The 57,671-nt window shown below is 70.5% G+C and carries 39 protein-coding genes and 6 pseudogenes (2 of these 45 cut by a window edge); 20 read left to right on the top strand and 25 right to left on the bottom strand.

All coding sequences use genetic code 11. The features are described 5' to 3' along the window. Positions 1-724: the 3' portion of a PASTA domain-containing protein gene (locus ABTY59_RS31555; RefSeq protein WP_352022497.1), read on the top strand. 656 nt of this gene lie to the left of the window's left edge; the window shows 724 of its 1,380 coding nt (coding positions 657-1,380); the start codon falls outside the window, past its left edge; the stop codon is at positions 722-724. Positions 725-804: 80 nt separating this feature from the next. On the opposite strand, the gene arr is transcribed toward ABTY59_RS31555, so the two are convergent. Continuing rightward, complete coding sequence (arr, locus tag ABTY59_RS31550; RefSeq protein WP_352022496.1) at positions 805-1,233, bottom strand: NAD(+)--rifampin ADP-ribosyltransferase; 429 nt, start codon at positions 1,231-1,233, stop codon at positions 805-807. A 258-nt stretch (positions 1,234-1,491) separates the two neighbouring features. Here arr and ABTY59_RS31545 point away from each other — a divergent pair, with 258 nt between their 5' ends. Beyond that, entirely contained in the window at positions 1,492-2,823 is a 1,332-nt protein-coding gene (locus tag ABTY59_RS31545; protein WP_352022495.1) for a DUF1254 domain-containing protein, read from the top strand. A 139-nt stretch (positions 2,824-2,962) separates the two neighbouring features. Here the strand turns inward: ABTY59_RS31545 and ABTY59_RS31540 are convergent, their stop codons facing one another. Continuing rightward, entirely contained in the window at positions 2,963-3,376 is a 414-nt protein-coding gene (locus ABTY59_RS31540; protein ID WP_502995449.1) for an SgcJ/EcaC family oxidoreductase, read from the bottom strand. Between the two features lie 124 nt (positions 3,377-3,500). Between ABTY59_RS31540 and ABTY59_RS31535 the strand changes: the two genes are divergently transcribed. Then, positions 3,501-4,031 (top strand): GNAT family N-acetyltransferase, encoded by a 531-nt coding sequence (locus tag ABTY59_RS31535; RefSeq protein ID WP_352022493.1) that lies wholly within the window; start codon positions 3,501-3,503, stop codon positions 4,029-4,031. Between the two features lie 107 nt (positions 4,032-4,138). On the opposite strand, the gene ABTY59_RS31530 is transcribed toward ABTY59_RS31535, so the two are convergent. Next, a complete protein-coding gene (locus ABTY59_RS31530; RefSeq protein WP_352022492.1) occupies positions 4,139-5,608 on the bottom strand; it encodes an MFS transporter in 1,470 nt (489 codons plus the stop codon). Positions 5,609-5,764: 156 nt separating this feature from the next. Here ABTY59_RS31530 and ABTY59_RS31525 point away from each other — a divergent pair, with 156 nt between their 5' ends. Together ABTY59_RS31525 and ABTY59_RS31520 are read left to right on the top strand one after the other, a co-directional pair. Then, the gene (locus tag ABTY59_RS31525; protein ID WP_352022512.1) at positions 5,765-6,412 is read left to right on the top strand and encodes a TetR/AcrR family transcriptional regulator; all 648 of its coding nucleotides are present in this window, start codon (positions 5,765-5,767) and stop codon (positions 6,410-6,412) included. Positions 6,413-6,640: 228 nt separating this feature from the next. Continuing rightward, positions 6,641-7,042 (top strand): DUF6479 family protein, encoded by a 402-nt coding sequence (locus ABTY59_RS31520; RefSeq protein WP_352022491.1) that lies wholly within the window; start codon positions 6,641-6,643, stop codon positions 7,040-7,042. 136 nt (positions 7,043-7,178) lie between these two features. On the opposite strand, the gene ABTY59_RS31515 is transcribed toward ABTY59_RS31520, so the two are convergent. Together ABTY59_RS31515 and ABTY59_RS31510 are read right to left on the bottom strand one after the other, a co-directional pair. Next, positions 7,179-8,147, bottom strand: coding sequence for a hypothetical protein (locus ABTY59_RS31515; protein ID WP_352022490.1), 969 nt, complete (start codon positions 8,145-8,147; stop codon positions 7,179-7,181). Positions 8,148-8,266: 119 nt separating this feature from the next. Continuing rightward, complete coding sequence (locus tag ABTY59_RS31510) at positions 8,267-15,910, bottom strand: golvesin C-terminal-like domain-containing protein (protein ID WP_502995448.1); 7,644 nt, start codon at positions 15,908-15,910, stop codon at positions 8,267-8,269. A gap of 1,466 nt (positions 15,911-17,376) precedes the next feature. On the opposite strand from ABTY59_RS31510, the pseudogene ABTY59_RS31505 reads away from it, so the two are divergent. Beyond that, positions 17,377-17,981: pseudogene (locus ABTY59_RS31505) on the top strand (dihydrofolate reductase family protein). 48 nt (positions 17,982-18,029) lie between these two features. On the opposite strand, the gene ABTY59_RS31500 reads toward ABTY59_RS31505, so the two are convergent. Further along, positions 18,030-18,710 (bottom strand): hypothetical protein, encoded by a 681-nt coding sequence (locus tag ABTY59_RS31500; protein WP_352022488.1) that lies wholly within the window; start codon positions 18,708-18,710, stop codon positions 18,030-18,032. 282 nt (positions 18,711-18,992) lie between these two features. Here ABTY59_RS31500 and ABTY59_RS31495 point away from each other — a divergent pair, with 282 nt between their 5' ends. Then, positions 18,993-19,217 carry a hypothetical protein gene (locus ABTY59_RS31495; protein ID WP_352022487.1) on the top strand — a complete coding sequence of 75 codons (225 nt, stop codon included), beginning with the start codon at positions 18,993-18,995 and terminating at the stop codon, positions 19,215-19,217. A gap of 98 nt (positions 19,218-19,315) precedes the next feature. On the opposite strand, the gene ABTY59_RS31490 is transcribed toward ABTY59_RS31495, so the two are convergent. Continuing rightward, the gene (locus ABTY59_RS31490) at positions 19,316-19,639 is read right to left on the bottom strand and encodes a plasmid stabilization protein (protein ID WP_352022486.1); all 324 of its coding nucleotides are present in this window, start codon (positions 19,637-19,639) and stop codon (positions 19,316-19,318) included. Between the two features lie 376 nt (positions 19,640-20,015). Here ABTY59_RS31490 and ABTY59_RS31485 point away from each other — a divergent pair, with 376 nt between their 5' ends. The 3 genes from ABTY59_RS31485 (at position 20,016) to ABTY59_RS31475 (ending at position 24,721) form a co-directional block, all read left to right on the top strand. Next, positions 20,016-22,499 (top strand): molybdopterin oxidoreductase family protein, encoded by a 2,484-nt coding sequence (locus ABTY59_RS31485; protein WP_352022485.1) that lies wholly within the window; start codon positions 20,016-20,018, stop codon positions 22,497-22,499. Continuing rightward, positions 22,496-22,975, top strand: a complete 480-nt coding sequence (locus tag ABTY59_RS31480) for a hypothetical protein (RefSeq protein WP_352022484.1) — start codon at positions 22,496-22,498, stop codon at positions 22,973-22,975. The genes ABTY59_RS31485 and ABTY59_RS31480 overlap by 4 nt, the downstream gene beginning before the upstream one ends. A 492-nt stretch (positions 22,976-23,467) precedes the next feature. Beyond that, entirely contained in the window at positions 23,468-24,721 is a 1,254-nt protein-coding gene (locus ABTY59_RS31475) for a cytochrome P450 (protein ID WP_502995446.1), read from the top strand. A 58-nt stretch (positions 24,722-24,779) separates the two neighbouring features. Here the strand turns inward: ABTY59_RS31475 and ABTY59_RS31470 are convergent, their stop codons facing one another. From ABTY59_RS31470 to ABTY59_RS31455, 4 genes are all read right to left on the bottom strand, one after another. Further along, positions 24,780-25,712 (bottom strand): helix-turn-helix transcriptional regulator, encoded by a 933-nt coding sequence (locus tag ABTY59_RS31470; protein ID WP_352022483.1) that lies wholly within the window; start codon positions 25,710-25,712, stop codon positions 24,780-24,782. 120 nt (positions 25,713-25,832) lie between these two features. Beyond that, complete coding sequence (locus ABTY59_RS31465) at positions 25,833-27,416, bottom strand: phytoene desaturase family protein (RefSeq protein ID WP_352022482.1); 1,584 nt, start codon at positions 27,414-27,416, stop codon at positions 25,833-25,835. Continuing rightward, entirely contained in the window at positions 27,403-27,855 is a 453-nt protein-coding gene (locus ABTY59_RS31460; protein WP_352022481.1) for an SRPBCC family protein, read from the bottom strand. Before ABTY59_RS31460 ends, ABTY59_RS31465 begins: the two co-directional genes overlap by 14 nt. A 14-nt stretch (positions 27,856-27,869) precedes the next feature. After that, on the bottom strand, positions 27,870-28,877 hold the full coding sequence (locus ABTY59_RS31455; protein WP_352022480.1) for an SDR family NAD(P)-dependent oxidoreductase: 1,008 nt from the start codon (positions 28,875-28,877) through the stop codon (positions 27,870-27,872). Between the two features lie 726 nt (positions 28,878-29,603). Here ABTY59_RS31455 and ABTY59_RS31450 point away from each other — a divergent pair. Then, positions 29,604-29,939 (top strand): annotated as a pseudogene (locus ABTY59_RS31450) (SDR family oxidoreductase); the annotation flags it as partial. A gap of 113 nt (positions 29,940-30,052) precedes the next feature. Here ABTY59_RS31450 and ABTY59_RS31445 read toward each other — a convergent pair. Beyond that, positions 30,053-30,562 carry a GNAT family N-acetyltransferase gene (locus ABTY59_RS31445; RefSeq protein WP_352022479.1) on the bottom strand — a complete coding sequence of 170 codons (510 nt, stop codon included), beginning with the start codon at positions 30,560-30,562 and terminating at the stop codon, positions 30,053-30,055. 132 nt (positions 30,563-30,694) lie between these two features. Here ABTY59_RS31445 and ABTY59_RS31440 point away from each other — a divergent pair, with 132 nt between their 5' ends. After that, positions 30,695-30,910, top strand: a complete 216-nt coding sequence (locus ABTY59_RS31440) for a hypothetical protein (protein WP_352022478.1) — start codon at positions 30,695-30,697, stop codon at positions 30,908-30,910. On the opposite strand, the gene ABTY59_RS31435 is transcribed toward ABTY59_RS31440, so the two are convergent. Together ABTY59_RS31435 and ABTY59_RS31430 are read right to left on the bottom strand one after the other, a co-directional pair. After that, positions 30,905-31,612 (bottom strand): response regulator transcription factor, encoded by a 708-nt coding sequence (locus ABTY59_RS31435; RefSeq protein ID WP_352022477.1) that lies wholly within the window; start codon positions 31,610-31,612, stop codon positions 30,905-30,907. The genes ABTY59_RS31440 and ABTY59_RS31435 overlap by 6 nt on opposite strands. A 297-nt stretch (positions 31,613-31,909) precedes the next feature. Further along, positions 31,910-32,371 (bottom strand): BlaI/MecI/CopY family transcriptional regulator, encoded by a 462-nt coding sequence (locus tag ABTY59_RS31430; RefSeq protein ID WP_352022476.1) that lies wholly within the window; start codon positions 32,369-32,371, stop codon positions 31,910-31,912. 648 nt (positions 32,372-33,019) lie between these two features. Here ABTY59_RS31430 and ABTY59_RS31425 point away from each other — a divergent pair. Continuing rightward, positions 33,020-34,591, top strand: a complete 1,572-nt coding sequence (locus tag ABTY59_RS31425; protein WP_352022475.1) for a PAS domain-containing protein — start codon at positions 33,020-33,022, stop codon at positions 34,589-34,591. A 575-nt stretch (positions 34,592-35,166) separates the two neighbouring features. Beyond that, positions 35,167-36,063 (top strand): annotated as a pseudogene (locus tag ABTY59_RS37705) (PAS domain-containing protein); the annotation flags it as partial. 843 nt (positions 36,064-36,906) lie between these two features. Here the strand turns inward: ABTY59_RS37705 and ABTY59_RS31415 are convergent. Beyond that, positions 36,907-38,706, bottom strand: coding sequence for a serine/threonine-protein kinase (locus ABTY59_RS31415; RefSeq protein ID WP_352022473.1), 1,800 nt, complete (start codon positions 38,704-38,706; stop codon positions 36,907-36,909). A gap of 257 nt (positions 38,707-38,963) precedes the next feature. Here ABTY59_RS31415 and ABTY59_RS31410 point away from each other — a divergent pair, with 257 nt between their 5' ends. Continuing rightward, positions 38,964-40,751 carry a thiamine pyrophosphate-requiring protein gene (locus ABTY59_RS31410; RefSeq protein WP_352022472.1) on the top strand — a complete coding sequence of 596 codons (1,788 nt, stop codon included), beginning with the start codon at positions 38,964-38,966 and terminating at the stop codon, positions 40,749-40,751. A 355-nt stretch (positions 40,752-41,106) separates the two neighbouring features. Then, the gene (locus ABTY59_RS31405; RefSeq protein ID WP_352022471.1) at positions 41,107-42,159 is read left to right on the top strand and encodes an SDR family oxidoreductase; all 1,053 of its coding nucleotides are present in this window, start codon (positions 41,107-41,109) and stop codon (positions 42,157-42,159) included. 1,544 nt (positions 42,160-43,703) lie between these two features. Here the strand turns inward: ABTY59_RS31405 and ABTY59_RS31400 are convergent. The 10 genes and pseudogenes from ABTY59_RS31400 to ABTY59_RS31360 form a co-directional block, all read right to left on the bottom strand. Then, positions 43,704-44,435: a GAF and ANTAR domain-containing protein gene (locus ABTY59_RS31400; protein WP_352022470.1), complete on the bottom strand. Its 732-nt coding sequence runs from the start codon at positions 44,433-44,435 to the stop codon at positions 43,704-43,706. A 49-nt stretch (positions 44,436-44,484) separates the two neighbouring features. Then, on the bottom strand, positions 44,485-45,240 hold the full coding sequence (locus tag ABTY59_RS31395; RefSeq protein ID WP_352022469.1) for a GAF and ANTAR domain-containing protein: 756 nt from the start codon (positions 45,238-45,240) through the stop codon (positions 44,485-44,487). Between the two features lie 92 nt (positions 45,241-45,332). Further along, on the bottom strand, positions 45,333-45,788 hold the full coding sequence (locus ABTY59_RS31390; RefSeq protein ID WP_352022468.1) for a hypothetical protein: 456 nt from the start codon (positions 45,786-45,788) through the stop codon (positions 45,333-45,335). Positions 45,789-46,255: 467 nt separating this feature from the next. After that, positions 46,256-47,260 carry a PHP domain-containing protein gene (locus ABTY59_RS31385; protein ID WP_352022467.1) on the bottom strand — a complete coding sequence of 335 codons (1,005 nt, stop codon included), beginning with the start codon at positions 47,258-47,260 and terminating at the stop codon, positions 46,256-46,258. Continuing rightward, positions 47,257-47,604, bottom strand: a pseudogene (locus ABTY59_RS31380) (SDR family oxidoreductase); the annotation flags it as partial. The pseudogene ABTY59_RS31380 and the gene ABTY59_RS31385, both read right to left, overlap by 4 nt. 353 nt (positions 47,605-47,957) lie before the next feature. Next, positions 47,958-48,272 carry an STAS domain-containing protein gene (locus ABTY59_RS31375; protein WP_352022465.1) on the bottom strand — a complete coding sequence of 105 codons (315 nt, stop codon included), beginning with the start codon at positions 48,270-48,272 and terminating at the stop codon, positions 47,958-47,960. Between the two features lie 1,243 nt (positions 48,273-49,515). Further along, positions 49,516-49,839, bottom strand: a complete 324-nt coding sequence (locus ABTY59_RS31370) for a hypothetical protein (protein ID WP_352022464.1) — start codon at positions 49,837-49,839, stop codon at positions 49,516-49,518. 8 nt (positions 49,840-49,847) lie between these two features. Continuing rightward, positions 49,848-50,683 (bottom strand): annotated as a pseudogene (locus tag ABTY59_RS31365) (IS5 family transposase). 338 nt (positions 50,684-51,021) lie between these two features. Then, positions 51,022-51,204 (bottom strand): annotated as a pseudogene (locus tag ABTY59_RS37700) (hypothetical protein); the annotation flags it as partial. Between the two features lie 111 nt (positions 51,205-51,315). Next, a complete protein-coding gene (locus tag ABTY59_RS31360; protein WP_352022463.1) occupies positions 51,316-51,804 on the bottom strand; it encodes a GNAT family N-acetyltransferase in 489 nt (162 codons plus the stop codon). Between the two features lie 630 nt (positions 51,805-52,434). Between ABTY59_RS31360 and ABTY59_RS31355 the strand changes: the two genes are divergently transcribed. The 4 genes in view from ABTY59_RS31355 to ABTY59_RS31340 are tightly spaced (at most 4 nt apart) and all read left to right on the top strand, a layout consistent with a single transcriptional unit that may run on beyond the window. Continuing rightward, positions 52,435-53,454, top strand: coding sequence for an RBBP9/YdeN family alpha/beta hydrolase (locus ABTY59_RS31355; protein ID WP_352022462.1), 1,020 nt, complete (start codon positions 52,435-52,437; stop codon positions 53,452-53,454). Continuing rightward, positions 53,451-55,445, top strand: coding sequence for a VMAP-C domain-containing protein (locus tag ABTY59_RS31350; protein ID WP_352022461.1), 1,995 nt, complete (start codon positions 53,451-53,453; stop codon positions 55,443-55,445). The genes ABTY59_RS31355 and ABTY59_RS31350 overlap by 4 nt, the downstream gene beginning before the upstream one ends. Then, entirely contained in the window at positions 55,442-56,515 is a 1,074-nt protein-coding gene (locus ABTY59_RS31345; RefSeq protein WP_352022460.1) for an AAA family ATPase, read from the top strand. Before ABTY59_RS31350 ends, ABTY59_RS31345 begins: the two co-directional genes overlap by 4 nt. A 4-nt stretch (positions 56,516-56,519) precedes the next feature. Next, positions 56,520-57,671, top strand: partial view of a caspase, EACC1-associated type gene (locus ABTY59_RS31340; RefSeq protein WP_352022459.1) — the start only. 2,484 nt of this gene lie beyond the right edge of the window; only the first 1,152 of its 3,636 coding nucleotides appear in the window; the start codon lies at positions 56,520-56,522; its stop codon lies beyond the right edge, outside the window.

The raw sequence follows: 57,671 nt of genomic DNA, 5'->3' as shown, positions 1-57,671 counted from the left end.
CTGCTTCCAGAACCCTTCCCCCGGCGAGCGAACCCTCCCGCACGGCGGGACGCTGACGCTCTATGCGGTTCCGGAGGCGGAACCGTGCCCCTCGCAACTGGACGGGACCCGGCGCGTGGTGATGCCGAACCTCGTCGGCGAGCGGTACGACGCGGCGTCGCGGACGCTCCCCGCGCTCGGCCTCGGCCTCGACCGCGTCACGCCGTTCCACGCGCACACCGGGCAGCGCCTTGACGACCGGCGCCAGAGCCTGGCGGACTGGCAGGTCTGCCGTCAGCAGCCGGAGGCGGACATCGAGGTGCCGGTCACCACGCAGGTGGACCTGTGGCTCATCGGCCCGGACACCTCGTGCACCGCCCCCAGCCCGTCCCCGAAGCCCGCCCCCAAGCCCAAGCCGAAGCCCAAGGTCATGCCCGAGCCCGAGTACGGGTCGGGTTCGACGGCCACGTCGAAGCCCAGGCCCCGTGCGCAGCCGCCTCACGACTCCGCATCGGGCGACGGGACCTCGGGGGGAAGCGGCGACAGCTCGTGGGACGACGGCTCCTCCGGGTCCTCGGACGGCACGAGCGGTGGCTCCGGTTCCGGCTCCGGTTCCGTCTCCGGGGTTGGCTTCGGCCAGTTCTGCTCCCCGGTAGGTGCCGTTGCCACGACATCCGACGGACGCCCGGCGAAGTGCTTCATGGGTAAGGACGGCGCGGCTCGCTGGGGGTACCGCTCCGGCTGAGTGGGGCCGCCCGGGCACCTCTAGTGAGATGCGAGATGTGAGCCGTGAGCCGTCGGCAGATCCCGTAGCGCCGCTCGTCGTCAGTCCAGGATGGTGGCGATGCCGCGGCGTCGCAGATCGTCCAGCCCGTCCAGCATGGCCTTGATCTGCTCGGGGGAGTGCCCGACCCAGCCCTTCAGCTCCGACACGACGCGCACGGGATCGCTCGTGCGGTAGGAGCGGGTCGGGTTGCCGGGGAACTTCTTGTCGGTGACGTTGGGATCGTCTTCCACGACGCCGGTCGGCTCCACCACGTAGATCCGCCCCGCGCCGTCGCCGGCCGCGAGCTCGGCGCCCCAGACGGCGGCATCCAGGGTCTCGGAGAAGTAGACGTTCCGGGACACGCGCCCGTCCTCGAAGTTGGATGCGAAGCCGGGCACCAGGAGATCCCCCGCAGCGAGGTCCGCCTTCGTCCCGTGCAGGTACGTTCCTGCCTCGTACACCTGGAAGGGCACGGGGGTGCTGCTCATGGGGCTACTCCTTCGGCCTGGTCCGGGTCCACGGACAACCACACCACGGCTCGGTCGTCGGCCGCAGCCCTTCCGGTACGAGGCAGCCACCGGATCTGTGCGGAAGCCGGCCGCTCGTCCGTCCGCGTCATCCGGCGGAAGCCGGCCGCTCGTCCGTCCGCGTCACCCGTTCGGCGGGCTCGCCGCGCGGTGGGCAGGTGCCGCTCATAGCGTCGGGCCCGGACCTGATCGCCGTAGCACCGCACCCGGGAGAAGCCGATGACGGATGAGTCGAGGGAGAAACTGGCCACGGAGGCGTGGCTGTATGGCTATCCGCTGGTGACGGCGGCCATGACGAAGTCCGTCATGACGGCGGTCGCGGCCAGGGACGACGACCGCCGGAAAGCCCCGGTCAACCAGTTCTGCTACATGCGCGGCACTCCGGACGCCTCCTTCACCGAGGTCGTGTCACCGAACGCCGACACCCTGTACTCCAGTGCCTGGCTCGACCTGTCCGAACAGCCGCTGGTGCTGACCCTGCCCGACTTCGGTGACCGCTTCTGGATGGTTCCGATCCTGGACGCGTGGTCCAACGTCTGCGCCGTCGTCGGCCGGCGCAAGAACGGCTCGTCCGCCGGCCCCTTCCTGATCGCCGGGCCGTCGTGGTCGGGGCCCGCCCCGGCCGGGCTGACCCTGCTGAAGTCGCCCACCGCGGTGAACTGGACCATCCCGCGGTACGCGACCAGCGGGCCGTCGGACTGGTCGGCCGTCAACCGGCTCCAGGACGGCACGCGCCTGATCCCGCTGTCCGAATGGACGGGCGACCCCGACGACTACACCCCGCCCGTCGACGTCCCCGTTCCGGACGGCGCCGACGCCGTCACACCGCCCGTCGACAGGGTGCACGCGCTCAGCGGCCGCGAGTACTTCACCCTCCTGAACCGGATGATGGTGGACAACCCTCCCGCCCCCGCCGATGCGCCGTACCTCGGCAAGTTCGCCAAGCTCGGCATCGCCCCCGGAGCGAGCCTGGAGGATCTGTCCCCCGAGGAGCTCGCCACGCTCGACGAGGGGGCGCGGAAGGGCCCGGAAACCCTGCGCGCTCTGCTCGCCGAAGCGGAGTCCGCGAAGGACAGGGGATGGGCCGTGCACCGAGGACTGGGTGACTACGGGACGGACTTCGCCAAGCGCGCCGTGATCACTCGGTTCGGCTACGGAGCCAACCTCGATGCCGACGCCCTGTACCCGCACGCCACCACCGACGCCGAGGGCAGGCCGCTCGACGGCGCCCACACCTACGTGCTGCACTTCGACGCCGGAGACACCCCGCCGGTGGACGGCTTCTGGTCCCTCACGATGATGAACGAGCGCCAGTTCTTCGTCGACAACCCGCTGAACCGCTACGCGATCGGCGACCGCAGCGACCTGCGCACCAATCCGGACGGCTCACTGGACATCTACGTCCAGCACGCCTCTCCCGGACCCGACCGGGAGAGCAACTGGCTCCCCGCTCCCGAGGGCAGCTTCAACGTCTTCCTGCGTCTCTACTGGCCCCACCAGCCGGCCCTCACCGGCGACTGGACCCCGCCGGCACTGCAGCGCACCAGCTGATCCCCACCCGGACGGCTGCGGCCGCGCGCGGGTGTCAGGTCCGTGACGTGCGCCGAGGGCCCCGGCCGAACTTCGGCCGGGGCCGCTCACTGATCCGCACCCACCACCGCCGCGGGCCGCGTGATCGGCCGAACACGTTCTAGTCTGCGACGACCCCCGTGTTCTGGCAGGCGATCAGCAGCCAGCGGCCATCGGCTTGCTTCGAGATCACGTACAGCGGGGCGCCCTCGCTCTCCTCGCCCGGGGCCAGGTATCGCTGACGGACCTTGACCGCCGCGACGTCGGGGCGGATGAAGAGCACATGGACCACCTCGTAGGTGACCTTGCCGTCCCAACTCGCCGCGGGGAGAACCTCGCGGGTGAACTCCGAGATCGCGTCGAGGCCTATGAGGACCTTGCCGTGGCCTGTCGTCCATAGGGCGTCAGGGTGGAAGAGCCCGAGGAACTCCTCGGGGTCCTTGTTCTGCTGGGAGTGTTCGACGGTGGCGACGAGCTGGTTGATCGCTTCGATGTCTGCCGCGTGGGATGTGGATTCCGTGGTCATGTGGATCATCCTCATACCTCAAGCGTGATTGAGGTCAAGCGTGTGATCGCATGGTGATGTCGAGGGAGGTCCGGCATGCGGCGCAGCCCCGGTGACCTTGCCCTTCGCGCGACGCCCCGTTCATGATCGCTGCATGCGTACGCACTCCGTCACCCTGGACAAGATCGTTTTCGAGGACTGGCCGGCCGTTCACGCGTGGGCGCGCCTGCCGGAGGTGTGCCGCTTCCAGTCCTGGGGGCCGAACACGGAAGCCCGGACACGAGACTTCGTCGACTTGGCGGTCGCTGCCTGGTCGGACACCCCTCAGAGCCGGTTCCCCTATGTCGCCCGCCTCGGGCGCGATGTGGTCGGCATGGGCGAGCTGCACGTCCGCAGCCGCAGACAGCGCCAGGGCGAGATCTCCTACATCGTGCATCCCCGCGTGTGGGGGCAGGGCATCGGTACCGAAATCGGCCGGCACCTGCTCGCGCACGGCTTCGAGGAGCTGGGGCTCCACCGGATCCATGCCACCTGCGACCCGAGGAATCTCGGCTCGTCCCGCGTACTGACCAAGATCGGGATGACTCAAGAGGGACACCTGCGCCACACGGCGTTGCTCCACGACGGCTGGCGGGACTCGTTGGTCTTCAGCGCCCTGGACGAAGAATGGCGTTCCCCTGCCTGAGCCCGCAGGAAGTGTGCCGTGGCTTCTCGGACCAGGCGCGAACTCCTGTGGACCCACGGCGGCGGTCTCCGGATCGTACGGCCCGCCGGTGGTCGTGGCCGCGGTGTTCAGGCGGCCTCCTCGCTCGTGTGCTCCTCCACGGAGCGGGAGTCGGTGAGGCTCAGCGCGCCACCGGCGGCGATCAGGCCGACGACGACGGCGAGCAGGGCGTAGGTGATGCGCTCGCCGTGGTAGAAGGACGCGATGAGGTCGCTGCTCCAGGTACCTGCGGGGAGCTGTGTGGTGACCAGGACGGCGATGAGCGTGCCGACGACGGCGGTGCCGACGCTGGAGCCGACCTCCTGGGCGGTGTCGTTGAGGGCGGTGCCGATGGAGGTGCGGTTGCTCGGCATGGCGTCGACGAGGGCCACCGCGCAGATCGTCATGACGGTACGCAGGCCGATGGTCATCAGGACCATGCAGACCGCGATGGCGGCGTAGCCGTGCTCGACGCCCCAGGCGAGCCCGGCCAGCGAGCCCGCGAGGAACCCGGCGCCCACCAGGCACGCGACGCGATGCCCGAAGCGCCGCGCGAGCCACTCGGACAGCGGGGTCGCCAGGAGCATCGTCGCGATGATCGGCAGGTTGGCGAGGCCGGCCCGGACGGGGCTCCACCCGTACGCGTACTGGAAGTGCAGGATCAGGCCGAACATCACGCTCGCCATGGCGATGGACGTGCCGATCTGCGCGACGGCGGCGCCCCGGACGGTGCCGCGTGAGAAGAGGCGCAGGTCGAGCATGGGCGCGGACGTGCGGCGCTCGTGGCGGACGAACCAGACCGCCGCGGCGAGGGCACCGACGACCGATGCGAGGGTGATCGTCGAGAGCCAGCCGTGCTCGACGCCGCTGGTCAGGGCGTAGCAGGCGAGGCCGATGGCGGCGACGCTCAGGACGGCGCCCGGTACGTCGAGGGAGTCCTTGGTCAGGTCCTCCGGACGGTCGGCCGGGACGCCGAGCCGCACGCCGAGGCAGGCGATCACCGCGATGGGGGCGTTGACGAGGAGCAGCCACTCCCAGGACACGTGCGCCAGCGCCGTACCGCCGAGCAGCGGGCCGAGCACGAAGCCGGACATGCCGACGACGATCATCACGGTCATGGCACGCATGCGCAGCGCCTTGTCGTCGAAGAGCCGGAACACGAGGGAGTTCGTGATCGGCGCCATCGCGGCGGCGGCTATGCCGAGTCCCGCGCGGAGGGCGATGAGCCCGCCCGCCGAATGGACGAGGAGCACACCGAGGCTGAGCGTGCCGAAGACCGAGAGTCCGATCAGGAGCACGCGGCGGCGCCCGAACCGGTCCGCGATGGACCCGGCGGTCAGCAGCAGCCCGCCGAAGGTGAGCGAGTAGGCACCCGTCACCCACTGGAGCGCGGTCGTGCCCGCGCCCAGGTCGCGGCCGATGGTGGGCAGCGCGATCGACAGCAGGGTGTTGTCGACCATCTCGACGAAGAAGGCCAGGCAGAGCGCGGCCAGGGGGATCCACGCCGCGCGCAGCGACGGGTAGGTGCGGGGTGGTGTGGTGAGCGTGGCGGTGGCCATGGCGCACTCCTCTCGATCGAACGCGGTTCGGTTATCGAACGATGTTCCATCCGGTACGATAGAACAACGTTCGGTCCGATGCAAAGTGATGAGGTGCACGCCATGGCACGCCAGCAGACCCGCTCCGGCGGGGGGCGCCGACGCGCTTCGCACTCGATGGAGTCCGTCCTCGGCGAGGCGGTCGCCCTGCTCGACGAGGCGGGAGCCCCGGCGCTGACCTTCCGGGCCCTGGCCCAGCGCCTGGGCGGAGGCGTCGCCAGCATCTACTGGTACGTCGCGAACAAGGACGAGCTGCTGGACCTCGCCACGGACCACGTCATGGCCGGCGTGCTCGCCGACATCGAGAAGCTGCCGACCGGCGAGGACGCGATCGACGACCTGCGGGCGATGGCCGTCACGCTCTTCGACGCGGTCGTCCGTCGCCCGTGGCTCGGCGCGTACTTCATGCGCAACACCGACGTGCAGAGCAATTCCCTGCGCATCTACGAGATGCTCGGCCGACAGACCCTGCGCCTGGACCTCAGCGCCCGCCAGCGCTTCCACGCCGTCTCCGCGGTGATCGGCGTCGTCGTCGGCTCGGCCGTCGACATGGGACAGGAACCGCCCGAGGAGGTCCTCGACGGCGCGGTGGACCGCGACGCGTTCCTCGGCCGCTTCGCCCAGGCCTGGCGAGAGCTCGCCCCGGAGGAGTTCCCCTTCGTCCACGAGATCGTCGACGAGTTCGACGGCCACGACGACGTCGACCAGTTCCGCTCCGCCCTGGACCTCACCCTGGCGGGCCTCCGCCTCCAGGCCGGCCTCTGACCGTCCTCGCCCCGCGCACCCCGGCCTTCCGCACCTCGAACCGGCGGGACGGGTACTCAAGGGCAGGTGAAGCCGGGACTTCGCGCGGTTGCCCGGACCAGAAGGGGGCACAAGACCCCCCTGTCCCGCTCGCTCCCGGGAGAAAGGGTGCATCCCACCCGGGTCCGCTGGGGGAATGACTGGGTGACACTGCGGTTCCTCGAATCGAGGTTCGAGGATCCCCGAGACATGAGTGAGGTACGCCCGATGCGCATCCATCTCTTGGCGGGGCCCGTGCTCGCGGCCGGTGTCTGGCAGTCCGGACTGGCCCAGGTTCTGGGAGGTCTGGTGGTCGTCGCGGTCTTGATCGGCGCCTTCGTGTTCGGGATCCGGGTCAAGAACAAGGAGCTCCCGCCGCCCGACCCGGAAACGCAGCCCCACCGGCCCGAGTCGGATCAGCCGCCCGGTGAGGCCTCCGAGTACCGCAAGCCCTCCGAGATGCCGCTGACCGACGGCGAGCATCGACTCATGCCGTACAACCTCAAGAACACGGGCGAGCCCGACCCCGAGCCCCCGAGCGAGGAGAAGCGGAAGTGGCGCGGCATCTCCAGCGGCGGCTTCGGCAGCGGCGGGACGGGGCACGGCGACTGAGGAAGGGCCGCGGGGACCGCTTCGAGGCCCGCGAAGGCCTCGAAGCGGTCCCCGGGGACACCAGCTTCCGGCTGCCCGTCGCGGGGGAGACGCCCCACCCCCGCGCGTACCGCCGCGCGACAGGCCGCCCGGCAGGTCAGAACAGCGAGTTGTCCCCCCGCAGCCGCCGCCGCAGGAACGTGGCGAAGGTCTGGTCCTCCAGGCAGGTGAGGGCCGAGGCGTCCGGCTCGATGTAGGCGACGCGCCACTCCTCGGGGGCGCCCTTGGAGGTCAGCCAGCCGAACGCCCGGCCCCCGACCTCGCCCCACTGCAAGAACAGCCCGTCCTCGTCCAGCCGGCGCAGGACCGGGGTCCCCGGACCGCCCGACGCGGGGAAGACCCGCACGCCGGCGACGACGCCGCCGGGGAACTCCCTCATGATCGCCAGGTAGTCCTCCGGGAGCGCGCCGAACGACTCGCCCGCCCGGCCGAGCAGGTCCTGGGCGTACTGCCGGACGCCGGGAACGCCGATGCTCCGCACGCGGGCGACGATCTCGTCGACCGCCGCGATGTCACGGTTCGCCAGGACCATGGCCGTCGCACGCTTGTCGTCGGCGACCTTCCAGAAGGTCCCCGCCTCGTACTCCTGGTACGTCTCGAAAGCGGGCGTCCCTTCCGATCGTCCCGCGACGGCCCGCGCGACGAACTCCGAGGCGGAGAAGGGAAGGTCCAGCCAGAACTGGAAGTCCGTGTCCGTGAGGACGGTCGTCCAGTCCGCGGTGTCGGCGGAGGTGGTGTCCCACAGCAGCACGCCGTCGTTGGCGGTGCGCCCCCAGGGCACCATGCCGTGGGGCCACGGGTGCAGCGGCAGCCAGAGCTCCTGCTCGCGGCCTTCCAGTGCCTCCCTCATGTCCGCGACGCGCAGCGCGGTGTCCCGGGTGAAGTCCTCCAGGGAGCGCACGGGGACATCGGTCCCGCCGAGCAGCACGGAAGCCGCGATCACCCCCTGCGGCACGGCCTGGACCAGCAGCTCGAAGTCCTCGGGGACGACCTGGCCGTACCCCTCTCCCTCCGGCCGCACCGGGGTGTCGACACCCAGCAGCCGGACGACGTCGAGATGATTCATGTGTTCCTTCCTTGACGGCAGCGGCGGTGGGGCGGCGGCCGACGCCGCCCACCCCACCGCCTCTTCTGCGCCGTATCAGTCCCTCGGGGGACTCACGGCTTCAGTGGCTCCCGGGCCCGTCAGTCGTGGACTCCGGAGGGTATCAGCCGGGAGAACGCCCCCGATGAGCTCGAGACGTACATGTGGACGCCGATCGGGTTCACATAGCCCGGGGCGTACACGGGGATGGACTGGTAGTAGACCTTCTCGCCGAGCTTGAGACGCCTCTCGATCTCGTACTCGACGGTCCGCATGCCCTCCTTCTGGTTCTGGTACATGGTCGTCGGGATGATGTTCTCCCGGTAGTGACTGCCGCCGAACTCACGGGCGATGAGGTGGGCCCGGTTCCAGTCGTCGGCCTCGTCCTGGAGGTCCCAGCCGCGCGGGTTCTGCGGACCCGTGTTGTCGAGCGTGGCCGGCTGGGAGGGGTCCAGACAGGCGAACCCGCCGGTCGCCCGGCCCTGCGTGTCCACCGGGGTGTTCCACACGAGGCTCGGTCCGGTCGAGTTCTGGCACTTCCTGCTCTCCTCACCGGCGCCGTCGATCGCCTTGCGCTGGGGGGAGTTGTCCTCCTCGGCGGAGGGGGCCAGGCGGGCGAACAACCGGACCAGGTCGGAGACCGCCTTCCCGGTGTGGAAGCCCTGCGGGCCGCTGCCGGGCGGCGTGGGGGCCGCCCCCGGCGAGGGCGACGGCGTGGGCGCCGTGCTGCTCCCGGCTGCCGCGCTGGACGAGGACGCCTCGTCCGCGGTCGGGATCATCTGGCTGATCGCCGTCGCCGCGTCCGAGAGGTTCTTCTGCCCCTCGGGCGTGGCCGCGTACAGGGCCGTGACCAGAGCCGCACCGGCCCACCAGAGGGCCGGGATCGCGAAGGCGAAGTGGCCGTCCAGTTCGACGAAGCTGGTGGGGTTGCCGCCGGCGAACGCGTAGCGGTTGCCGGTGAACGGGTCCGCGCCCAGGTTCATGTCGGCCAGGGCGCCGTTGTACATGTCCCGGGTGGTGAAGCGGTTCAGCCCCGGGCTGTAGTCCCGGAAGCCCATGTCGTACGTGCCCGACTGGGCGTCCCAGCGCTTCGCGTTGAAGCGGTACGGGTTGTACTCCTGCTTCGTCGGATCCGTGGCGTCCGGCTTGTCGATGCCCGTGAACTCCGACTGGTCGTCGGAGCCGTAGGCGGTGTAGCCGTACGTCGCCTTGGTGTCGCCGTTCTTGTCGGTGACGGTCTCGACGTCACTGTGCGAGTTGTAGCCGTAGAAGCCGTCCTCGCCGGTGCCGTCGGTGTTGTGCTTGACCTGGGACAGCCGCTCGCCCCACGGGCTGTACTGGTACGACTTGGTGAGCTGTCCGGCGACCTCCTCGCTCAGCACCTCGCCGGACAGGCCGAGGTAGTGGAAGTCGGTCTTCTTGCCGTCGGCCGTCTTCGAGGCGGTGCGGTCCAGCGGGTCGAAGGTGAACGTCGTCGACTTCATCGCGCCGGTGCCGTCCCGCTTCTGGGACTCCACGACGTGGTCGAAGCCGTCGTACACGCTCCTCTCGATGACCTGGCCGCCCGAGGTGACGGACTCCTGCCGTCCGAAGGGGTCGTAGTTGTAGGTGGCCGCCGAGCCCCCGGTGGTGGCCCGGAGCAGGCGGTTGCGGTCGTACTCGTAGGCGGTGGTGACGTTCTTGACCGTCTGCGAGACGACGTTGGCGTTGTCGTCGTGGACGTACGTCTCGGTGCCCGCGCCGATGCCGGTCTTGACCGACCGGGTGAGCCGGCCCGCCGGGTCGTAGGTGTAGTCGGTGGTCGAGTCGAGGTACGCCGCGTGGTCGTCGGCGTTCATCTTCTTCGCGACGTCCTGCGCCTTGTTGCCGTTGAGGTCATAGGCGTAGGTGTGCGAGGAGACGAGCGTCCCGGAGCCCTTCTTCTCCGTGGTCGACCTCAGGTCACCGCCGAGGAGGTAGGTGTGGTCGACGGTGTTGCCGTTGGCCTTGGTCTCCTTGAGCCGCTGGCCGCGGTCGTTGAACGTGAACGACGTGACCTTCGGCGACGCGTCCGTGGCGGACGTGCCGACCGAGATCGACTTGACCAGCTCGCGCAGGTCGTAGGCGTACTTCGCGAACTGGTCGGGGTGCGTGACCGTGTCGGCCTGACCGTTGGCGTCGTAGGTGTACGACGTGACCTTCTTCTCCTGGCCCGCGAGGGCCTCGGTCACCTTCTGGACCTTGTTCAGGCCGGTGTAGGCGATCGTGTAGGCGTCGATGCCGGCGCCGGACGAGGTGTCGTCGATCGACGTCACGTTGCCGTTGACGTCGTAGCCGTAGGTGAACGTCCGCTTCTCGGTGTCCGTCTCGCCGGTCGTGTTCCGGACCAGCTTGACCGCGTCGGCCACCACGATGCCCGACGTGCCCTGCTCCAGCTTGAGCTTGGCGTCGTTGCCCTGCTTCAGCGCGTAGGAGCCGAGCGCCACCCAGGTGCCCGTGCCGGCCGTCTGGTCCTTGGCGACCGACGGCTGGGTCGTCGTCCCCTGGGACAGCGTGTACTTCGCGGCCGTGGCCGCGCCCGTGACCCGCGGGTACTTCACGTACGCGGTGTACGTGCCGTCCTTCGGGATGTTGAGCGTCCAGGTGAAGGCGTCGGTGCCCGCGCCGGACGTGTGGGTGCGGTGGTCGTAGCCCTGCTGACCGGTGATGCCGCCGGTCGCCCAGGTGCCGGTGGCGGAGGTGTGCTGGGTGTCGGAGTTGTCGACGAGCACGACCGACCTGCCGACCGGCACGCCGTCGTCCGACTTGGACTTCAGCTTGCCGTCGGGGTAGTACGACTGCGTCATGGTGCGGTCCGAGGAACCGCCCGCCGACGTGAGGGTGCGGGCCTTCTGCAGCCCGAGCTCGGTGTAGTCGTACGTCGTCGTGATGTCCCACGGGTCGGTGGACTTCCTCGTCCAGCCGTTGTCGTAGTACTCCATGACGCTGTCGTTGCGCACCGTCTGGCCCTGGGACGGCGGCAGCGACTGCCGCTCCACCCGGCCCACCGCGTCGTACACGGTCTGCGTGTAGACGTTCGGGTCGTTGTGCCCGGGGCTGTTCGGGTCGTAGGGCTGGTACTGCTTGACCGGACGGTTCAGCGCGTCGTACTCGGTGCGCGAGGCGAAGTCGTCCGCGGTGGCCGTCGCCGTGCCCTTCGGCGTGATCACCTTGGTGGTGTTGCCGGTCTGGTCGTACTCGTACCGGGTGACGCGGAACGTGGTCCCGTCGTAGGGGACCTTGACCTCGGTCTGCTTGCCCCGCTCGTCGTAGGTGTAGGTCGTGGTGCTGTTCCCGGCGTCCGTGGCCGTGAGGACCAGGGAGTCCTTGTCGTAGGTGCGCGAACTGACCTTGCCCGCCGGGTCCGTGGAGCTGGTGAGCCGGTGGTTCAGGTCGTACGCCATCGTGGACGTGTAGTCCGTGGGGTCCGGGGTGGCGTTCTTCTTCGGGTCGACGACCTTGACGGCGTTGCCGACGGCGTCGAACTCGTAGGAGATCTTGTCGCCCGCCGCGTTGACCGCCGAGGTGAGCTGGTAGATCTCGTCGTAGTGGTTGGTGGTGACGTAGTCGGTGGCGTCCGACGTCGTCAGCGTGCCCTTGGGCTCGGTGACGGTCCTGAGGTTGCCGACCTTGTCGTAGGTGTAGGACGTCTTCCGCTCGGGCGACGTCGGGGTGTCCTTCGGGGCCGTGGCCGAGACGAGCTGGTCCGCGACGTCGTACACGGCGGTCGAGACCGCCCCGTTCGGCGCCGTCGACGTGGTGACGTTGTCGTTGGCGTCGTAGACCGGTGCGGGGGTGGTGATGAACACGCCCGCGTCCTGGTCCTTCGGGACCGTGTTCTCCTTCGGACGTCCGAAGGCGTCGTAGGTCTGCGTGGTCTTCTTGCCGAGCGCGTCGGTGACCTCGGTGACCTGTCCGCGCACGTCGTAGACGAAGGACGTCGTCTTCCCCAGGGCGTCGGTGATCTTCGCCGGGTAGCCCGTGGGGCCGAAGTCGCTCGTCGTCGACGGGTTGCCGTTGGGGTCGGTGGCCTTGGTGAGCTGGCCGTAGGAGTTGTACTCGTACGAGGTGGTGTAGTCACCGGCGGCGGGAGTGGCGACGCCCTTGGGGTCGGTGACCGTCTTCAGGTTGCCGAAGGCGTCGTACCCGAACTGCCACGCACGGCCCTCCGGAGAGGTCTTGGTGGCCAGGTCGACCGCGTAGCCGTCCAGCCGGGTCAGGTACGTGTAGCGGGCCGAGTTCGGCGGATAGGTGCCCGGGGCGCAGTCGGCCGGGGGCGGGACGCCGGACCTGTTGCTCTCGGCGTCGCGCTTCCAGAGCGGGTAGCCCGTCCTCTGGTCGTAGCAGTAGGCGGTCTTGGCCCCGTTGGCCTCCTCCAGGTACGTGACGTTGTTGTCCGCGTCCCAGCTCATCTTCGTGGTCTGGGACTTGGCGTTCGTCGTCAGGACCGGGCGGCCGAAGTCGTCCGAGACGTAGTCCGTGGAGTGCGACTCCGCGTCGGTGACCTTGGTGTCGACGAACTTGGGGTTCCCGGCGTCGACCGCGTAGCCGAAGGTCGTGACGCCCTGCAGGCGCTCGGTGATCGTCTTGGTCCACCAGTGGTACGTCGGGTCGTCACCGGCCTGCGGCGAGAAGTACGTCATGGCGGTGGCGTTGCCGCGCGGGTCGGTGACCTTGACCAGCTTGACGTTCTTGTTGCCCTGGGTGGCGTCGTACTCGAAGCCGAAGACCTTCGGCTGGCTGGAACCGGCACCGTCGGTGATCTTGGTGAGCAGGCCCTTGTCGGAGTACTCGAAGGTGAACGTACGGCCCGAGATCTCGGTCATCGACTTGATGTGGTCGATGATCTTCGGGTTGTTGCCGTCCGCCTTGGAGTAGTACTGGACCGTCAGCGACTGCCGGCCTGCCGGGTCGGTGATGTACTTGAGGAACTTGGTCGGCTTGTTGTTCGACTTCCGCTCTTCGTACGTGTACGTCTGGGTGTTGCCGTTCTTCTCGACCAGCGACGTCAGGTAGCCGTCGCAGCCGAACAGGAACCGGCTGCCGTCAGGACGGGTCATCGTCCAGGCGTCCGGGACCGGGTCCTTCAGCGGGGTGCAGTCCAGACCCGCCTTCGCGGCCAGCTTGTAGTGGACGCCGGCCGGCGCCTTCCAGGAACTCGTGCCCGCGTCCCAGCGGAACACATGGGTCGTGCCGTCGCCGTCGGGGAGACGGATCTCGGTCGGGTTCGGCTTGGGATGGAACTCCAGCGGCGCGCCGAGCCGGATCGGGCCCGAAGCCTGGAAGGACCAGCCGGAGCCGGAGACCGTGTCGGAGGTGTCCTGGCTGTTGTACGCGAAGCGGGCGAAGGTGGTGACACCGCGGCCGGGGTTGGTGAACGCGTTGTACTGCCAGACGCTGTTGCCGGACGCCAGGTTGTTCATGATCGTCGAACCGGCGCCGGTGTTCTTGCCCGTGTAGGAGTAGAACTTCTCCATGCCGAGCTGGTTGGAGGTCGGGTCCTCCACCGCCACGTTCTGGCTCAGGCCCGGGATGCCGGCGGTGCCCGAGGTCCAGGTGCCCGCCGTCTTGTTGTAGACGTCCCAGGTCAGGACGTAGTCGGTGCGCTTGTTGCCGTTGTCCGAGTTGATCGGGGACTTCACCTGCGCCTGCAGGCCGACCGATCCGCCCGGCGCGACGTTCGCCGGCAACGCCGTACGGACCTGGTTGCCACCGGTCGTCACGTCCGTCCCGTCGGGCAGGGCCCACTTGTAGGTCAGGACGTGGTCGGCCGAGGTCCAGCCGGAGGCCGTGGTGTTGGTCAGGGTGAAGTCGACCGTGTAGTCGCTGTTCGGCGTCATGCGCGCGGGAGTCTGCGGTGCGTAGTACGTCGAGTCCGTGGTGGAGTCGATGTACGTGACCACGATCCTGGGCGCCAGCCGGGGCTCGGTGCCCTCGGACGACAGGAACAGGGTCCGTTCCTGCGCGGCGGTCTCGTCCGCCGTCTTCAGGACGACGCCCTTCTGGGAGGCCGGGGTGGTCACCCAGGACTGCGCCAGCGACGTGACGTTCCAGTCGTGACGGGCCGGGTCGTTCGTCATCGCCCCGGTGTCGGTCACGACGGCACCGAAGTCACCGCCCGCCGTCGTCCAGCCGGTGCTCGCGTCGGCCTTGGCCCAGGTGGCGGTGGCCTCGTCGAAGTCACGCGTCAGCGGCCGCAGTTCGTAGACCGCGCCCGTGGCGTCCTGGGTGGTCTGCGTGGACCACAGGCGCACGTTGGCGTCCAGGACCCGGGCGGTGGCGGGGATCCCGAGGGCCGGGAACTTCAGCAGCGCGCGGGTGTCGCCGTAGGTCGCGGAGTTGTTGCCGACGGACAGCCAGTTCCTCGGGCCGCTGTCGTCGAGGGTGTCGTGCGGGGTGGTGGACTGGACCGAGGACAGCGTGGTGTCCTGCGACGCGGCGAACACCTTCGTCGTACGGCCGGCCTTCGGCAGGCGCACGAGCTGCGTCGGCGCGGCGACGACCTGCCCGTCCTTCGTCTTCACCGCGACCATGTAGTAGTAGGCGCGGCCGTACGGGTCGGGGTCGTCGGCCTTCGTCGGCGAGGCCGACGTGTCGGTGAACGACGTCGTGCCCGGCGCGACCGGAGCCACCAGGGTGGCGGCCGAGGGGGTGAAGGTCTGGCTGACCGAACGGTGGACCTGGTACTCGACCAGGTCGTCACCGGTGGCGATCGGATCCTTGTCCTGGTACGCGGACCAGGACAGTTCCGCACCGGTGTCGTGGATGGTGGTCGGGGCGGCGAGGTCGACGCCCTGACGGCCGAAGGTCAGCACCAGACGCGGGTAGTTGGCGGTCTCGCCGCCGTACCCGAACTCGCTTCCCTCGTAGCGCGGACCGCCCTTGGGACCGTTCGCGGACTCGTCACCGGCCTTGATCACGAAGCCGTTGTTGACGTTGGTCCCGTCGATCCAGGACTGCACCGTCCTGGTGACGGGGAAGGTGTGCCAGGTGTTCAGCTCACCGGGCTGCTTGGTGACCACGCCGCCCTTGGTGAACCGCACCGCGTCCGCGATGACGGACGTCGCGGTCGAGACGGGCCCGTCGCCGAGGACGACCTTGCCCAGCGTTCCGGCCTTGAACGGGTGGGACCCGAGCGTCTTCCACACGCCGGCCGTGCCGGCCTGCTGGTCGACGGTGTAGGCCTTCGTCCCGCCGTCGTAGGTGACGGTGAACGGCGCGTTCGTCGCCCGGTCGGAGGCCGGGACGTGGTGCGTCTCGACCTGGTACGTGCCGTCCTCGGGCAGGCTCGGCTGCCAGGTGTACGTGTCACCCGCGACCGAATCCTTGTTGTACATGTACGTCTGGTTCACCGCGTACTGCGTGTACGCCGTGTTCGCCGACGCCGGCCAGGCACCCACGGCCGCCGTACGCCCGGCCTCACCGTTGTCCACCACCACAGAGGTGCCGGACAGCTCACCGGTGATCGCGTTCGCGCTGCTCCAGGTCGCCGTGGACTCCGACCACGCCTGCGTGGCCCGGTGCGCTTCCAGCTGCACCTCGGTGTCGCCCGCGGTGTGCGTCTGGTCGAACCAGAGCTTCAGGTCCGCGGAATCGAGCTTCGTGCCCGCCGGGATGCTGCCGACCGGGAACCGGATCAGCGCACGCGACGTACCCGTACTCGTGTTGCCGACCGACAGACGCCAGTTGTCGTCGTAGTTCGTCGTCGGACCGTCCGACGAGATCATCACGTCCTGCGCCGTCGTCGGCGTGGGGGCGATCGAGATCGTCGGATCGATCGTGACCGGGTACCGCCGCTCCGGCGCCGCCAGCCACTTCGCGTCCGGCGTGACGACCAGGCTCCAGCCCTTGCCGGCCCTCACGAGCTTCTGGGTGACGTTCCCGCTGTACGCGGATCCGTACGGAGCCCCGGCGTCCTTCGTCGCGTCCGTCATGAACGCCGCCGGTATGACGAGAACCGGGTTGGCGCCCTCACCGTGGAAGGAGACCGACCCGTCCTTGTGCGCCCTGGGCGTCAGCCCGCCCGCGTCCAGGCTGAACGTGAAGGACACCGGACCGGACGGCTTCGCGTCCAGGACGATGTTCTCCTTCACCCGCCCCGGACCCACCTCGTACGACAGGTCCGCACCCGGCAGCGCGTCCTTGTACGTGACCGTCTCGCCCCGGGCCACCGGCGCGAGCTTCCCCGCGCCCTTCAGACCGAGCGTCACGGTGTGGCCCTCGGCCCGGAAGCGCAGCAGCCGCTCCGCGTCCGCACCGAACCAGCTGCTCGCCGTGTTCGTCGTGTTGGCGAACACGAACCCCTCGGCCCCGGACGGGACGACCCTCGCGTCGATGTCCTTCCAGGCCTTGCCGGCCCGGTACCCGGTGGGCACGGCCGACACCTCGGCCTGCACCCGGCCGTCGGACAGCCGCCAGTACCGCGCGGTCGCCGTCCGCTTCCCGGTCAGCTCGGCGACACGCTTCGCCTTCGGCGCCGCCTTGCCCGGGGGAAGCTTCTCCCGACTGGGCAGCACCGGATCACCGCCGGTCCGCGGGCTCTTGGATTCCTCGCCGTCCTCTTCGTCCTCGTCGTCCTCGGAATCCGAGAACCAACCGTCGAAGAAGCCGCCTTTACCCTCGCTTTCCCTGCCTGAAACCGGAGCCGCAAAAGCGGCTTGTGGCAATGCGGTTCCGGCCATCGCCGCAACCACGAGGCAGGCTATGGCCCGCCCGTATTTCACTTTCACGCCATCCCCTTCATCGGCGCCGTCCCGCACGGGGCGGAACAGGCGCACCGACACGCCGGTGCGAGGGCATCCCCTCACCGGTCGCGATGGTTCCGGCCTCGACCGGAGCACCTCAGGGCATGGCGAATCAGACCACCTCCCGCGCAGGGGGAGACGGCCTCGCCAGAGGTACGCCGATCAAGACGGGGGGATTCTTCAACATGAAGTTGATGCCGCGTCAACTGCTCACGCATTCAGCACATTTCCCACCGCGAGGGCAGAGGGACAAAGACTCATCGAAAAGGTCCATCTCAGGGCCCGATGCGCAGCCGAGGACAAACACGGCAGGGAACAGCGGCACGCGGCGCTGACGCGGGAGGCCGGTTCCGCCATCGCGGTGAGACACCGCAGGACAGTCCCAGGGAAGTGGCGCCGATGAGTTCCGGGCGGTTGTGTGGTCTACCCGTCAACAGAGGGAGCACACCATGCGCAAGATCATCGTTTGCACGTTCCTGACACTCGACGGCGTCATGCAGGCGCCGGGCGGTCCGGACGAGGACGCGGAGAGCGGTTTCCAGCACGGCGGCTGGCAGAAGCCGGTGGACGACGACGAGGTCGGCGCGGCCATCGCCGGGTGGTATGAGCGATCCGAGGCGATGCTGCTCGGTCGCAAGACGTACGAGATCTTCGCGTCCTACTGGCCGACCGCCGATCCCGACAACCCGTTCACCGAGCGGATGAACAGCATGCACAAGTACGTGGCGTCTCGGACCCTGACGTCCGTCGAGTGGCAGAACTCCACCCTGCTGGAGGGCGACACGGTCGATGCCGTACGGAGGCTGAAGGCGTCCGACGGCGGCGACATCAACGTGGTCGGCAGCGGCGACCTCGCCCAGACCTCATGCGGAACGACCTCGTCGACGAGTACCGGCTGACCATCCACCCGGTGATCATCGGCACCGGCAAGCGGTTGTTCGCCGACGGCGCGATCCCCACGGCCCTGGAGCCGGTCAGCGTCTCGACGACGAAGGGCGGTACCGTCGTCGGCGTCTACCGGCCCCACGGCAGGCCCAGCTACGACAGCTACTGATGCCGCGGCCAGTCAGAGCCCGTGCAGGTGCGCCCGGCACCCGGCCCCTCAAGCCGCCGAGTCCGGGCAGGCATCGCCGGGTGGTCCCGGACGCGTACCGGAAGGACGACCGGCGGCCGGGCCCGGTCCTGACACCGACGCCGGAGGAAGGCAGTCGGCCGGGTCCGGGTCGGAGCCGTCCAGGGCGGGAGCCAGGCCGAGGTCGGACCGCATCGCGCTGCGCATGCCCACCCAGCGCTGGGTGATCAGGAGCAGCTCGGCATGGATCAGCTCGAACGAGCCGTCCGGCTCCGGGATTCCGTCCGCCAGTCGCATCGTGCGGGCATGGGCGCCCGCGATGACCTTCGTCATCAGGTCCAGTTCCGCGAGCACGCCGGCGGAGGCGATCATCTGCGCCTCCGCGAAGGCGGTGTGGTGAGCGCTCCTGGCCTCCTCGACGGCTGCCCGGTCCGCCGCGGTGGCCTGCGCCTGGTGGACCGCCCACAGGAAGTTCATGAGAGAGATCCGGTAACGGCGGTACGCGGCGTTGGCCGCGGTGTAGCAGTCGCGCCGGCGGGACAGGTCCGTCAGCTCCTGGTCCCGCAGCCACCGCGTGTGGGACACGTGCTGTTCCCGGTCGAACTGCGCCGCCTGCACCCGCGCCAGCATCCGCTGTGACACCACCGTCGCCAGCAGCGTCCCGGCCACACCGACCACGGCCGCGCCGAGCGCGATCAGCCCGCTGTCCATGCTGTTCCCCCTGCCCGCGTCGCGGCCCCCCGGCCGCCCCTCGTCGGGACCATCCTCCCGTGCGGGGGCCCGGGTCCGCGGCCTTTTCGGGTGGGTACGCGAGCGGCCCCGGTCCCAGTACGCCTATCCAGGTCACATCCGGACGCCACCCGGGCGAGGGGCGCCCGGCGGGGGTATGTCGTATCCCGCAACGTGACCTTGGGATCCATGAGGAGATCGGCTATGTACGCAGTGATTCGGCGCTACGAAGGAGTGACTGACCCTGCCGAGGCAGGTCGCCGGGTGGACGAGGGATTCGTGCCCCTCCTCCGGCAGGTCCCCGGCTTCGTGGCGTACTACTGGGTGGACGCCGGGGGCGGGGTGATGGTCTCCACCAGCGTCTTCGAAGACCGGTCCGGAGCGGAGGAATCGATCGCACGAGCGGCGGACTTCGTACGGGAGAACCTCGCGTCCCTGCTCCCCAGCGACCCTCAGGTCACAGCAGGCCCGGTCGTGGCTGCAGGGTAGCGAACTGCCGAGCGGGTCGCTGAACCACCGATGCACGGCCCCACCCGCGCACCCGCGCACCCGCGCACCCGCGACGAAGCGCCTCCCCGAGGCTGCTTTCAGTGCCCCAGAGCCCGCTTGAGTTCCGACTTGTCCATGGTGGATCGGCCCTTGATGTTCCGCTTCTTCGCCTCGTTGTACAGCTGGTCCTTCGTCGGACCCTGGGAGCCCGAGTGCGAGCGCTGTCCGCCACGCTTGGAGGAGGACATGTCCTGGGTCGAAGATCGGCTCGCCGTCTTCGACTCGCCGGATCGTGCCCGTTCCTTGTTCACCGTACGGGCCGCGATCTCCTCGGCGCGCTTCTTCGACTCGCCACGGTCCTGCGCGGATTCCTTGATGTGCTCGTACTGCCGTTCCCGCTTGGGGGAGGATCCACGGGGCATGGCTCTCTCCTTTCGATCGCCGGGTCCGCGGGCCCGCCGTGGGCGGGACCGGTTCGGGCGGCTTCGCCGCTCGTATCCAGCGCCTACCCGGATGTCCGCGTGTCATGGCCACAGGAGTCTCACCGGTTTTCCCTCGTCCGGGACCAGGGCTGCACCGGCCTCCCGAGCGAACCGGGTTTGCCGTGGCGCGGTGCGGGCACCCGCGAGGTCGGGCGACCGACCCGCATGCGCAGCAGCGCCTGGACGGGGGAGGGAAGTGGGCGTCCGGAGGCCCCCTCGCAGCGTGCGGTCGCCGGGCCGCCTGAGCACGGGTCGCCGGACGTAGGCATCCGCAGGGACCGGAGGCGGGCGCGCGGCCCGCGGCCAGGAGGTCGGCATGGAGGAGTCGGTGGACCGGATCCGCGATCCGTGGGGTGCTCGGGTTCCCCACGCACGTCATCAGCCCTGGCCGGCACGGGTCGACACGTACCTCGCCGGTGATGTCCGCCCGGAACAGGTGCAGAAGTGGGTTCAGGCGGCTTCACTCCTCCATTCCGACGGTGACGCCATGGACATCGCGGTGGTGGACGGACGCGTGGTGGGTGTGCGCGGACGCGCCACCGACCGGGTCAACCGCGGCCGCCTCGGTCCCAAGGACCTCTTCGGCTGGCAGGCGAACGCGTCACCCGACCGGCTCACACGCCCCATGGTCCGCGAGAACGGCCGTCTCGTGGAGTCCGACTGGGAGACCGCGATGGACCGCGTCGTCTCCCGCTCCCGCTCGCTCCTCGCCGAGCGGGGCCCTGGATCGCTCGGCTTCTACACCAGCGGACAGTTGTTCCTGGAGGAGTACTACACACTCGCGGTCCTCGCCCGGGCGGGCATCGGGACGAACCATCTCGACGGCAACACACGCCTGTGCACGGCCACTGCGGGGGAGGCGCTCAAGGAGACCTTCGGCAGCGACGGACAACCCGGGACCTACGACGACATCGACCACGCCGATGTCATCGCGCTCTTCGGGCACAACATCGCCGAGACCCAGCCCGTGCAGTGGATGCGCGTCCTGGACCGCCTCGAAGGCAGCGACCCGCCCCGTCTGCTGTGCGTCGATCCCCGGCCCACGTCGGTCGCCCGGAGGGCGACCGTCCACCTCGCGCCCCGGCTCGGCACGAACGTCGCACTGCTCAACGCCCTGCTCCACGAGATCATCCGAGCCGGGCGGGTCGACCACGATTACGTCCGGGCGCACACGGTCGGCTACGAGGAGCTCGCCGCGCAGGTCGAGGAGTGCACGCCGGAATGGGCCGCCCGGATCTGCGACGTGCCGGCCTCCCGGATCACCCAGGCGGCCGAACTGCTCGGCAGTGCCGAGCGGCTGCTGTCCACCGTGCTCCAGGGCGTCTACCAGTCCCACCAGGCCACCGCGGCGGCCGTCCAGGTCAACAACCTGCACCTCCTCAGGGGAATGCTGGGCAGGCCCGGAGCGGGCGTGCTGCAGATGAACGGGCAGCCCACCGCCCAGAACACCCGCGAGTGCGGCGCCGACGGCGACCTCCCCGGCTTCCGCAACTGGCAGAACGATGCGCACATCGCGGACCTCGCCCGGGTCTGGAACGTCGAACCCGCGGTGATTCCGCACTACGCACCGCCCACGCACGCCCTGCAGATGTTCCGGTACGCCGAGCAGGGATCGATCCGCATGCTGTGGGTCAGCGGGACGAATCCCGCCGTGTCCCTGCCGGAACTGTCCCGCATCCGGACGATCCTCGCCCAGGAACGCCTGTTCCTCGTCGTCCAGGACCTGTTCCTCACCGAGACCGCCCAGTACGCGGACGTCGTCCTGCCCGCCGCGACCTGGGGCGAGAAGACCGGCACGTTCACCAACGCGGACCGCACGGTCCACCTCTCGGACAAGGCCGTCGAACCGCCGGGAGAGGCGAGGCCGGACCTCGACATCTTCCTCGACTACGCGCGCCGCATGGACTTCCGGGACCAGGACGGAGCACCGCTGATCACCTGGCGGGATCCGGCCTCGGCCTTCGAGGCGTGGAAGCGCTGCAGCGCCGGCCGCCCTTGCGACTACACGGGCCTGACGTACGACATGCTGCGCGAGGGCACCGGCATTCAGTGGCCGGTCAATCGCGACGCTCCTCGCGGGACACCACGCCTCTACACCGAGGGCATCAGCTGGGCCCATCCGGACATGTGCGAGACCTACGGCAAGGATCTCGTCACCGGGGCGGCCGACAGCGAGGACGACTACCGGGCCCGCAACCCCGCAGGAAAGGCCGTGCTCAGGCCCGCCCCCTACATGCCGGCGCACGAGAGCCCCAGCGAGACCTACCCCTTCCAGCTGACCACCGGCCGCACCCTCTACCACTTCCACACGCGCACCAAGACGGGACGCTCGCCCCAACTGAACGCGGCGGCCCCCGACGTGTGGGTGGAGATGTCGGCCGACGACGCCACCCGCCTCGATCTGGCGGAGGGTGACCTCGTGGAGGTCGCCACCCCACGCGGCGCCCTGCGGGGGCGGCTGCGCATCACCGGGCTGAGGCCGGGAGTGATCTTCGTACCGTTCCACTACGGATACTGGGACATGCTGTCGGGCTCCGGTCCCGACGCCTCCACTCCGGGCCGGGCGGCCAACGAGACGACCATCACCGACTGGGACCCGGCCTCGAAACAGCCCCTGTTCAAGACCGCCGCCGCGGCAGTCACACGCGTCGCCCGCGGCGACGGACGACCCTCACCCGCCCCCACCACCACGGCCTCCGCTCCGGCGGGTCGACGTCTTCCGGCCACCTCGGGCGGACCGACGGCACGGGCGACCCAGGTCCCCGACTCCGCCTGGGACCGGAAGGATGATCACCGGTGAACGGCATCGAACTGGCACTGCGCACCCTCTACGAGGGCGAGAGGCACCTGATCGGCGCACTCGCGGATCTTGCGACGCGTCATCGTGCCGAGCACGAGGTCCACCACGTGGCTGCCGACGTCTCCAGATGGTCCGAGGACCACGTCGAGCGACTCCGGGAGGCGGCGGCCCGGCACGGCCTGTACCTCGACAAGGGACAGGACACCCGTGTCGCCGCGTTCGGCCCGGGCCATCCGGCCACGCCCTCCACCCCGCCCGAACCCGGTCTCCTCCTCCTGCGTGACCTCCGCGAGGTGCACGTGGCAGCGACCCGCAACTCACTGCACTGGGAGATGCTCGCCCAGGTTGCGCAGGCGTCCAGGGACAGCGAACTCCTCTCCCTCGCCTCCTCTTGCATCTCCCGGACCCTGCGACAGATGCGCTGGACCGACACCATGATCAAGAACCTCTCGCCCCAGGTGCTCACCGCCCTGTGAGGGTCCCTGGTTCCTGTGGGTGACCTGACGCTCCCGGAAACGCCCCGCTCCCGGGGGAGTCCCCCTTCCGGCGGAGTCACCCGTCGGCCCGTCGCGTGCGCTGCGCGGTCGTGGGGGGACGTGCGCGGACGTCACGCCGGCCGCGCCTAGTCTTCGCCTCGGACGATGTTCCAGTCCGGCCCGGCGGAGACGTCCTTGCCGTCCGTGTCATCGCCCCGTGTCCGGGGGACGATGGCGGGCCGGCACGTCCGGACGCTCTCGTCGAGCGTGACGTGTTCTGTGTTCGGCTGGGCCGCTGCCCGTGCTTCCATGATCAACATTCCCGATGCTCGGATGGTGCGGCTCTGCGCCATGAGCTGCTGTTTGTCGCACGGCGTCTACCCGTGACGGCGACGTCTACCCGTGCCCCGGCGGAGCGCGCCAGGACAGCTCATGGTCCGGTTCGTCCGCGGTTGCACCGTTGCGCCGTGAATCTTCGGGTAACCGCACTGCATGATGCCTTCCAAGCCGTTCGCGGCTCCTCTGCACGACAGCACCTTGGGCGCGCTGACGCGCGGATACGCGTGGCTTCCCGACCGGATGCGGTCGGCGGCGGACGGCTCGGTGTACCGGACCCGGCTCCTGGGCAAGCCCGCCGTCGCCGTACGAGGCCCCGAGGCCGTGCTGTTCTTCTACGACGAGGAACACGTCGTACGGAAGGAGGCGCTGCCCGGCCCGGTTCTGGACACCCTCTTCGGGCGGGGGGCCGTGCACACCCTGGACGGGAACGCGCACCGCGCCAGAAAAGCCCTGTTCATGGCCCTCCTCAAGGACGACGAGAGCGTCACCCAGCTGGGGTTTCTCGTCAGGCGTCACTGGCGTGACGCGGTGCGCGAAGCCTCCCGGGCGGGGGAGTCCGTCGTGCTGTTCGACACCGTGGCCGAGGTCCTGGCCCTCGCCGTCCGCGACTGGGCGGGCCTCCCCCTGCCCGACGAGGAGACCGCGCGCCTGGCCCGCGACTGCACGGCCATGGTCGACGGCTTCGCCGCTCCCGGGCTCCGCCATCTGCGCGCCCGCAGGGCCCGGACGAGGCAGGAGAACGCGATGGGCGCACTCGTCCGAGCCGCGCGCGAGCGTCCGGCGGACGGCGCCGGACCGACTCCGCTGGAGGCCGTGGCGCTCCACCGTGACCTGGACGGCGAACTGCTCGACACGCACACGGCCGCGGTGGAGGTGCTGAACGTCGTCCGCCCCACGGTCGCGATCGCCTGGTTCGCGGCCTTCGCCGCGCACGCCCTGGACCGCTGGCCGCACCATCGGAAGCTGTTGCGCGCGGACCCCTCCGGCGCGCACGCCGTTGCCTTCGCCCACGAGGTGCGCCGCTTCTATCCGTTCGCCCCCTTCGTCGCCGGCCTCGCAGCCCGGGACCTGAGGTGGCGGGGCGAGCGGATCGAGAAGGGCACGATGCTCCTCCTCGACCTCTACGGACAGAACCACGACCCGGACCTGTGGCACCATCCGTACCACTTCGCACCGCAACGCTTCAGCCGCGCGCCTCGCCTTCCGGACGGACTCGTCCCCCAGGGCGGAGGCGACCCCGCCCACGGACACCGCTGCCCCGGCGAGGACGTGACGGTCACCGTGCTCTCCGCGCTGGTGAGCGAGCTGGCCGCACTCGACTACAGCGTCCCCGCCCAGGATCTGACCATCCCGCTGTCGCGGGTGCCGACGCTGCCGCGCAGTGGTTTCGTCCTCGACCTGACGTGACGCGTACGCGGCCAGTTCACCCTCATCGCCGCGGCCAAGTGAGGCAGACGCCGGTGGTTCAGGCGCGCAGCGTGCGGGAAGGCGCGCGTCCGTAGGCGGCCCGGTACGCGGCGGCGAAGCGCCCCGGGTGCCCGAAGCCCCACCGCATGGCGACCGAGGTGACCGTCGTCGAGCCCGGCTCGGCCGCCTGGAGGTCGGCGTGGGCGAGGGCCAGGCGGACCCGGCGGAGGTAGGCGAGCGGAGTCGTGTCGAGGTGCCGTGCGAAGGCGTACTGGACCGCTCGCGGAGTGACCGGGATGGACGCCGCGATGTCGGCCAGGGTGATGTCCCGGTCCGCGTTCGCCTCGATGTACGCGACGGCGGCACGCAGCGTACGGGACGTGGAGTCACGGCCGTCCACGTGCGCGTCCGCACCGAGGGACGTGTGGGGGAGGGCTCTCAGCGTGGCGGAGGCAAGATACCGGGCCGCGTGGGACACCAGCATCGGATGGGCGTCGACGTCGGGGCCCGTGAGGACGTGATCGCGGACATGGGCGACGGCGGAGCCGAGCAGCCGGTTCGCGTCCGACGAGACCGCACGCGCTCCGGTCAGGGCCACGGGACCGGCCGCCGCGGACACCTGACCGAGCAGCGCTGGGTCGAACATCGTGATCGTGTACCGCGCGCCCCGCACCTCGCCGCTGTACGGACGGTCATGCGGAGCAATGAGGAACGTGTCCCCGGGCCCGAAGACCTCCTCGGCACCACCCGTGGTGTCCACCAGGGTCCCCTCGGCCATCGTGACGAGGCAGACGCGGTTCAGGCACCCCGCGTCGTACGCCATCGTGTAGTCGAAGGAGAGCCGGTCGACCACCAGCCCGCCCGCGGCGTGCCGCACGACGCGGGTCCGTGTGCTCGCCGCTCTCCCCCCGACCCGCATGGGCGTGTACGCCGACGACAGGAAGTGCTCCGTCGCCTCCATGCTGCTGCTGTCGAAGTCCAGCTCCTTCACTTGCCCGCGCCACCCTCCGACTCGCAGACCCCACTCGTACACGGCCTCCTACCCGACGGCACGCGGACCATCCCGACCTGCCGGGCGGCGGCGTCCCGGGAGCCGCCGAGCGTGCGGGGCTCACCCGCGGGTCCGGTGCGGAACGCGCAGCGCCCTGAGGGCGGCCCGCGCCGCGTTGGCCCCCGGCGCCCCGTGGACGCCTCCGCCCGGGTGCGCCGTCGCCGAGCAGAGGTAGAGGGCGCGAACCGGTGTGCGGGGGCGTCCGGCTCCCGGCAGCGGGCGGAAGACGAGCTGCTGGTGCAGGCTGCTCGTGCCCTGGTTGACGGCGCCGCCCACCAACGAAGGGTTCAGGCGCTCCAGGTCGGGGGGCGCGAGCACGCGCCGGGCGCGGATGGAGGCGCGGAAACCGGGGGCGAGCCGCTCGACGCCGGACTCGACACGGGCGGCGAACGCCTCCTTCTCGTGCTCGTCCCAGCGCCCCGCGATGCCCTGGCCACCCGCGTCGCACCGGATGCGCTGCGGTACGTGCGTGTAGGCCCACGCCGACTCCGTCCCGGCAGGCGACCGGCCCGGGTCGGCCGTGGTCATCTGGCCGAGCACGGTGAAGGGCACGGCAGGCACCTGTCCCATGGCGAGTTCACCCGCGAACCGGGTCAGCGCGTCGACCCCCTCGGCGATGTGCACCGTCCCCGCCCCGCGGGCGCCCGCGCACTCCCACGGAATGGGCCGGGACAGGGCCCAGTCGACCTTGACCGTGCCGAAGTCCCACTGGAATCGGCGCACATCGGCGCGGAGACGGGCCGGCAGGTACTCCTCGCCGACGAGACGCTCGTACAGCAGCGGTGCCGGCACGTCGGCGAGGACCGCTCGTCGGGCCGGGATCTCCACACCGTCCTCGGTCCGCACCGCGACCGCCCGGCCGCCCCGGATCACCACCCGGGTCACCGCGCGGCCGCACCGGACCACACCTCCGAGCGCCCGCAGCCGCGCGACGAGGGCGTCGGTGAGCCGCCCGGCGCCGCCGACCGGAACGGGGAAGCCGAGTTCCTGGCCGAGCATGCACATCAGCCAGCCGAAGCCCCCGCCGAGGGCCGATTCCGGCCCCAGGTCGGCGTGGAGCGCGTTGCCCGCGATCAGCAGGCGGCCTCCCTCCCCCGCGAAGTGCTCCTCGCCGAAGCGGCGGGCCGGCAGCAGCATCGTGCGCAACAGCCTCAGACCTTCGTCGGCTCCCGTGCGCCGGGCCAGCCGCAGACCCGACCGCACGGGCGGGAAGGGGGTGAAGAGGCATCCGACGAGATCATCGCCGACCCGTCGCCACAGGCGGTGGAGCTCCTCCCAGGCGGCGCCGTCGCCGGCGGCGAAGCCGGCGACCGACGAGGACGTCCGCGCGGCGTCACGGCTGAGGACCGGACAGCGCCCGTCGGCCAGGGGATGGGCGACGACGTCGGGCGCGTGGCTCCAGCGCAGCCCGTACCGGTCGAGCCCGAGCCCGCCGATCACCGGGGAGGCGGCGGCCAGGGGATAGAAGGCGCTGAACACGTCGTGGACGTAGTCGGGATGGACGCCCCGGTCGCTGAGCACGGCTCCGCCCGGCCGCTCCCGGGCCTCCACGACGACCACGGACCATCCCGCGTCCGCGAGGAGGTTCGCCGCCACCAGCCCGTTGGGGCCGGAACCGATGACGACCGCGTCAGGCGCGGTCACCCGAGCGCTCCTTCCCCGCCTCCGCGATCTCGGCGAGCTGGGCGAGCATGCGGCGGTGTCGCCAGCGCATCGCCACGTCGACGGCCGCGTTGTGCCAGCGTGCGGCAGGGCCGCCCAGCGGATGCTCGTCGACGATCACGAGGGTGCCCTCGCCCCACGGTTCGAGGAGGAACGCGACGCGTGCGCTGCCGATGCCGGTCCGCGCCTCCAGTTCGAGCCGGTGGACGGGCTCGCACAGGCGCGAGACCGTACTGCCCCGATAGGACCACGGGCCGAGGCGCAGGGTGTATCCCAGTTCCGACCCCGGGGCGGGCCACTGTCCCGCCTGTTCCCAGGAGTCATGGGTGCCCACCACGAACCGGGCGTACTCCCGGCCGTCGTCGAGGACCGCCCAGACGTCGTCGGGGGAGGTGTGCACGAGTCGGTTCCACTTGGCCATGGGGTTCGGCCTCCTCAAAGGGGACGCGGACGCGCGGATCTGCCGACGAGGACCGCTGCGGCGGCGAGCGCCGCGAGCAGGGCGGTCCTGCGGGCCGCGGTACGGGCGCCGCCGTGGTGCCCGCCGGACACGGCCGCGGTGTCGCCGGACGGGGTGTACAGCCCTCCGGTGGTGACCGCGGCCGTCCCGTGCCCGTCCAGGTAGGCGTGCTCGGTACGCCACCGGATCACGGGACGCACCAGGCCGGGGGCCACGGCGTGGGCCAACGGCAGGAGCCTGGCTCCGGGGCCCACGAGGACGCGGCGCCGCGGCCGGTCCGCGGCGCCGAGCACGGCCCGGGCGACGCGCTCGGGGGTGGCGACCGGCGGCATGGAGCGCATACGGCGGCCCGTGCGGTTGGCGGCGTGGGCGAAGAAGGGCGTGTCCACGCCGGTCGGCAGCACGGTGCAGACGCGCACGCCGTCGTCGCCGGTGAGCGCCAGCTCCTGGCGCAGTACGTCGTCCAGGGTGACGAGTGCGGCCTTCGAGGCGGCGTAGAGGCCCATGTACGGCGCTTCGACGGCACCTCCCAGGACGGAGGACACGTCGATCAGCACGCCACTGCCCTGGCGGCGCATCACGGGGAGGGCGGCGCGTACGCCGTTGAGCACGCCCAGGACGTTGACCTCCCACAAGCGCCGCGCGTCCGAGGGAGGGACCCGGTCCAGCAGACCGAGGGTGCCGACACCCGCCGCGTTCACCCAGACGTCGATGCGGCCGTACCGGTCGAGCGCCGTCCGCGCGACCCCCTCCATCGCCCCGGCGTCGGCGACGTCCGCAGGCACGGCCGCGGACCGGGCGCGGGGGTGGGCTCCGGCGCACTCCTGCTCGACATCGGCCAGCGCGTCCGCGCTGCGGGCCGTGAGCACGGTCGTGACCCCCCGGCGGGCGAACGCCCGGGCCACGGCCCGGCCTATCCCACTGGACGCACCGGTCACTACGACGACGGTCCCGTAAGCGCGTGTTCGAGAGCGGCTTCTCATGATGGGCGAGTCACCAGGATCGGCGGATTCATTCGGCCACGACGTCCGCGCGTCCCGAGGAGGTGTCGTGCGGTCCGGTGCGGCGGGGTGCTCAGGTGGCCGGGGGACCGCTCGCGGAGCTCCTTCCCCAGCCGAAGGCGTACGAGGGGTTGACCGGCCTCGCGATGGGCACACGGCAAGCGCGAGGAAGGCCGACGGCGGCAGGCGGAGGCGAGCGCCGAGGCCGCACGCCGTCGGGGGGAGGAAGGGCGGCGCCGCTGACGCCGGCGGATGACGGGGCAGCACGCGACCCGGTGGCCACGTCAGCGGTGGTCGGAGAAGCGGGGCGCGGTTACGTTCGGTGAGCGCGGGTTGTGACCCACGTGCCGGTGGAAGGGCTTTGCCATGGAGTCGCGCGAGAGAGTGCTGTCGGACCTGGTCGCCGCTTCCCACCTGGTACCGGGACGCGACCTGGCGGGCCTGGTGTTCCGGACGGGCCGGCGCATGGGCCTGGAGGGCACCCGCCTCTACGTGACCGACCTGCAGCAGGCCAGTCTCGTGGCGCTGCCGCAGCCCGAGAGCGCCGAGGAACAGGTGCTGGACATCGACGGTTCGGCCGCCGGCCTCTCGTACCGCTCACAGCGACCACAATGGTCGCGTGACGGCGGCACCGTCTGGGTGCCGATGATCGACGGAATCGAGCGGCTCGGTGTACTGGAGGCGACCGCGACGGATCTCGACGAGGATCTCATCCGGTGGGCCTCTGTGCAGGGGTATCAGCCGAGCCCCCACCTCCTCGACTACGCGATGACCAAGTCGGCGATCATCTCCTTCACCCACGGGCTGGCGCAGATGCTCGCCGACCGGGGGGTCCGGGTCAACGCCGTAGCTCCCGGACCGGTCTGGACACCACTCATCCCGGCGACGATGCCCGACCCGACGAAGTTCGGCGAGCAGTCGCCGCTGGGCCGTCCCGCGCAGCCGGGCGAGATGGCACCGGCCTTCGTGTTCCTCGCCTCCGCACAGTCCTCCTACATCACCGGCGAGGTGGTCAACGCGACCGGAGGGACGCCGCTGCCCTGACCCGGCACGCGCGACTGTCGAATACCCTCCGGCGGCCCGGTCCTCGCGGCCGGTCCGCGTGGCCTGGTCTGCTCACGGCGAACGTGGCCGTCACGTTCCTTCGGCGAGCCGCGTCAGTTCAGCTCGTCAGCCAGGAGGTCCATGAGCAGGCCGTCGTGCCAGGTCCCGTCGTCGCCGCGTTCGTACTGCCGCATGATGCCGACGGGGCGGAATCCGACCTTGGTGTAGCACCGGATGGCAGCGGCGTTGTCGGCGGCCGGATCGATGACGATCCGGTGGAACCCTTCATGGTGGACGAGGTACCGGGCAAGAGTCCTGACGGCGTCGGTGCCCAAGCCCCGCCCGTGCACCGACGGGTCCAGGTAGAGGTCGATGCCTGCGTGACGGTACTCGGGATCCTCCTCGGCGTGCCACTGGATCATGCCGATGATCCGGTCCTCCTGGTGGATCGTCAGACAGTGGGTGTCGGGATCCGTCAGGTCTTCCGCGATCTCAGCCCTGAGGTCGGGGCCGCCGCGCCAGCGCGCCCGTACCTCGGGGGTGGCACGGATCGCGGCCAGCGCGGGGACGTCGTGGGGCTCGGAGGGCCGGAGCGCGAGGGCGTCGCCGTACAGCACAGTCATGGACCGGAGCCTACGGCCCGGCCCGGCTCGCAGCGCTCGACGCGGGAGGACACGCAAGGCTGTGCTGAGGGAGCGCACCCCATGACGTGTGTCAGGAGCCGATGCGCCCTGTCGACGGCATACCTTCTGTGTATGACAGTTCAGGTGACCATGCACACCTCGGCGATGCCAGAAGGCTCTCCCGCAGCTCGCCGTACGGTGACCTACGAGGACCATGATGGCGCGAAGTTCGTGTACTCCGTGATCGCGGGCGGAGCTCTGCGGATCGGTACGAACGGGGAAGCGCAGCCAGAGGTCGTCTACGGACCGTCGGCCTGGGAGAGCGTTCAGGGCGACGCCGCGTCATGAGGGCGACCAGGCCGACCGCTGCGGCGCCTCCAGCTTGATGCCGACGCTGCGGACCGTGTGGAGGTAGCGTGGCCGGGTCGCCGACTCACCCAGCTTCCTTCGCAGCAGGGAGAGATGGACGTCCACGGTTCGCTCCCCGCGATACTCCTGCAGCCACACGTGACGGAACAGCTCGTTGCGGCGCACGACGACGCCTGGGCGCCAGGCCAGGAACTCCAGGAGATCGAACTCCTTGCGCGTCAGGTCGAGGGGAGAGCCGTCGAGGGCCACCCGTCGGCGGGCCGTGTCGACGGTGAGCCCGCCCACCGTGACGACGTCCGGGCGCAGGCCGCCCGTGTCGGAGGCCGCCCGTCGCAGCACAGCGGTCATCCGCGCGATGAGGTGTTCCCCCGAGAAGGGCTTGACGAGGCACTCGTCGGCACCGCTGCCCAGCACCCGCACGGCCTCGCGCTCGTCGCGGCGAGCCGTCACGACGATGACGGGTATGTCCGAGACGCCACGGAGCATCCTGAGCATCTCCAGGCCGTCGACGTCGGGCAGGCCGGGGTCGAGCACCATCACGTCGAACGGCTCGTCCAGGACGGCCCGCAGCGCGCCCAGAGCCGTTCCGCAGTGCCACACGGTGTACGAGGCGTCGGAGAGGCACCTGTGGAGGGCGGAGCGAACGGGCGGGTCGTCGACGACGAGAAGCACCTTTGCCATGCGTGCACCGTACGCGACACACATATGTGTGGAGGATGTCGGGGCCCCTGCCGAACAGGCCGGAAGACATGGCATCTTCCATCGGGCCGGTCATGAGAGGAGAGCAGCCGGCCCGGTGCCACATCGAGCACCTGTCCGGTTAAGGGCCTTTAAGGCATGGGAAAGCCGACGTTAAGCCCACTCGCGGACATGACCTCGTACGATGCCATGTGTAGCGGTCGGCGATGCCGGAGGTCTCGTCGACGACGGGTATCGGCACGTCCGGTCGGTGCGGGAACGGCGGTGGGGTCCGATCCGCTACGGCGTCGGGACGGTCGCGGTGTAGAAGACGGAGGATCCCTGCTTGGAGCGGCGTGCGTGCCCCTTGGCGACGAGGTTCTCCAGGGAGGTACGCACTACGGTCGTCTGGATGTGCCGGTCCGGGAGCTGCCCGCTGAGGGCGGTCGTCACCTCGGACGCGGAACAAGGAGTGCTGCTCAGAGTGAGGTGATCACGGATCAGTTCGACGAGCGTGGTCTTTGCGGCGCCGGAATTCTTCGCGGCCTTCTGCCGGGGGACCTGGCGGTCGGATGCCGAAGTGCCGGCCTGGAGTGCCTGCTGAAGCTTGACCAGAACGCCGTGGTCGTGCATCAGCTCGTCGAGTTCGGCCGTGAGACGGGCGAGCTCTCCGCGAATGCGCTCCTGCTCCGCCGCATTGTGCTCGAGATCATCGGCGACCTTGCTGCTGTACGCGGACGTAAGTTCCGTTTCTCCCGGCATGACTCTCTCTTTTGGTCCGTCCCTGTTCCCTCAGCGCTGTTCGCCTTCCCTGGAGGGGCGCGTGGCGCATTGTCGGCTGGCTGCGTAAGCCGACGCCTACTGTAGGGCATCGCCCACACATACTCTGATTCTTGGCAGCGGCCTGCGGGGGCGCCGCTATTGGCCATGCGCCCAATTCGCGCTCAGGGGGAATTGAGCCGAGAATAGAGAGGACCGCTTTCCGGGGAATCAAGGGGAAGCGGGCATCGGGTCGCCGGCCGCCGTCGGTCAGCGACGGGCGGCCAGTACTCGCGAGGTCTCGGCGGTATCCCCCTGGCGCATGTCTCTGGACGGGCGAATCCGTCAGAACATATGGCATGCAGAGAGCATCCTTAAAGAAGTCCTAAGTCGGCATGCGAACACATGTGTAACTGCCCTTCCTGTGTTTCCATGTGACGGCGGCACAGGGCACATGGCATGGCCTATGGCAGGCAGGTGACGACTCGGCTCGTTGGGATGCCGGGACACGCGGGCAGGAAGCCTGTCGCCCCGTGCCCGGCTTCGGAGACGAAACGGCAGTCCACGGACGGGGCGACAGGCGGGATGAGATCAGCGGTGAACTTCGAGAACAGCCCTGCGACGCTGTCCCCCCGAGGGGCGGTGGGGCACATGGCCCGGCCTCACGAGGAAATGGTGGACCTGCTTCCCGACGCCGTGCTGCTCGTCGACGACAACGGGACCATCGTCAGGGCGAACCCGGCGGCGGCCGCCCTGCTCGGATACGAGCGGCACACGGTCGAGGGGCGCGGAGTGCTGGACTTCCTGCCGTCCTTCGACTGGAACCTGACCCGCCCGCCGGCGATCTCCGAGTTCTCGAAAGGCCCACGCGCGGCTCGGCTCCGGACCATGGCCCGGGCGGCCGACGGCCGGAGCTTCACCGCCGAGATCAGCACCGTACGGCTGGACCGGCACACCACCCACGAGAGCATCCCCTACGGCTCCTCCCTGGCGATCTCCCTGAGGGACGTGACGCCGGACGAGGACGCCCGGGCGGCCCTGTCGCGCTCCCTCCTGCTGGCCGAGGCGGCGCTCCGCACCGGGGGTGAGGCGCTGATCGGGACCGACACCGAGGGCAGGATCGACCTGGTCAACCCGGCGGCGGCCCGGCTCCTCGGCGCAAAGGCTTCCGAGCTCGGGGGACGCGAACTCGGATCCGTGCTCACGTTCCTCGGGTACGACGGCGAGCCCCTCGACGCAGAGGACGCCCCGGCGACCGAAGTGCTGCGGACGGGGCGCGCGAGCCGGCGCTCCACGCGGGAGTTGAGGACCCCCGACGGCACCCGTCTGACGGCGGATGTCGCCATCCGTCCCGTCATCGTGGAGGGACGGAGTGTCGGCACGGTGGTCGCCCTCGCCGACCGCCGCCCCTTCGAGCGGCTCGCCGACGAGTACGTCGCCGCGCAGACCCGCTGCCTGCGCGACCACAAGGCCGAAGTCGAGCGGCAACGGGCACGAGCCGAACGGGCCGTGGACCACATCCGCGAACTCACCGAGCTCCTTTCGGGCCCCGTGATGAACGCACTGCACCACCTGTACGCCGAGACGAGCCGGCTCGCGGACGACAGCTCCCGCCCCCTGTGGCCCGAGGCGACCGCAGGCCTCGAAGCCCTGGCGCAGGACGTGCGCATGACGATGGCCCTCATGAACCACGGGTCCCAGCCGTACCACGACGACGGCATTCCGGTGCGGCCACAGCGGCGCACCGTGCTCATCGACGACCTGGTGCAGGCGGGGGTGCGGGCCGCAGCGGCCTTCGCGGGGCCGAGCCGCGTGCAGTTCTCGGTCCACGCGCCGAAGCTCCTCGTCCACGTGGACCCCGAGGAGATGACGACCGCCGTCGGCCGGCTGATCGCCGACGTCATCCACACCGACGACGAAGACGCGGCCGACCTCGGTCCGCACCACGTCTTCGTCGAGGCCCTCCAGCACCGCAGCGTTCTGCGCATCGAGGTGCGCGGCCCGTACGACGGCGGCGTCCAGGAGCACGTCGACATCGTCCAGGGCATTGCCACCGCCCACGGCGGAACGCTACGCATGCGTCGGGCGCCGGGTGTCGGCGGCAGCTCCTACGTCCTGGAGCTGCCCGCGGTCGTCCAGGACGAGGCCGGCGGCGCCGACGGGACGCCCGCGGCCGCGGACGGGCTCCGGCCCACGGGCCGCCATCGCGCCCCGACGGCCTAGCTGACACGGAAGATGAGGGACGAGCCGAGGCACGGCGCGGACGGCCGGACGGGGGAGACCATGCCATCCGCGCCGTGCGAAGCGCGTGCCGGGTGACGCCCTGCCCTGGAGCGCGGAGCGAGGGGCAGAGCGGAGGCGTCCGGTGATACCGGCGATCTCGGGCACGCAACGGCAGTATGACACAGGGGTACCCGTCATATGCCATACAACGCGGCGCGGCTGACGTGCCCTCACCTTCTGGCATGGCGGCAGGAACGACACGGGGCAACAGTACGGGCCACGAGCGGCACGCCCCTCGAAGTCGAGCGCGGCCCGGGCGCACGAAGAACAAGGCCCCACCACACCGCATCACCCCTGCCTCATCCCCGCCTGATCACGACCTCAAAGAACCCTTAAGAAGCACCTTCCGACCTCGCCTCGCCTCACACATGCCATCACCGGATGGTTAGGTGTTCCGAGGCCCACCGCACGCCCGGCAGGCCCCTCGCCCTCCCCACCGCGCAGGCTCGGGTGTCCCGCACGCCCCGGCACCCACCGCACCTGCCGGTTCCAAGGCCCGGAAAGGAAACGTCGCCATGGTCCCGACCCTCCCCGGAGGCGCTATGCGCCTCGCGGCCGTACTCGACGCCCTCCCCGACGGCCTCGTGCTCGTCCACCGCAACGGCACGGTCGTCAACGCCAACACCAGCGCCCTCGCGATGTTCGAGGCGCCGGGCACCACGCTCCTCGGACGCGGCCTGGTAGACCTGCTGCCGACGCTGGACCCTCGCCCGTTTCCGGACGCCCTTCGCAACCGGGGCCCGGCGGGCGAGTGGCGCCGGACCGCACCCGTACGGACGATCGCCCGGCGAACGAACGGCGACAGGTTCCCGGTGGAGGTGTCGGAATCCGTCCTGGCCAGGCCCGAGGCGTACGACGCGGACACCCACCACACGGGCGGCGAGCTGCTGATGCTGATCGTCCGCGACCTCACCGGCACCCTCGACGCAGCTGCCGAGCCGGCCCGTTCACAACGACAGACCGAGATGATCCTCCGGGCCGTCTCCGAGGGCGTGGTGGGCACGGACGCCCAAGGCCGGGTCGTCCTCGTGAACCCCGCCTTCACCGAGATTCTCGGCTATCGCGCAACGGAACTCGAAGGCGTCGAGCTGCATCCGCTGATCGTGTGCCGGCGCGCTGACGGCAGCCCGTTCCCGTTCGCGGAGTCCCCGCTGGCGGACACCCTCAGATCAGGCCGGAAGCACCGCGTGCGGGGCCAGGTGCTGTGGTCCAAAGCGGGGGACCGCATTCCCGTGGACCTCACCACCGCGCCCGTACGAGACGGAGACCAGCTCGTCGGCGCCATCATGACCTTCACCGACCGCAGGCCCTACGAGGAGCTGATCGCACGCCACGAGGCCGAGCTCGAGGAGCGGGCCCAGCGGTACGCAACCCTCGCCCGCCAGTACGCCGAACTGACCGGCGCGCACACCGAGGCCGGAGTACACCGCGTGCCCCGGCCGGACGCGAACCCTCGGCTCACCGCGACCGGGCAGCAGTCCCGGCGGCGGGAATCAGCGGCGACCACCGTGACCCGGCATCCCACCACCTTGGGCACCATCGTGAACGCCGGCATAGACAAGGCCTCCGCGCTCACCGGCCCGCACCGGACGCAGTTCGCCGTGCACGCCCCGCCCGTCGTCGTCGCCCTCGATCCCGCGCATGCGTCGACCGCCCTGGCCCACCTGATCGCGGACGCCTCCGGAGTCACCACCGCGGGCTCGGCCCTTCCGCAGGACCGTGGTGCGCTCCGAGGGGACACCACCGTCATCATCACGGCGGCGCTCCGCGGCGACCACCTGAGCATCGAGATAGCCGGCCCGCGGGCCGCGAACGACCCCGCCCACCTCGTGGTCGCGCGCAGGATCATCGACGCCCACGACGGAGCCCTCACCGTGCGGGAACACCCCGGGGATTCCGGCCTCACCTATGTCATCCGGATCCCCCACGGCCTCACGCCCCAGCCTGCTCCCGCAGCCCCGTACCTCGCGCACTCCCGCCCCGCGCAGGCCGAACGGACCCCGGTCGGCGGTTCCTGGATCATCGGCGCCGCGGTCGGCGCGCACCGCGACCGGACGGCCGCCCGTTCCCGCCCGTACGCCCTGCCGGCCGAGTCCGCCTCCCGAGCGCGCAGCGGTGGCGACGAGACGGCCGAGCAGCGCATCGTCGATCTCCTGGCAAGGATCAGGGGTCAGTCCGCCTGAACGACGTACTCGCGTTCGCCCCGAGTCGACGGTGCCGGGCCACGGACTTCTCCGCAGGCCCGGCGCCACGGGTCAGTCCTTCGCTTCGTTGGGGTACACCTTGGTGACCTTGCCGGCGGCGTCGGCTTCGATGCGGCCGCCCTGGCTGTAGCTGTTGGAGACGTAGACCGACATGTGCTTCGGGTCGCCGAAGGTCGGGTCGTCGCCCGTGACGAGCAGATAGCGCGACGAGATGTCCTTGACGTTCAACTCCTTGTCCGCCCGCTTCAAGAGGGCCGGAAGGACGTCCCAGTTGAACGCGTCCACGCTGAACGGGCTGTCCATGGGGCCGACGCTGCCGCTGATGATCCCCTTTTCGGCGCCGGTCCCGGGACGGTAGGTCCAGGTGTCGTAGCGGCTCTTGCTGCCCTTGACCATGACTTGGGCCGAGACGTATTCCGGATAGACCGTGAGGTCGCACACCTGGTTCGTGCCCGTGGCCTCCTTCAGCGCCTTCAACGCCGTGCGGATGCCGTCCGGGGTCAGCAGGTTCCGCGTGGGTTCTCCACTGTCGTCACCACCGGTGTTCTCGGGTGCGTCCGCCGCATGCGAGGGGCCGGATGCGGGAGTGCGGGAGCTGGAGGTGTTCGGGCCGGGGGTCCGGGCGCCCTGGTCCTCGGAACCGCCGAAGCCGTGGACGATCTGCCACGCGAGGAGGCCTGCCAGCACCGTCGCGGCGACGGAGGAGCCGACGGCGATCCCTCGGACACGGCGCCGGGCTTGCTCGGCGTGCCCTCGCTCGTGGGACCCGGGCTGAGTGAGGGGCGGTACGGCGTCCCACGGGCCCCGGCCCGGTCCGGAGTGTGCGGTGGGGCCGGCCGGATAGGGCGTCGCCCCGGCGGAGGGGTGGGGCGTCCCTTCGGACGGCCAAGGCGTCGCCGGGCCGAAGCCGGGCGCGGGCGGGGTCGCCGACGCCGGTGCGGTGGCCGAGGCGGGCGGCACGAGGTGGTAGGAGGTGGGCGTGGTGGCGTCCGGGACCGTGCCGAGGGGCGTGCCCTGGGCGGCTGCGGCGAGGAGCGCGTCCAGCGCGGCGGCGTCGGGCCGCGCCGTGGGGTCCTTCACCAGGGCGGCGGACAGCGTTGTGGCGAGCACTCCCGCTCGGCGAGGCGGCGGCAGCGGCTCACTGAGGACCGCTGCCAGGGTGGCCAGCGTGGATCCCCTGCGCAGCGGGTGGGCGCCTTCCACGGCGACGTACAGGAGCATCGCGAGTGACCACAGGTCCGACGCGGGACCGCCCTCGTCGCCGGAAATGCGCTCAGGAGCCATGTAGTCGGGGGTGCCGATGATGGAGCCGGTCGCGGTCAGTGCGGTCGACTCCCGGATGGCGGCGATGCCGAAGTCGGTGAGCACGGGACGGCCGTCGGGCCGCAGCAGCACGTTGGCCGGCTTCACGTCCCGGTGCTGGACGCCGGCGTCGTGCGCGGCCCGCAAGGCGCTGAGCAGTTCGCGTCCGAGTCTGGCAGCGGCGACGGGTTCCATCGGCCCGATCGCCAACTGGTCCGCGAGCGAGCCGCCGGTCACCAGTTCCATGACGAGCCAGGGATAACTGTCCTCGCCGGCGTCCACGATGTGGTGAATGGTCACGACACCGGGGTGCTCGACCCGAGCGAGCGCCTGTGCCTCGCGCAGCACCCGGTCGCGCAGCATACGAGCCGCCTGCGGGTCGTACTCGGCGAGCCCCGGGTCGGGCGGGCGCACCTCCTTCAGGGCCACGGCCCGGTCGAGCACGATGTCCCTCGCACGCCACACCGTGCCCATCCCACCGCCGCCGAGCCGATCCTGAAGCTCGAAGCGGCCGTCGATCACCCGTCTGCCGGGGTCCCCGTCGTTCATGGGCGGGAGCCTACGGGGCGCCGCTGACACACCGCAGAGCGGGTCGCGGATTGCGCCTCCGGTTCTGCCCTGTCGACGCGGTGCCGCAGGAAGGGCGAGGGACGGCCCACGCCCTCGTCGCGGACGTCGAAGCCCTGAGCGGGCACCTGGACCGCCGCGGCTGGGGGACGCGGGTTTCGCGCGGACGCCAGGGGTGAGACGCGTGACGAGGCCGTCCCGGGCCCGGGACGCGGTGGCGTACGGAGGAGGAGCGGACGATGAAGGTTTCCGACCACGTGCTGGAGAGGCTGCGTGACTGGGAGGTGGAGTACGTCTTCGCCTACCCGGGTGACGGCATCAACGGCCTGCTGGCCGCCTGGGGACGCGCCGAGGACCGGCCCCGTTTCGTCCAGGCGCGGCACGAGGAGATGGCTGCGTTCGAGGCCGTCGGGTACGCGAAGTTCTCCGGGCGGACCGGGGTGTGCGCGGCGACGTCGGGGCCGGGGGCGATCCATCTGCTGAACGGCTTGTACGACGCGAAGCTCGACCACGTGCCCGTGGTGGCGATCGTCGGTCAGACCGACCGCAGCGCCATGGGCGGCTCGTACCAGCAGGAGGTCGACCTGGCCGCCCTCTACAAGGACGTGGCCTCGGAGTTCTGCGAAGTGGTCACCGTCCCCGCGCAGCTGCCGAACGTGCTGGACCGGGCGATGCGGGTGGCCACCACCCGGCGCACCGTCACGGCGGTGATCATCCCGGCGGACGTGCAGGAGTTGGACCACGAGCCGCCGGAGCACGCGTTCAAGCAGGTCCCCTCCAGCCTCGGCGCGCCCCGCTCCGTACCGGTGCCCGCCGAAGAGGAGCTGGCGAGGGCCGCGGAGGTCCTCAACGCCGGCGAGAAGGTGGCCATGCTGATCGGGCAGGGTGCCCGCCACGCCCGCCCCGAGGTCGAACAGGTCGCCGAGCTGCTCGGCGCGGGCGTGGCCAAGGCCCTGCTCGGCAAGGACGCGCTGCCCGACACGCTGCCCTACGTCACCGGAGCGATCGGCCTGCTCGGCACCCGCCCCTCGTACGAGATGATGCGGGACTGCGACACGCTGCTCGTGGTGGGCTCCAGCTTCCCGTACACCCAGTTCCTGCCCCGGTTCGGCCGGGCCAGGGCGGTGCAGATCGACATCGACCCGTCCCTTGTGGGCCTGCGCTACCCCTTCGAGGTCAACCTGGTCGGCGACGCCGGAGAAACCCTGCGCCGCCTGCTGCCGATGCTGGAACCGAGGACGGACGGCACGTGGCGCAAGACGATCGAGGACAACGCGGCCCGCTGGTGGGACGTGATGGAGCGCCGCGCCGAGGTGCCCGCCGACCCGGTCAACCCCGAGCACGTCGTCCACGCCCTGGACGCGCTGCTGCCCGAGGACGCGATCGTGGCCGCGGACTCCGGGTCGGCGGCGAACTGGTACGCCCGCCACCTGCGGATGCGCGGGGACATGCGGGGCTCGCTGTCCGGCACCCTGGCGACGATGGGACCGGGCGTGCCGTACGTGATCGGCGCGAAGTTCGCGCACCCGGACCGGCCGGGGATCGCGATCGTCGGCGACGGCGCCATGCAGATGAACGGTCTCGCGGAGCTGATCACCGCCGCGAAGTACTACGAGGAGTGGGCCGACCCGCGTCTCGTGGTCGCGGTGCTCAACAACCGGGACCTCAACCAGGTCACGTGGGAGATGCGCGCCCTGCAGGGAGCGCCCCGGTTCGACGCCTCGCAGGCCCTGCCCGACGTGCCCTACGCCGACGTCGCGCGGTCGTTCGGTCTCGGCGGGGTGCGGGTGGAGCGCCCGGAGGACGTCGAGCCGGCGTGGCGTCAGGCACTGGCGGCGGACCGGCCGTTCGTCATCGACTTCCGCACGGACCCGGCCGTGCCCCCGATCCCGCCGCACGCCGACTGGGACCAGATCAAGTCGGCGGCCCGCTCGGTCCTCAAGGGAGACAGCGACCGGACGTCGGTCGTCCGGCAGGGCGTGAAAGCGAAGATCCAGGAGTTCCTGCCCGGCGGCGGAAAGGACTGACCGACGGGCACGGGCGGACACGTCGACCTCGCCGCCCTGGACCGGGCCCCGCGCGACGAGTCGGACGCCGAGGTCCGCCTCGACCGGGGCAGCCGCGCTACCTGCGCGACCGACGGGTCCAACACAGTCAGGGGTCCCTACCGGCGTGGTCGGCAAGAAGGTGGTGGGCGGGGCGATGGCGCGCCGACCAGGACTTGTCCGCCCACGTGGCCCACCAGCCATGGCCGACCGAACCGCTGCCGGAAGAACTCGCCCGGGAGTTCGTCCTCCTCCCGGCCGTGCGGCGCGGGGACGGATGCCCTCCTGTCACGGCCAAGGCCGTTTGCCACACGAGATCGCGGAAAGCCGGACGGATATGGACGATGTGGAAGCCATCCAGCGGACCGTCGTGATCAGTGGGGCCAGCGGCGGCATCGGCCGCGCCTGCGCGGTGGCGTTCGCCGCCCGCGGCGACCGTCTGGCGCTGATCGCTCGCGGCCGTGCCGGTCTCGACGGCGCGGCCCGCGATGCCGAGCGCGCGGGCGCCGCCGACGTGATCACCGTCGAGGCGGACGTCGCCGACGCGCGGGCAGTGGAGCAGGCCGCCGAACGTATCGAAGAGGAGCTGGGCCCGATCGACGTTTGGGTCAACGACGCGTTCGCCTCGGTCTTCGCTCCCTTCACCGAGATCGACCCGGAAGAGTTCCTCCGCGTCACCGAGGTCAGCTACCTCGGCTACGTCTACGCGACCCGGGCCGCCCTCCAGCGGATGCTGCCGCGTGACGCGGGAGTGATCGTGCAGGTCGGCTCGGCGATCGCCTACCGCGGGATACCACTGCAGACCGCCTACAGCGGCGCCAAGCACGCCATCCAGGGCTGGCACGAGGCGCTGCGCTGCGAACTGCTGGCCTCCGGCACCCGGGTGCGCACCACGATGGTGCAGATGCCCGCGGTGAACACGCCGCAGTTCGACTGGGTGCGTTCCCGTCTCGCGGAAGGGGCGCAGCCGGTCCCGCCGATCTACCAGCCCGAGGTGGCCGCCCGCGCCGTGGTGTACGCGGCCGACCACCCCCGGCGCCGGGAGTACCGGGTCGGTGGCAGCACGGTGGCGACGCTGCTGGCGAACGCCGTCGTGCCCGCGCTGCTGGACCGCTACCTCGCACGGACCGGCTTCGACGCCCAGCAGGACGGACGGCGGCGCCCTTCAGGGGGCCCGGACAACCTGTTCTCCCCGGCCGACGCGGACAAGGACTTCGGAGCGCACGGCCGCTTCGACGACCGGGCGCGCCGACGCAGCCGCCAGCAGCAGGCCACCCATGCCCTCGGGGCGTGCGCAGGACGGATCGCGGCGGCCCTGTCCGCACCGCGTGCCGGCCGCCCGCCACGGAGGCTGCGAACACCCGAACGACCGCAGTTCAGGAAGGTGTGACGATGAACCGAGGACTGAGCGTCGTGCCGCGGCAGTGGTACGGGCGCGGGCAGCGTGTCGTGCCGGTCGCGGACACGGTTCCCGTGCCCCCCGACCCCGACATCGCGCCGGTGCCCCCGCCCGGGCCGCCGCGGCCCCCGGGCCCACCGGACCCGGTCGCGCCGCCGGTGCCGCCCGGCGGTCCGGATCCCGCACCGCCGGTCCCCAAGCCCGAACCGCCCGGCCCCGGACCGTCCGACCCCGAACCGGTCCCGCCCGGGCCGCCGGACCCAGGTGCGCCCCCACCGGAGCCGCCGCATCGCGGTTCGCCACGTCCCGGGGACTCCGGCGCGCCGGAGTCTCCCAACTGACAGCCGTCGACGAGGTCCTCGCCCTGATCGACTTCGGGTGCCTCGAGTTCGGCGCGGGTCGTACGCATGAAGAGTCGGACCATGGGCAGGCGCCGGGCGAACGTCGCCGTCCGGCCTTCCCCCCTCCGGGTGGCGGCGTTCCCGGCCTGCTCGGCCCGGAACGCCGTCGCCCGACTCCCGCCCGGGGTGTCACACCTCTATCGACTTCTGCCAGCCACACGCGGCCCCGGCCATGGTGTCCAGACCTTGAGAAAGTCCGCGGCCGTGAGGGTGGGCGCCCAGCCGAGTTCCGCGCGGGCCGGGCCCGAGTCATGGTTCGGCCACAGGCTCGTCGATGCACCGCCCGGTGAACAAAAAGGGGTGGTCTGACGCATCACGTCATGCTCCTCTCCACGGAGTCCGCCATCCCGTGTCGGCGCGGCGGGTGGTTCCGCATACGTCCGCCGGGCCTTCCTCATGCTCTCGGTCCGGTGGCCATCGGGTCTGTTCATGGTCTGCCTCCCACTGGTGTCCGGGGGCTGCCGACGGGCGGGTCCGGAGCGCTCGCTCCGTCTCACCACCCGAGCCGCCCGTCGGAACGGCGGCTACCCCGCCGGGGCCGTGCATACGAGCCGGGTCGCCGCTACGTCCCCTCCTCGGGTTGTCGCCGTCGGATCCTCCTCGGCTCTGTCGGCCGCGGTGTCCACGTGCATGGCGGCCTCCTCGGCGGAAGCGGCGCCGACGTCTCGGGCGACGACGCCGCCGCGCCGCCTGCTCGGCGGCACGTCGACAGGGCCGGCCAAGGAGCTGGACGCATCGCCGACGAGGCGACGAGCCGGGACGAGGCGACGAGGCGGGACGAGCCGATGAGCCGGCGCGCAGGCGACCTTGCACCCGAACGGCCTACAGGATCGCGCGGCGCATATGCAGGGTTCGTCCGTTCGGCCCAGGCTGGAACCGAGAGTGTGCCTGCCCAGCGTTCCCCGATTCTGCTGTGTCGGAGGCGTCATGGTCACGATTCTGTTGATTCTGCCGGTCCTGCTCGTGGCGATGCTGTTCGGACTGGACGTCCTCGAGAGCCTCCTGTTCCCCCCACGGGCTGACCCCAGCCCGCCCGAAGGCCCAGACCTCCCGACGTAGGCCAGACCGCCGTCGACGTCAGCGCGACAAGCGTCAGGGTCCTGCGTGAGGAGACCTGAATGGGCGGCCGCTGAGTCAGGGCGGGGGAGCCAGTACCGCGTCCGGCGTGAGCCGCCGCCGCACCAGGTCCTCGGCAACCTCGGCGGGCCGCTGGTGGCGGGCGACCGCGTAGGCCCGCAGACGCTGTCCGGCTTCGGCGGGGGTGATGTGGGCGGTGGCTGCGACCATGCCGGCAGCGATGTCCAGGACACCCTTCACGGAAAGGGCTGCCTGTGTGCGGGTGACGATGTCGTAGGGCCGCAGGGGCTCACGGTTCCACGTCAGCACGGACGTCGTGGTGGTGCTGACGAGCGCCTGGAGGAGGCGTCCGTCCTGGGGCGAGAGCGGAGTGGGGGTCCGGGCGAGGAGGTTGAGCGCGCCGATGGTCTGGCTGCGCAGCTGCAGGGGGAAGCTGTGGGCGGCTGAGAAGCCGGCGGCCCGGGCGAGGGGGGTGAAGACAGGCCAGCGCTGCCCACTTTCCGCCAGGTCGTCGGCGTGAACGGGCTCTCCGGTCGCGTACGCGTCGACGCAGGGGCCTTCGGAGACCTGGGCCTGGAGCACCTCGGTCAGCTCGACACGTTCCTCCGTGACGACGGCCGACTGCAGGCGGCCGCGGGCGTTGGCGAGCATGACGCCGGCCGCGTCCATGCTGGTCAGGTGTACGCAGTGGTCGACCAGGCGGCGCAGGAGCGTGATGGGATCCACGTCGTCGGCGACGGTGTCGGTGAGGCTGACGAACGCCTCGGTGATCGCCTGCTCGCGGTTCATGTCTGTCGTCACCGTCTTCTTCGCTCCGGTCCGGCCCCGCGGGGAGAACCTAGTCATCGAACCTGACCCTTCCGGCAAGGACGTCACGCGCCGCCTCGGTGACGCTCTGCCCCCGGCTGAAGGCGTGAGCCCGCAGGCGGGCCAGGGCGTGCTGCGGGTTCAGACCGAGGAACACCATGATCATGCCGGTGGCCTGGTGGACCTCCTCATGGTCGCTTTCGGCCGCGTCCAGCCAGGCTGCCTCGCCACCCGGCGCTTCCTCGGCCTGGAGGGCCAGCAGCGCGGTGGTGATCGCGTCGGCGGCCGGGAAGGCGAAGGAACGGTCCCGTTCGGAGAGCGGACCGGGGCGGTTGCGGTAGAGATCGAGCGTCCCCACCGCCAGGCCGGCCAACGCAAGGGGGATCGAGAACGCCGCCCGTACTCCGAGTGCGACGGCCTGCTGGGCGAAGACCGGCCAGCGGCGCGCGTCCTTGCCGACCGCCAGATCCTCGGCAAGAACCGGTGCCGTCAACGCAAGAGCACTCTGGCACGGGCCGTCGCCGAGCGTGTACTGGGCTTCGGCGAGCCGTCCCGCAACCGGATCGCTGGACCACCACAGCATCTGAGCCTCATTGTCCCCGGCCAGCGACACCGAGGCGCCGGTGATGTCGAGCAGGTCAACGCACGCCCGGCACAGCGCCGCCGGAGCGTCGATGGCGGCAGTCCCCGTCATCGAGTCCGCGAGGGCCTGTGACAACCGCTTGAGGTCCTCAACGCCGAATGGCGGACCCGCATCCTCGGGGAAGGCTGCATCGTCATCCCCCACGGCACCTCACCTCCCGCGTGGCCGCCTGCTCTTTCATTCTCGCCCACCCGCTACCCCCTGAACGTCCCGCGACACCGCAGGCACGAGGTTCTTCAGGAGCAGGGGTGCGCGTGGTGACGGGCCTGCCGGATCCCCGCTGCCTGATGTACGAGCGCTCGCGCCCCGAGGACCCGTTGCAGCTGCCGCACCAGTGCTTCGTCGGCAAGGGGGCCGAGGGCGTCGGTTCTGGCGTGGTCGACCGGGGCGGCGCGCAACGCAGCGCCTTCGGGCGGACGCGTCTTCGGCCGGCGGTTGCGGGGAGTGAGGATCACCAGTGTGATCTCCAGCCCGGCTGCCCACCGGTCGATTGCGGCCAGGGCATCCGCAGGAACTGGGTGCGGAGCGCAATCGAGGTCCAGCACCAAAGAGTCCACGCCGCTGCCGATCCCCGCCAGGGCCTGGATCAGGCTCCTCAGGGATGCCGGACCTCCCGTCCGGTCCGTCCGCGCGCACAGCGTCACCACCGCCACGGAACCGTAGAGGTGCACCTGCACGGCGTAGGACTTCACAGGCTCCCCCTTGCGCGGGGTACCAGCCTGAAAGCATCAGGATGCAGCCGAAAGCTGCGTCGCGGGGCACGGTCCGCTCGGGCGGCTCGTGTCCATGTCCGGCGATCAAAGCCACCAGGGCACCACACACATGCCGCAATCCGTACGCAAACGACGGCGGAGCCTCAAGCGACGGAACCACAACGGTCCATCTCCTCCACCATCCCACATTTCGGAAGTGCTTCCTGGATCCCCGGATGAACCGGGCCCGGAAATCGAACGATGGGCACCTGGGGTTACCCCAGCGGAGCATTCTCGCTGTTCAGCAAGGCCGGCCAGGAGCACGATGGCGGCCTGCTGGGCCTGGGCCTGGGCCCCGGGCCTCAGCCAGGGCCCGGCTGAATGCGCCAGGGGCGGGCGGTGGGCGAGAACGCGGTCAGCAGCCCCAGAAGCCTCCAACCGGGACGGCGCGCGGGGCATGGGGTGTCTCACTGCCTACCGCCTCTGGCCGCCAGCAGCCGTTCGAGTGGCCACGTGGTGATCAGCCGGTCCGCGCCCAGGCCGATCCTTGCCGCGCGTGCGTAGCCCGAGCTCTGCCAGTGCAGCTGTTCGGGGGCGTGGGCGTCGGTGTCCACGGCGAAGAGGCAGCCCGCGGCGGCGGCCAACAGCAGCAGATCATCCGGAGGGTCGCGCCGCTCGGGCCTGCAGTTGATCTCCACGGCGGTGCCGGCCTGCGCGCACGCGGCGAACACGGCCTGCGCGTCGAAGCGGGACTGCGGGCGGCCCCGGCCGGTGACGATCCGCCCCGTGCAGTGTCCCAGGACGTCGACGCGCGGGTTGCGCACCGCGGCCACCATACGGGCGGTCATCGGTTCGGGCTCCGAGCGGAGCTTGGAGTGCACGGAGGCCACGACCACGTCGAGCTGGTCGAGCAGCTCTTCCTCCTGGTCGAGGGAGCCGTCGTCGAGGATGTCGCACTCGATGCCGGTGAGAAGTCGGAAATCCGGGCCCATCCGGGAGTTCACGGCGGTCACGGCCGCCAACTGGCGCCTCAGCCGGTCCGGGCTCAGCCCGCGGGCGATCGTCAGTCGTGGCGAGTGGTCGGTCAGAACGGCCCACTGGTGGCCCATCGCAGACCGGGCCGCCTCGGCCATGGCCTCGATCGGGCTGCCCCCGTCCGACCAGTCGGAGTGGACGTGACAGTCTCCGGTGCTCACGGCCGCGAGGTCCCAGCCGGCCCGGGCTTCAGGGCCGGATTCGGCTTCCAGACGGGCGAGATAGTCCGGGACCGCCCCGGCCGATGCCTGGGCGATCACGTCGGCGGTGACCGGTCCCACGCCGCGCAGGCGCACGGCCTGGGCGGCGTCCACCGGACCCGCCGGCAGGTCGCGGACGGCGTCGGCTGCCGTGTGGAAGGCCCGTACCCGGTACGGGGACGCGCCGCGCCACTCGAGGAGGAAGGCGATCTTCCGCAGGGCTTCGTCCGGGTTCATGGCAGCGGCGTTCCGCCGGTGGCGTGGACGATCTCGCCGGTGATGGAGGTGACTTGGCCGGACGCGAGGAGGACGTACGCGGGTGCCGGCTCCGCCGGCTGCGCAGACCGTCCCAGGGGTGACTGCTCGCCGAAACACGTAGGGTCGGGCATCGTCGCGGGGTTGAGGGGTGTCCAGACCGGTACAGGCGCGACGACTATGACCCGGATACCGCGCTCGGCGAGCATCCGCACCAGGTTGTGGGCGAAGGAGATGATCGCAGACTTGATCACGGCGAAGTCGAGGAGGTGCGGGGTGGGCTGGTAACCCCGCACGGAAGCGGTGCTGATCGCCGAGGCGCCGGCGAGCTGCCGGGCGAGCTCGAAGCCGATCCCACGGGACACGCCGGTCACTACCGTGAGCTCTCGGTCCTCAGTCACGTTCCGCGCCTACCCGTCCTGGGCAAACCATGTACAGGCGTCTGCGTCGCCTTCAGCGGCGCATGGCGTGGCTGGCCCGCGAGACCTCGCCCCAAGCCGCAGACGGCCTGCACCGCTGCCTCGTCTTCTCCGGATGAAGGGCCCGCCAGGCGGGCCGCCCGGCTGAGGCTCTGCGGGGGCCAGCCATGCAGTGACGTCTGCCTGGGCGTGGTGTGCGGGACACAGACGGCCACCACGGAACGCACGACCGTCGGCTCGTACGGTCTCTCGCCGCGGTTTCAAGTGGTCGCTCGGACGTCGAAGAGGTTCTCCAGGCCGGCCATCTCCAGCAAGCGCTGGAACTGGTCGGGCAGGGGACCGCCCAAGACCAGGCGGCGTCTGTTGCGCAGCCAGATCAGGAGGTTCAGCAGGGAGGAGTCGGCGAATTCGACGTGTGTGACGTCGATGAGCAGCACGTCGGCCATGGAGGCGGCGGGTTCGGCGCACGCGTCGGCGACCAAGGCGACGGTGTCCATGTCGAACTCGCCGGTGCACACGATCGTGCACTCTCCGTCCACGACGGGCAGAGCCGAAACCGTAGTCGTCGTTTCCATACCCGTCTCCCTTCCGGGCTGAGGAACCGAGCCGAACCAGCTGTTTCCGCAGGTGGCAGGACGACACCGGCCGGGGCAGCAAACCTGACCTGACAACGACGCTACGCCCCCTGCCCTCCCAACGAAACCGCTCCCTAAACGAAGCCTGGACCGGCCGCCAGGGGGTAGTCGCCGGTCAGCCGCTTCGGCGAAACGGAGGTCCCGAAATGCGCGGGCACACCGACGGCCGAGAACTCCACCAGGTGGGGACCGGCAGGCGTCAGCTCACGAACAAGGAGTTCACCGCCTTGATGGAAGAGGCCCGTGCCGAAGCGCGGCGTCACCGCGTGGGGTGTCCGCCGACGAGAGAGCGCGACTTCACGCTCCGTACGCAGCACGCCGAATTCGGGGCGGCGGCACATTGACCAGCCAGCTGGGAGCGGGCACGGGGGTTCGGACGCCCATCGAGGACCTGGTACGAGACGCCGAGCGCCGGATCCACGACGGAACCTGGGTCCCGACCCCCGGTGACCGCACCGTCGCCCAGAAGGCCGCCGCAGGCCTGCTCGCCGCCGTCCGAGCCCCCCTGTCCCAGGAGGCCCTGCCGGAGGTCGACCGGTTGGCCCGCCTCCGTGAAGCACTCGCGGCTCTGGCCTTGGCCCTCGCGCACGTTCATGGGCGTCTGGCTTGGTTCCTCGGCGCGGCGGTCACCGCACTCGCCCCGATCCTCCAATGGCGCGCCCTGCCCGTCGACGACGGCCCCCCACTTCGGCGCCGTCCAGCCGACCCTGCAGCAGTTCACGGAAGCCGAGGACGCGGTCCGTCGGCTGCAGATCATCCTCGCCCGCATGGCCACTGCCTGACGCCCGCTACGTACAGGGGGGACTAGCGAGAGGACTCCGTCGACCACCGCGACCGGGTGCTGCTCGCCGTCCCCGCAGCCATGACTGGGACCACCGCCGGCCCAGTACGAACCGGACGACCTCGGCGCCGCCATGAGGCCCACCGTGTCCCTGCCTATCGACGCCGCCCGGTTGACGGAGGCCATGAGCCAGGAGGCCGCCGGGCAGGCTGCTCAGAACGTCAACGCCAACGTCTGCGAGGTCACCGCACCGGTCGGAGTTCTTCGGCATGGGAGTACGGCTGCTGCTGTTGCAACGCGGGTTCTGGCTCAGGTTCCGTGGTGCGGCCACGTTGAGTGAGCGGATCACCTCGCGGTTGGCCGATCCTTAGGGAGAGAACGAACCTCGGGTTAGATGTCATCTCATTTGGCGGCTACGTGTGGGGAATCCGCGACAAGTTGAGCCATCTCGCGCAGGCGGTGCCAGTACTCAGGGGCGTCCGCTTCGCCAAGCACAGGTATGACCCGGTCCAGGCGGGTGATGCAGCGAAGCAGAATGCTTCGACCCCGCGCTTCGAGCTCGCCATCGTTCTTGATCCACGTGAAAACACAGCCTGCGGTGTCCGAGTCCAGCATCACCAGGTCGAAGCCGGCCCGGTCCGCTCCGGCCAGCTTGGGAGGAAACGGCAGCTCCATGAACCCTTGGTACAGGCGTGATACGGCCTCAACCGCAGTCTCTTCGCTCACGCGGACCATCATGGCGCAGCTTTCACAACGCCTGGAGTCGCCTTGAGACTGCGGTAGCAGATGAGCGTGCAGGTGATGTTGGTGAAGGCGAGGACGTGGTCGGCTTTGCGTTCGTAGCGTCGGTGGAGGCGTCGGCAGCCGGCGAGCCAGGCCATGGTGCGTTCGATGGTCCAGCGGTGACGGCCCAGCCGTTGCGAGGACTCGATGCCCTTGCGGGCGATGCGGTGGGTGATGCCCCGTTCACGTAACTATCGCCGCAGATAAGAGTAGTCGTAGACCTTGTCGGCGTGGAGCTCGCCCGGCTTGCGTCGCCGGGGCCCGCGGCGGGAGCGGATCGGCGGTATGCCTTTCACCAGCGGGATCAGGGCCTGACTGTCGTGGAGGTTCGCCGCCGAGATCCCGACAGAGATGGGCAGACCGGTCCGCTCGGTGATCAGGTGGATCTTCGAGCCGTATTTTCCCCGGTCGACAGGATGTGGACCTGCCAGGTCCCCCTTTTCGGGGCCTGCATGTTCACCGAGTCGATCGCGCAGCGGGACCAGTCCAGCTCGCCTCGGGATGCGAGCTCGTCGAGGACCAGGCGGTAGAGCTTGGCCCACCGTCTGGCCTTCGTCCACTCCGAGAAGCGCCGGTGGGCTGTCGCTCCCGATGGTCCGAACGACGCGGAGGGCAGCTGCTGCCACGTGCAGCCCGATGTGGCCACGAACACGATCGCGGCCAGCACCTCTCGGTCACCATGCCGGCGCCGACCACCACCCTGGGGCCGCGAAGTGGCCTCCGGCACCACCCGCTGGAACAACTCCCACAACTCGTCAGGCACCAGCCGCTCAACAATCCCCACCACAGACCGCAGCCTACCGATCCAGCCAAATGAGGTGAGCACTTAGGGATCGAGAGCTTCTCCTGCCGGCCCGGCATCGAGGGCGCCCACGAGAAGGGCGGCGTCGAGGGCCGGATCGGCTACTTCCGCCGCAACCACTTCGCGCCGGTTCCTTCTCTGAGCTACGGGTTGGTTCCTTCCGAATGAGCTGTCGGGCTCAGCCATACCGGCAGGGAGCCAGCACCGACCCAATGATCGTCAGCACATCTTCCCGATCTTCATTGCTCGCACCCGCTCGCCGGCCCGCGGCCGGACGGCAGAGGACCCCGCCCGCGCCGGTGACCTGATCCCCGGGGATCGGCTCAACGACTATCGCTGACCACGGAACAGGCTCCGGCCGGCGGAGTCGCCCGCGCCCGCCAGCTCAGGGGCTGCTGTTCGGCTCGGGCTCGGGCTGCCGCCCGGCGGCTGGAGCCGGTTCCAGTCTCGATGAGGTTGCCGCCGAACGTGAGGCCGTCGTTCGGATCGACCACTTTCCGCAGCCAGAACACACAGAGGGCCGGTCTGTGAGGGTAGGCGCCGCGGTTGGCCATGGTGTCCTCCACATCACCTTGGCGCTCAGCCAGACAACCGGCGGCAGGACGCCCGTTGTTCGGTTACATGGGGAACGAGAGCAGACGCACCGTGCCGGCCGGCCAGTCCTCATTCCCGTGCAGCGGCGTCCACATGCTTTGCAGCGGCATGATCACGGGGCCATGGTGCTGTTCGACATGGACCTCCTGGTTCAGAACTCGCCAGCCGAGTCGCTGGTAGAGGGGAACGAGCGGTGGCCGGCAGAAGAGAAGCCCGTACTGGGGGCCCATCGTCTGGGCGTACTCGAGGGCAGCCGCCAGGACCTGGCGTGCGAGCCCGCGCCCGCGCACGTCTGGCGCGACGGCCACCCCGCCGACACCCACCACCTCGGTCTCAACGGCTCCGATTGACACGGGCAATCTGAGCAGTCCTGCATGCGCCACGAGCCGACCGCTCAGCTTGATGCCGAAATGATCTTCCTTGGGCAGCCAGGTCAAGCCGGTGTCAACGACGCTGAAGGGATCCGCGCTGTCACCGAGGATTTCAGTCTGCTCGGTCTTCGTGTATCGCATGAGGCGCACCGCTGTCGGCGATGCGGATGACAAGTGCTCCATTCCAGCATGATCTTGCTTCAGCGGGCCGTTGGCCAACCGCGAAGCTCGAAATGGCCGAACTGGCTGGCCAGTCGTATGTCCGGTCCCGAATGAGCTGGGCCAGGGCTGATGGTTGTCGGGGTTCGAACGTGCCTGCGCGCCGCGGCCGGGGATCCACGAGTGTGTGGACCGGTTGAATCAGCGTGTCACTGCTCTACGGCGCAAGTACAGTACGGGATCACGCCACTGATCCGGGGTCGCGCAAGAGCGTGCCGCCCTCCCGGCCCGATGCCGAGGTCGTGTGACCTATGGAGCCGACCGGCCGATGCACCCGCCTCGATCGCCTTATCATCTGCCTGGGGACGCTATGCGGCGTGGAGCGGGGAGTTGGTGGACGTGCGGTTCGTCTGGGTTCACGGAACGGGTGTGCGCCGAGAGCGGCACGATCATCTCTTCGGGCTGGTCAGAGCAGGGCTCGCCGCGCGCTTCCCCCAGGCGGAGATCACTTCCTGCTACTGGGGTGACGACCACGGTGCGACGCTGGCTTCGTCGGGCGCCTCGGTTCCCCCTCCCCGGACGGGGCGGGCGGGCGGCGGTTCCCTGGCCACCGTGCCGCCGACGGAGCTCGCCGTGGCCGAGTGGCAGCTGCTGGTGACAGACCCCCTGTGCGAGCTGCGGTTGCTGCCCGAGCTGGGGACCGACGACGCGGCCCTGGGCATGCCCGGGGTACGGTCCGCGGGCGCCGGGGTCGCTGACCTCATGGCCGGCCTGCCGCGTCGCCCGGCCGACGACGATGAGCTGGGCGAGCTCCTGAAGAGCACCTGTCTGGTCGGGGCGTACGCCGAGACGCTGGATCTCGTCGCGCGCTCGGAGGAGTTCGAAGCGGCATGTGCCGCCGCTTCCCACCAGGCGGAGGCACGTGAGGTGGCGGCTGCGGCGGCCCGCGCCGTCGTCGCGCAACTGCTCGCCGAAGCAGCGGAGTCAGCCCTCTGCACGGGGGACGAACGCGACCGGATCGTCGACATCCTGACGAGCCGTCTCGGCGGCACCGGCCGTGGCGCCGTGGGCCGGGCGGGCGGTGTGCTGCTCCGCCTCGGGATGCGCCTCACGACCCAGCCGGCTCTCAACCACTGGCGAGGACCGCTCACCACCCGTTCAGTTCCCGCCGTCGGCGACATCCTGCGCTACCAGGCACGGGGAGGCCCCCTCAGGGACAGCCTCACCCGGCACATCACGGCTGCGGACGAGCCGACCGTCGTCCTGGGACACAGTCTGGGCGGCATCGCCCTGGTCGACGTCCTGGCCCTCGCCGCGATCCGCCAGGAACCCCTGAGCAACGTGCGGCTCCTCGTGACGATCGGATCCCAAGCGCCGTTCCTCCACGAGCTCGGTGCTCTCACCGGACTTCCGCCCAGTGCGTCGCTGCCGCCTGGCTTTCCGCGCTGGCTCAACATCTATGACCGGGCGGATCTTCTGGCCTACCTGGCCGAGCCGGTCTTCCCCGCGCCGTCCCGGGTGGCCGACCACGAGGTGGTCAGCCGCCAGCCCTTCCCCGTGTGCCACAGTGCCTACTGGAAGCTCGACGCGGTGTACGACCGGATCGCGAAGGAGATCGAGGAGCTCGGGTGACGGGATCGTTCACGCCGCGCGTCGATCTCGTACCGGAGCGCGTCCATGCCCTGGTAGTGGGCGTCGAGACCTACGAGGTGAGCCCCCAGTGGGATCTTCCTGGAGCCGGCCGCGACGCCGTACGGTTCGCGGACTGGCTGACAGGCACCGCCGGAGTCCCCCTGGACAACGTACGGCTTCTGCTGTCCCCGCCCGCCCGGTCGGCTGACGGGCCTTCGGGGCTTCCGTACGCGACCAGGGACGCGACGCGGGAGAACGTGAGCACCGTCATGTTCGACGAACTGCCGCACTGCGAGGGGGACCTCCTGTGGATCTACTGGGCGGGACACGGCTACATCGACACGGGTGACCGCCTGCTGCTTCCCTGCCAGAACGCCACCGCGAACCTGACCCGCCATTTCAACCTCGGCTCGGCACTGCACTGGTGGCGCTCCGATGCCATCAAGCGCGGCCAGTTCCCCTTTCAGATCGCCATCACCGATGCCTGCCGGATCGATGCCGCCGCCCAGCCGGGCCTGAACTTCGGGACCGGGGACTCCTACGGAGGAAAGAGGACCGACCCGGACCGGCGGCAGTTCGTCCTGTACGCCAGTCGGCGCGGCGAGGTCGCCGCGAACATGGCCGAGCGCGGTGCGGGACAGTTCACCGACAAGCTGCTGCAGCGGCTCGCCGGTGTCGGCCTCGCCGAGGCGGTCTGGAATCTGGACGGCATCGCGCGTCAGGTCGTGGCCGACTTCGCCGAGGACCGCGAGGCCGGGCTGGCCTGGCAGCACCCCGAGTTCACCCATGAGCGGGGCTGGGACGGACTGCCGATCTTCGGACAGTCCTGGCCCGATCAGGGGCAGCGGAACCAGGCACCCTGTCTGGACCAGCAGGCGTGGAACGAGCTGGGCGACCTGCTCAGAGACCTGGAGCTGCCGTCGTTCACCTACGACGCGTACCGGTGGGCGTTCGAGATCAGCGGCTGCGTGCCGCCGGTCACGCGGGCCCTGCCCTCGACCGACCTGGTCGACATCGCTCGCGATCTCGACCGGCGGAACGGCGGCACCAGCCGCATGGCCCTCACCCTGCCCTTCGTACGCCACCTGGCCCGCACGAGCTGCGATGCGGCCTGGGCCAAGCAGGCCGACATGTGGGTGGACGCCACCGTCGTGAGAACGGGCATGGACCCCGTCCCGCCCGCACCGGGACTTCCCACCGAGAAGCCCACCCTGCATCTGAGACTCGCCGGTGACCCCCAGGACGACGCTCTGTTCTGGGCGCGTCTGTGGATCCACAAGGCAGAGGGGGCCTTCGAGAGTATCTGGGAGTCCCAGCGAGCGATCACGTTGAGCGAAGTCCGTGACCGGATGGCCCAGGAGATCAACGCGATGACGACCGGCGCTGACCGGGCGCAGTGTGGATTCGGCCGGATCGAATTCGATGTCCCGTACGCGCTGCTCGACGAGGAGTTCGAGCGGTGGAAGCTGCCGATCGGGCGTCCCGGGCGTCCACCGCGCGAGCTCGGTCACCATTACGAGGTCGTGCTGCGCTGCCTGGACGAGCGGGTCGGCGTGGCCGCTGATTCCTGGCGCAGGAAGTGGGACTGGTTCAAGGCCCACGGCGGACAGAACTCCCGGGCCATGCGGCGCCTGGGCGACGAGGACATCAACGCGACGCTCGACCTCGTGCTCACGCAGGAGGCCTCGCCCGTATGCGTCATCGCCGAGGTCTCGGACACGCGGGTCGCGGACACCATCGACGCCATCCTCGACGCGGGCATGCCGATCGCCGTCTGGCCCCGTGCCCGGACACAGCCCGGCACGGATGTCACGGAGAACGCCGTGAGCCACGTCGACGACGTGTGGGCGCTGCCCAGGAACGTGCGCGACGGACGCATCGCCGCGCAGCGCCGGCCCCTCGCCCTGCTGTGGGACGACCCGGATCGCATACCCGACAATCGCTTCGCAGTCGTGGCGTACGGGGCTCAGGAAGGGACGACGAAAGCATGAAGCACTGGTGGATCTACCAGGGTCCGGGAGACTGCGATGCCAGGCTCGCCAGACTCGCCGCACAGGAACCGCCATGGCGAACGTTCCACGGCGTCCCCGATGACGACTACGCCCGGCCGGGTGAGGAGAACGCCGCCTGGAAGGACACGCTGCGGCGCGGCGCGGGGTACGTTCCGGACCAGGCGGAGAAGGAGGCCGTCAACACCGCCCTCTACCTTCGCCGTCCGCTTCTCATCACCGGCAAGCCCGGCGTGGGTAAATCGACGCTCGCGCACAGCGTCGCGGCAGACCTCGGTCTCGGCCCCGTGCTGCACTGGCCCGTGACGAGCCGTACGACCCTGCGCGACGGCCTCTACCACTACGACGCGCTGGGCAGACTCCACGACGCCAATCTGCGCTCCCTGAGCACGCGGTCCGCGGCTTCGGAGCGCGAGGACGTCCCGCTCGGCAGCACCCTCGCCGCCGGCACCTCGGACATCGCCCCGTACCTTCGGCTGGGCCCCCTCGGCACCGCGCTGCTGCCGGGCAGGAAGCCACGGGTGCTTCTGGTCGACGAGATCGACAAGAGCGACATCGATCTGCCCGGTGACCTGCTCACGGTCTTCGAAGAGGGGTCCTTCGAGATCCCCGAACTGGCGCGCGTCGCCCAACAGCACCCCTCCGTGCGCATCGGCACGGCCGACGACGCCAAGGCCGGGGCGCTCGTGGAGGACGGCCGTGTCCAATGCCGGTCCTTCCCCGTCGTCCTGCTCACGAGCAACGGCGAACGCGACTTCCCCGCCCCCTTCCTACGGCGTTGCATCCGGTTGCACCTGGAGCCGCCGAGCCAGGACAAGCTCGTGCGCATCGTGCGTCAACGTCTCGGTCTGACGGAGAAGGACGACAGCACCTACGCGGACCTGGTGGCGGACTTCCTCGCCCGGAGGCAGGACGGCGACCTGGCGACCGACCAGCTCCTCAACGCCGTCCAGCTCCGCCTGAGCGGTACCTGGACCGATCCCGAGGACCGCAGCCGCTTCCTGGCCACTGTGCTGCAGCAGCTCAACGGGCCGGCCGATCCAAGAGGGTGATGCCGTGATCGAGGAGTTGTCCGAGGCGCTGGGCGCGGCGGGCGCCGACGTCGGGCCGGAAGAACTGGCCGACATCCTCTGGCTGGCCGGCCGCATCGATGCGGCCGGCGACTCGGAGCAGACGACCGCTGCCCACGACCCCGGCCGGACTCCGTCAGCACACTCCGACCCGGCAGGAGAGGAGGCCGACGCCGAGGAGATCGGTGAACACGGGCTCTACAACGACAACACCACGGCCGCCTCCGGAGACCTCCAGGGCCACGCCGGCGTATCCGTCCTGATCCGGCGCGCACCGGCGCTCGACGACTCGCTCGGCATCATGCGAGCCCTGCGCCCGCTGGGCAAGCAGGCCAAGGCGGCGGGCGAAGGGGAGCTCGACGAGGAAGCCACGGTCCTCGCGTCCGTCGAGCGCCGCATGCTGGTGCCCGTCATGCGCCCGTCGCGGGGCCGCTGGCTCGATCTGGCCATCGTCGTGGACACCCACCCCACCATGGTGTTCTGGCACGACGTGGTGACCGAACTCTCCCGCGCCGTCACCCAGGCCGGTCTGTTCCGGGACGTCAGGGTGTGGTTCCTCGGCGACCCCGACACCACGGGCACGCCCACCGTCGCCCGCACGCCTGGGGGTGAACCGCGCAGCGCTCAGGAACTCACCGACCCCTCCGGGCACCGTCTGGTCCTGGTCGTCACGGACACGGTCGCCGAGGGCTGGGGCCACCCGACGATGGCGCGGGCCCTGCTCCGCTGGGCGGCGCACGGGCCGGTCGCCGTCATGAACGTCATGCCGAGGCGGCTGTGGGACCGAGGGGCCCTGACCCCCACCGGTATGTTCGTGCGAGCCGCCCGCCCGGCCGCACCGAACCGGACCTGGCGGGTTCGCCCGGCGGGCCGCCGGTCCCGGCCCGGGCGGAACCCGTCCGCCCGCGGCGTCGCCGTCCCGGTGGTGGAGGCCACACCGGAATCGCTCGCGCTGCTCGCCTCCCTTGTCGCCGGTGGTGGCCGGTGGACACGGATGACCTGTCTGAGCGTGAACCTCGACGACTCCTGGACGCCGAGCCATGCGCCAGGGGGGTCTTCGACTCCTCTGTCCCTTCCTTCCGCCGAGTCCGCGCTGCGGCGGTTCCAGGCGACCGCGTCACCGCCCGCGCGATGCCTG

The organism is Streptomyces sp. NPDC096079, assembly GCF_040303145.1.
In the GTDB taxonomy this organism is placed as follows: domain Bacteria; phylum Actinomycetota; class Actinomycetes; order Streptomycetales; family Streptomycetaceae; genus Streptomyces.
The sequence above is the reverse complement of the archived record's forward strand: the minus strand, read 5'-3'. Positions and strand labels throughout refer to the sequence as shown.

Excerpts from the sequence above, each read along its gene's own strand:
- arr (WP_352022496.1), bottom strand. The coding sequence starts at position 1,233 with ATGAGCAGCACCCCCGTGCCCTTCCAGGTGTACGAGGCAGGAACGTAC.
- ABTY59_RS31545 (WP_352022495.1), top strand. The coding sequence starts at position 1,492 with ATGACGGATGAGTCGAGGGAGAAACTGGCCACGGAGGCGTGGCTGTAT.
- ABTY59_RS31540 (WP_502995449.1), bottom strand. The coding sequence starts at position 3,376 with ATGATCCACATGACCACGGAATCCACATCCCACGCGGCAGACATCGAA.
- ABTY59_RS31535 (WP_352022493.1), top strand. The coding sequence starts at position 3,501 with ATGCGTACGCACTCCGTCACCCTGGACAAGATCGTTTTCGAGGACTGG.
- ABTY59_RS31530 (WP_352022492.1), bottom strand. The coding sequence starts at position 5,608 with ATGGCCACCGCCACGCTCACCACACCACCCCGCACCTACCCGTCGCTG.
- ABTY59_RS31525 (WP_352022512.1), top strand. The coding sequence starts at position 5,765 with ATGGAGTCCGTCCTCGGCGAGGCGGTCGCCCTGCTCGACGAGGCGGGA.
- ABTY59_RS31520 (WP_352022491.1), top strand. The coding sequence starts at position 6,641 with ATGAGTGAGGTACGCCCGATGCGCATCCATCTCTTGGCGGGGCCCGTG.
- ABTY59_RS31515 (WP_352022490.1), bottom strand. The coding sequence starts at position 8,147 with ATGAATCATCTCGACGTCGTCCGGCTGCTGGGTGTCGACACCCCGGTG.
- ABTY59_RS31510 (WP_502995448.1), bottom strand. The coding sequence starts at position 15,910 with ATGATCTCGTCGGACGGTCCGACGACGAACTACGACGACAACTGGCGT.
- ABTY59_RS31500 (WP_352022488.1), bottom strand. The coding sequence starts at position 18,710 with ATGGACAGCGGGCTGATCGCGCTCGGCGCGGCCGTGGTCGGTGTGGCC.
- ABTY59_RS31490 (WP_352022486.1), bottom strand. The coding sequence starts at position 19,639 with ATGCCCCGTGGATCCTCCCCCAAGCGGGAACGGCAGTACGAGCACATC.
- ABTY59_RS31485 (WP_352022485.1), top strand. The coding sequence starts at position 20,016 with ATGGAGGAGTCGGTGGACCGGATCCGCGATCCGTGGGGTGCTCGGGTT.
- ABTY59_RS31475 (WP_502995446.1), top strand. The coding sequence starts at position 23,468 with ATGATGCCTTCCAAGCCGTTCGCGGCTCCTCTGCACGACAGCACCTTG.
- ABTY59_RS31460 (WP_352022481.1), bottom strand. The coding sequence starts at position 27,855 with ATGGCCAAGTGGAACCGACTCGTGCACACCTCCCCCGACGACGTCTGG.
- ABTY59_RS31455 (WP_352022480.1), bottom strand. The coding sequence starts at position 28,877 with ATGAGAAGCCGCTCTCGAACACGCGCTTACGGGACCGTCGTCGTAGTG.
- ABTY59_RS31445 (WP_352022479.1), bottom strand. The coding sequence starts at position 30,562 with ATGACTGTGCTGTACGGCGACGCCCTCGCGCTCCGGCCCTCCGAGCCC.
- ABTY59_RS31440 (WP_352022478.1), top strand. The coding sequence starts at position 30,695 with ATGACAGTTCAGGTGACCATGCACACCTCGGCGATGCCAGAAGGCTCT.
- ABTY59_RS31435 (WP_352022477.1), bottom strand. The coding sequence starts at position 31,612 with ATGGCAAAGGTGCTTCTCGTCGTCGACGACCCGCCCGTTCGCTCCGCC.
- ABTY59_RS31430 (WP_352022476.1), bottom strand. The coding sequence starts at position 32,371 with ATGCCGGGAGAAACGGAACTTACGTCCGCGTACAGCAGCAAGGTCGCC.
- ABTY59_RS31425 (WP_352022475.1), top strand. The coding sequence starts at position 33,020 with ATGGCCCGGCCTCACGAGGAAATGGTGGACCTGCTTCCCGACGCCGTG.
- ABTY59_RS31415 (WP_352022473.1), bottom strand. The coding sequence starts at position 38,706 with ATGAACGACGGGGACCCCGGCAGACGGGTGATCGACGGCCGCTTCGAG.
- ABTY59_RS31410 (WP_352022472.1), top strand. The coding sequence starts at position 38,964 with ATGAAGGTTTCCGACCACGTGCTGGAGAGGCTGCGTGACTGGGAGGTG.
- ABTY59_RS31405 (WP_352022471.1), top strand. The coding sequence starts at position 41,107 with ATGGACGATGTGGAAGCCATCCAGCGGACCGTCGTGATCAGTGGGGCC.
- ABTY59_RS31400 (WP_352022470.1), bottom strand. The coding sequence starts at position 44,435 with ATGAACCGCGAGCAGGCGATCACCGAGGCGTTCGTCAGCCTCACCGAC.
- ABTY59_RS31385 (WP_352022467.1), bottom strand. The coding sequence starts at position 47,260 with ATGAACCCGGACGAAGCCCTGCGGAAGATCGCCTTCCTCCTCGAGTGG.
- ABTY59_RS31375 (WP_352022465.1), bottom strand. The coding sequence starts at position 48,272 with ATGGAAACGACGACTACGGTTTCGGCTCTGCCCGTCGTGGACGGAGAG.
- ABTY59_RS31360 (WP_352022463.1), bottom strand. The coding sequence starts at position 51,804 with ATGCGATACACGAAGACCGAGCAGACTGAAATCCTCGGTGACAGCGCG.
- ABTY59_RS31345 (WP_352022460.1), top strand. The coding sequence starts at position 55,442 with ATGAAGCACTGGTGGATCTACCAGGGTCCGGGAGACTGCGATGCCAGG.